We start from the raw sequence: 57,671 nt of genomic DNA, 5'->3' as shown, positions 1-57,671 counted from the left end.
GAAGCTTTCACCGGAAAACTCGCCGAAGCGGTCGCCGCGATGCGCGTCGGCAGTGCGCTGGACGGTGAAACCGAGCAAGGTCCACTGATCAACGCGGCGGCGTTGGCCAAGGTTGAATTGCACGTGAGTGACGCCTTGGAGAAGGGTGCCACGTTGTTGTGCGGCGGTCGTCGTCATGCGCTGGGCGGCACCTTCTACGAGCCGACCATCCTCTGCGACGCCAACAGCGACATGCTGATCGCTCAGGATGAAACCTTCGGCCCGGTAGCCGCATGCTTCCGCTTCAAGGACGAAGCCGAAGTATTGCAACGGGCGAATGACACACCCTACGGATTGTCGGCGTACTTCTACAGCCGCGACATTGGCCGCGTCTGGCGCATGGCCGAGGGCCTGGAGGCCGGCATGGTCGGAATCAACGAAGGAATCATCTCCACGGAAGTCGCGCCGTTCGGCGGCATCAAGGAATCGGGGCTGGGTCGCGAAGGCTCCAGGTACGGTCTGGAAGACTACCTGGAAATCAAATACCTGCTGATGGGCGGCCTCTGACCCCCAACCGTAATCCCCGTGGGAGCGAGCGAACTCACTCCCACAGGTTCAAGCGCTGTCGATTTCATTTCTCCGTCAATAACAACAATTGGAGACGAACATGTCCGCTCAACCTATAAAGATCGATGACCTGCCCATCGGGCGCTTCCACCTAAAAATCGCAGGCCTCACGTTCGGCGCGCACTTCACCGACGGCTACATCCTCGGCCTGATCGGTATTGCTTTCACGTTACTCAGCCCGCAGATGCACCTCGATGTCTTCTGGCAAGGCCTGATCGGCGCTTCGGCACTGATTGGCCTGTTTCTTGGCAGCCTGTTCTTCGGCTGGATTTCCGACAAGGTCGGTCGGCAGAAAATCTTCCTGGTCAGTTTTGTCCTGATCACCATTGCTTCGGTCATGCAGTTCTACGCCGAAACTGCGATGCAGCTATTCCTCTGTAGGGTGATAATCGGCATCGGCCTGGGCGGCGACTTCAGCGTCGGCCACGCGATGCTCGCCGAGTTCTCACCGAAAAAACATCGCGGCGTATTGCTCGGTTCGTTTAGTGTCATCTGGACCTTCGGCTACGTCGCCGCGACCTTCGTCGGCACGGCGATGCTCGGTCTGGGGGATGACGCCTGGCGCTGGATGCTGGCCTCGTCTGCGATCCCGGCAGCGTTGATCCTGATCGCGCGGATCGGCACCCCTGAATCACCGCGCTGGTTGGTCAATCAGGGGCGGATCGCCGAAGCACGGGCGATTGTCAAAAAGCACCTGGGCGATAACGTCGAACTCGATGAAACCCGCTCCACCGAAACCCGTTCCGGCTACGCGGTGCTGTTCAGTCGTGAATACCGTAAACGCACTGCTTTCAACTGCCTGTTCTTCGTCTGCATCGTCATGCCGTACTTCGCTATCTACACCTTCCTGCCGTCGATCCTGCAGAAGATGGGCCTGGCGGAGGGCTTTGGCACCGAATTGATGCTCAACATGCTGCTGATCCTCGGCGCATTGATCGGCATCTGGTGCACGGTGAAGTTCTCGCGCCGAGGCTTCCTGATCAATTCGTTCATCATCCTCGCGGTAGCCTTGTTCCTACTGGCGGCATTGCCGGGCAGTGCGGCGTTCCTGATGGTGCTGGTGTTCGGCGTGTTCACGCTGGTGTTGTCGGCTGTGAGCAATCTGGTGGGCGTGTTCCCGGCCGAGAGCTTTCCGACCGAAGTGCGGGCCAGTGGGATTGGCCTTGCTACGGCTGTGAGTCGTTTGGGCTCTGCGGTCAGCACGTTCCTGTTGCCGGTGAGCGTGGCCGGTATCGGCTTGAGTCCGACCATGGGCATATTGGCGGCGATTCTGGCGTTGGGGGCGATCATTTCCTGGGCTTGGGCGCCGGAGACCAAATCCCTGACGCTGAGCCAGGCGTGCAAGGCGCAGAGTCCGGTGGAGAGCGGGGCGCCGGTGGCCGTCGAAGTCGCAGCACCGATCTGAATAACGGGCACATTTCCAATGTGGGAGCGAGTTTGCTCGCGAAGGCGTCAGGTCAGTCAATGGATAGGTGGCTGACACTCCGCTTTCGCGAGCAAGCCCGCTCCCATAGGGGATATCAGTGTTTCAAGGGTTACTGACCAACCCTAACCACTGAGTAAACAACTGCACCTTCGACAATCCCTGCTTATCATTCGCCACATCCAGCCAATAGCCATAAGGCCCGAGCACTTCCACCGTAGTGATCGGCAACAGGCTGCCATTCGCCAGTTCCTTTTCAATCATCTGTCGGTCAATCACCGCTAATCCCCCACCGGCCAGAGCAGTGTGAATCACTTGGTCCAGTGTGCTGAATTCCAGCCCGTGCCCGGCTTCGACATCTTCGCGGCCCATCGCCGCCAACCAGTTCTCCCACACCTTCAAGCGTTTGCCGTCATGCAGGATGTGCAGCAGTGGAAACTGGCGCAGATCCGGCGGCTGGCCATCGACGAACAACTCCGGGCTGGCCACTGCCATATGCCGTTCCATCACCAGCAACTGACTGCTGCAATGGTTGGCCGCTCCGAGGCCGAAGCGGATGTGGCAGTCTATTTCCGCGAGGTTGTCGTTACCGTTCTGTTGGGTCACGCTGAGGCTGATGTCCGGGTAGCGTTGGCAGAATGTGCGCAAGTGCGCCGACAACCAGCGCGTGGCCCAGGTCGGTGGAGCGACTATGCGCAGGCGTTGGCGCAGGTTGGGCACGCGCACCGCTTGCAGGGCGCGTTCAACGTGGTCGAAGGCGTCGCTCAGTTGTGGGGAGAGGGCGAGGCCGGTTTCGGTCAGCGACAGGCCTTGGGGCGTGCGGATGAATAGCGTCACACCGAGATAGTCTTCAAGCTGCTTGATCTGACGGCTGACCGCGCCTTGGGTAACGTTCAACCCCAAAGCCGCCTGGCTGAAACTGCGATGCCGCGCGACTTCTTCAAAGACGCGCAGCATGGTGAGCGAGGGCAGTTGACGCATGAAAAGGGTAACTCCATACCGGCCTTCGACGCGTTGGTGCGCGGGCAGGTTTATTGTTTTTGGTAAATATTCTATAGGGCGTATCTGACTCCTGTCTGAGGGGCTGATGCAAGTGGTGTTTGGGCTAAAAGTCTCGCGGGCAAGCCTCTTGCAGAGATCGCGCTTTCCCGTAGGACCGGCCGGACGGCGCTCCGCTTTAGCCGGTCATACAAGATCAAGCTTGCAGGCAGACATAGAATCTCCTACGGGGGGCCGGAGGGACACCAAACGATGCACCGGCAAGTGGCTGCGTGACCAAGTGAGTGGCTGGGCAAGCGTTTAATGTTTCGAACCACAGCGCAGAGCGTATGAGTGGGCAAACTTGAAACCTGCCGGTGGCGATAGTTCGCTGCCGCCCCATTGCGGTCCTTGGCGGAGGGCAGCTTTCTACCATCGATTTTTAAGGGGCGGCATGCTGTCTAATGCCCCCCATGCTGGTAGCAGAGTGTGGAAGGCTTGGCCGATAGGAAGCAACCCACAGCACTGGGGAAAACCTCATAGTAGGTGTCAGACTCCGCGGCTATCGAATGACGAAGTCGCTCAGATCCAGTGCTCATTCAGTTTCAAACGCGACTACGGGTTAATCGGTGGTGCTGATCCTAATTTATCCAGCTATTCACTAAAGCCCTATTGGCATCAATCCAGGCCTGTGCGCCTTTTTCAGGTGTGCTGCTGCCGTTCTCATTAATTGTCGCCATCAGCTCGCCGAGAGATTTCTCATCCATTTTCCACTTCTGCAACCAGCGCTCAGCTTCAGGATGGTCATCTTTGAATGACAAAGCGGCTATGCCATGGATAGCGTCAGTGGTGCCATAGGTTTTCTTAGGATCGTCAAGATAGCGAAGATCCTTTTTCGCCCAAACCCAGTGTGGTTTCCATAACGTGACCACAATTGGTTCTTTGCGCTTCACGGCACGATCCAATGATTGAAGCATCGCCGCTTCAGACGATTGGATTAGGGTATATTCTAACTTGTAATCATCCATGGCTTTATCTGTTAGGCCCATAATCCCGGAACCTGCATCAATGCCAAAAATAGAGGCCTTGCCGCGCCATGTAAACTCATCTTTGCGAGTATTCAATTCGTCGATGCTTTTGATGTCAACATAGTCAGGGACTGCCAATCCAAGATTTGCTTCACTTAGCCAGGGGCCGATCAGTTGGACTTTGTCTTTGATGCTCTGATAAGGAGCGCTGTCGGCTGATGGGAGCCATACCTCAAAAGTTACGTCAATTTTCCCGAGGGCCACAGAGTTGTAGAGAATGATCTTGGAGGCATTTTCAAGTTTTACGTTGTACCCTTTCTCCGCCATAAGAATTTTCCACATATTGGCCACAGCGATATTTTCCGCCCAGCTGTTAACGCCTATACTTATTGTTTTGGAGTCAGCTGCATATGATGCGGGATGAAAGCATATGCAAAGCCCAAGTAATATTCCTGTTAGTGCTTTTTTCATTTGGATTGCGCCTTTTCGAATAATGAAGCCACTAGTTATTCAAGCGATAGGGGTAAGCTTTCTGTGAGAGACCATGGTGTTAGAAAATTGCCGCCACGTTGGTTCATCTCATTTTTTGATGCGGACAGTTACCTAGTCAGCGTTTGCATCCATCGAAATCCTGGGTAAGCGGCCTGGAAGTTAACGCTCGTAAAGGCTGCTACAGCCTTGTGCATGGCTGTAGCAGGGTTATAAGCGGGCGTCGATTGAATCATTCCACGGCCGTGGTGCTCAGCGTGGCAGCAATCTTGGGTCGAATGGGTAGTCAGATAGCAATTCGATGCCGTGTTCGTGGATGTAAATCTGCTCTTCAAGCTTGACCCCTTCGCCGCCCGCATCGTGGCCAATGTAGCTTTCCACGCAGATGGTCATGCCGGCTTCGAACACCCCGTCGTAACCCAGCGCATCGATGTCTTCGCGGTGCACCACGTACGGGTATTCACCGGTCATGCCAACCCCATGGGCCAGGGCGAAATAGCGGTTGGCCTTGTAGTTGTCCGGGATGCGCCAGGCCAGCTCGGCGTATTCTTTGAAGCTTCGGCCGGCCTTGAGCATTTCCATGTTGGTCTGCACTTGCTCGTAGGCCAGTTTGTACAGCTCTTGTTGCTTGGCGGTGGCGGCTTGTTCGCCACAGAGGAACGTTCGCGAGAAGTCGGCGTAGTAGCCGAAACGCCCGACCACGTCGGTGTCCAGCGCCACCAGGTCACCGGCCTCTATGGGCCGGGTGCTGCATTCCTGGAACCATGGGTTGGTGCGTGGTCCGGAGGAAAGCAGGCGGGTTTCGACGTAGTCGCCGTCGGTGGCGATTACGTGCTGGTGCAGGTGCGACCACAGTTCGTTTTCGCTGATGCCCGGCACCAGCTTGCTTTCCATCAAGCGCACGCCGTCCTCGGTGGCACGCAGGCTGGCACGGATCATCTTCAGCTCGTTCGGCACCTTGATGCAGCGCGCGCGCTCCAATGGTTCCTGGGCGTCGAAAATCTGGTAGCCGAGTTTTTGCAGTTCAAACGCAGCGGCCGAGGTCGCGCTTTCGATGGCGATGCGTTTGTTGCCGCCACCGTGCTTGCGTACCAGTTCACCGATTTCAGCAGCCCATTCGGCGGTGACGTTATTGAGAAAGCTGTCGCAGAAGTAATAGGAGATGGCTTTGGCCGGGCGCACTTCATCGACGGTGTTGAGCTGTTCCGCCAAGTGCAGGCAGCCGCCGAATTCGAAGACCACCACCGGACCTTCTGCCGGGATGAAGGCGTAACGCGCCGGGTTGCGCGCCGAGTACACCTGCATATTGCGCGAACCGGTGGCGTAGCGCATATGCGTCGGGTCGAACAGCACGCACGCGGCGTAGTCGCGTTTTTTCAGTTCGTTGCGCACCCGTTGCAAACGGTCGAGCTGGATCTGCTGGATCTCGTCGTACGTCGGTTCGCAGTCGGCGGGTTCGCGGTTAGGGCCGGACAGACTCATGGGTGTTCCTCGCAGGGCAAATACGGTTGGTTTTTTTAAGTTTTTTTGGGATGGATCAATCGAGCAACTGGTCGCTGCGCACCAGGTTGCGTTCGGCTTGCAGGTGGGCTTCGGACAGGCGTCCGTAAAGCTGTTTGGTACGCTGGGCACGGCCAATGATTCCGGGCTTTTCGGAGTAGGCGAAGATCGCGGTGTTGCGCTCGGTCGCCCCCTCGACGAGGGTTACCCGGTGCACCGAAAAGCGGCCCTTGAAAATCTGCAAGTCGCCGGGGTTGAGTTCCAGTTCCTGCACGCGACTGAGGTCGTCGCCGCGCACCACGTTGCCGACGGCACCGAGGTTTTCCTGAGTGCGGGTGCGGATCATCGGCGCGTACTCGAACAGACCGCCAGCCTCGGGCTTCTGGGTCATCATGCTGACGATGAATTCGTTGGTATCGAAGTGCCAAGGCTGCTCGGTGCCTTGGGGCATTACGTTGATCACCAGGCCGGCGAACGGGTCGGCGTATTCGAAAATCTCCGGCTCGTTGAGGCAGGCACCGATAAAGCGCTTCATCATCGGCGAGACGTACAGGCGATGAATGATCGCGTCCGGGGCAATCATGTCCCGGGTGACGAAACCACTGGTGCGCTCCATAAATGTGCGGCGCGGGTCATCCTGGGGCAGGGCGGGGTCGTCTTCAGTGAAGTAGGCGTTGACCTTGCGCACCGAATAAAAAGTCTTGCCCGACAGTGCCTGACCTTCGGCGCGGGCCTGTTCCAGCGCCTCGGGCCGCAAGAAATTCCTCAGCAGGCAGCAACCGTCCTCGGCGAGTTCGGCACGGGCGTGTTCGATCAGCGCCTGCAACCGGACATGGCCCGAATCATGTATGGGGTACAACTCGGTATTAATAATGTCGCTGATATCGCCCACTTCGGCGTCGGCAAGTTGAAGGCTCATGCAAGTCTCCTGGAACTATCAATTAACAGTTTTTGGCGTTGAATCGATAGTTACTTAAAGAGGTACGAAGTGGAAATTACAAGTTGTGATCGAATCCATCGGCAGGGGCGATAGTTATGTCAGGCGAACTGGATGGGACCTTACTTAAAGTGTTTGTTGCGATTATCGAGTGCCACGGATTTTCTGCGGCGGCCGAGCGTCTGCACAAAACCCAATCGACCATTAGCCAGAGTTTGCAGCGCCTGGAAGAGATCGTCGGCACGCCGTTGGTCCAGCGCACCAGTCGCTCGGTGAGCCTGACACCCGGTGGCGAGACATTTCTGATCTATGCGCGGCAGATCCTCAAGCTGCACGCAGATGCGATCAACGCCGTGCAACCGCCCGACGAGCAGGTTTGCATTCACGTTGGCATGCCCGAGGACTATGCACAGTTTTGCCTGGCCGGGGTATTGCGCGACTTTCAGGCACAGTTCCCGCAGATTCGGCCGGATATTTGTTGCGAGATGTCGACGGCGCTGGTCAGCCGTTTGCAGCGAGGTGAACTGGATCTGGTGTTGGGTGTGCAACACGCCAATCTGCAACCGGGTGAATACCTGTGCGATGAGCCGCTGGTGTGGGTGGCAGCTGAAGGTTGGCGCGCGGGTTCGGATGCATCGATACCATTGGCGGTGTATGCCGAGGGGTGTGCGTTTCGCGCTAACGCGGTGCGCGCGCTGGCCGAGGCCGGGCTGCCTTGGCATGTGGTTTACACCAGCCAGAGCCCGCGCGGCATCGGGATTGCCATTGAGCAGGGGCAGTCGGTCGGTGTCACGGCGCGGCGTCTGGTCCCGGCAGGTTGGCAGGTTCTGGATGAGGCCCAGGGCTTTCCGCCGATTGAGCCGGCGCGGTTGATGTTTTGGCGTTCCACCCAATGCGAGGCTCTGGCGGTGGACGCCTTGGTGGACATTCTTTCGCGCCAGTTGGGCCGTTCAGAGTGGTTGACCGAGAGCAGGCTCGCGACGTTGACGACGGGCCATCAGCCCCAGCAATAGCAGGCTCGCCGTCACCCAGCAGGCGATCCAGCCGTGCACCAGTGCAAACTGTCCGGTGGCTTGCAGCAGCCAGCCGCACAGCCAATTGGCGGTGGCGCTGCCCAGGCCATAACCGACCATGCTCAGGCTCACCACTTGCAGGCTTTGCACCGGGCTCAATCTAGCGCTGAGGTAGGCGGCCATCAAGCCCCAGACCGGGAAGTAGAACAGCGCGAACAGTCCGGCGGCCAGCCAGGTCAGGCTAAGGCTTGGTCGCCAAAGCAGGCCGAGCATCGCCAGGCCAAACGCGCAGATGCTCAACGCCATCACCTTTAATGCGCCCCAACGATCGGCCAGCGAACCCAGCAGTAAACCGCCGACCACTCCGCCGATCCCGATCAGCGTCCAAAGCGAACCGGTGATCTGCGCGTTGGCACCCAGTCGTTCGCTGGCGAACGCGGAGAGGAAGTTCAGGAAAGGGCCGCTGATCCCGCCGATAAAGGCGCTGAGCAGCAGTACATGCAGCGCGACCGGATGCTCAAGGCACAGGTGCAGCCATTGCCTCAACACCCGGCGCAATGAAGGCGCGCTGCCTGGTTTGAGGCTGTGTCCTTTAGCGAGAGGGGCTAAGGCCCAGAAGGTCAGCAGGGTGGCGATCAACGTTAGCCCGGCGCAAATCAGCCAGAAGTGCGTCAACGAAATACCGTGCAGCAGGGCGATCAACACGCCGTTAAGGCAGATCGCAAACGCCGCCCCCGAAGACGCCAACCCCAACACTCGACTGCGGTGGGACGCCGGGATCACTTCGCTGGCCAATGCAGCAATGGCGTTCCAGTTCGACACCGCGCAGGCCGAAACCAGCGCCAGGCACAGCGCAAACGGCAGCACCCACGGCGTGGCAACTGCCAAGGCCAAGAGCGCCGGGCTCAGGGCCATCGTCAGCCGCACCATATTGCGTGGGCTGATCCACGCCGCCGCGATGCCGCTGACAATCGACGCACCCATGTAGAAAAGCTGCAACAACGCCGCGATGAACGCGGCCTGGCTGTAGTTCAGCTCGAACTGTTGACGGATCTCGGGTAATAACGCCGAGTAAAGGAAAATACTGAAGCCGTGGGTGGTGGCATTACAGGCGGTGAAGATAAGAGCCAATACGCCAATACTTCTTGCGGGTGAACTTGCAGTGTTTTGCATGTACTCGGCTCGGTCGGATTAATTGCAACAGGATGGGGCGAACTTGTAAGGTTTGCCCCATATAAGTGCGTGTGTGAAGTTGTTTGATTGAAATCAGACTAACTTCCATATGAAAAGAAAACAGCCAGTGCTTAATAGTCATGAGTGTGCTGCGAAATACGCATGCTATTTATGCGTAAGCGACAGTGACTGAGCTGAAACCGACGCACTTTGAATATTGCCGATTACCTGCGGCGACGGATCTTGCTCACTGGCCACAGGGGGTGATGCTGGCTCAAGAAAATCGTCCTGCACCACACAAATAATGCATGTTGCTCAGGAGCTTTTCTACGGGTCGTGGGATGCGAGGCTGTCGTCAGAACTTGCGCGAGTACTGTAAAGGGCAGTGCGATCAGGTATTGAGTACGGGGATACCTGCACGCTCGAAAATTGCATCCTGGAAGTTATCCGATTCTGGCAGGAGGGCCGACGGGTGTGGATTCGCCCACTGTCTGGTCAGTAACATCAGTGAATGCATCGGGGTATGTGAACGCTTTACGAGCCAACCTCCCGTGTAGCTGGGGGAGCTGGATAATTACTCGCCGTGATAAATGAGCTAATTCTCTCGTGCTGATCTCTGAGTTTTTGTAGATCCAGAATTGTGACGGCGCTGTATCCAAAAACTAATAAGCCTTCGGCCTCCCAAATTTTCAGCTGGCGGTTGACGCTCTGACGAGAAACCTCGCCCGCCGCACCCGGGAGGTCATGCAGCAGATGCAAGGTAGCCTGCAGGTGTCCCACGCCAGTGTGGAACGCATCCAGCAGGCGCGTGACAGCTTCGACAAGATCCGTGGTTCGGTGGACTCTAACCGCGACCAGAATACCCAGATCGCCACAGCCGCCGAGGTGCAGCACCATGTCGCCGAAGGGATCAATCGCCACATCGCGCAGATCCATGCCGATGCCCAACTAGTCGAAGGCTTTGCCCAGTCCTCACACGCTGGCTCGGGTCGATTGATAGAAATTTCTGGTCAGCTCAAAGGCTTGGTTGGTCGTTTCAAATATTAGTATCCCAACTCGAGTGAAAACGGTGAGCTCTCACCGCTTTCACTCGGCCGATATACGCAGTTTTTACCGCTTCCACCGTTCCGCTGAAAGCCTCAGGCCGGTCTATCGAATAGCAGAGAGTCCGGTCGGAGCTATCCTCATCAATATCCTGTTTGGCTTTCGGCTGGGGGCATCCTTTCCAACCTATCCAAAGCATGCCCTCAAATATGCCCCCAACGTATTAATCCACTGGAAGTGAATGGAGCTCCATGGTTTGTGGAAAGGCAAAATGATCAAATGAACAGCCTGCCCGACAACGCCTAAAGACTCTCAGGGTCCCCAAAGAACATCTGAATCCGCGACCGCAACCAGCGCTCTCCCGGATCGTTATCCTGCGACCCGCGCCAGGCCATGTGCAACTCGAAACTGCGCACCGGCAACGGCGGATCTTCGGCCCGCACACCGCCGGCGGCAGTCAGCGCATCGGCCGTGTAGTCCGGCACCGTGGCCACGATGTCGGTGCCCGAGAGCAGGGTGCTCAACCCGTTGAACTGCGGCACGGCCAGCACCACATGACGTTTGCGCCCGAGCTTTTCCAGTTCTTCATCTATAAAACCGCTGAGGTCGCCGGCGAACGACACCAGTGCATGGGGGCGAGCGCAGTAATCATCCAGGCTCAACGGCCCTGGCACGGTGTCGGCGCGCAACAGCTTCGGCTGGCTGCGGCGCAGTACTTTACGCTTGGCGTTGGCCGGCAGGTCGGTGGTGTAACTGACACCGATGGATATCTCACCGGATGCCAGCAACCCCGGCATCAGGATGTAGTTGACCCTGCGCACCACCAGCACAATCCCCGGCGATTCGGCACGCAGGCGCTTGAGCAGCATTGGCAGCAAGGCGAACTCGACGTCGTCCGAAAGGCCGATGCGGAACACGGCGGTACTTGTGGCAGGATCGAACTCGGCCGCACGGCTGACGGCGGTGGAAATCGAATCCAGTGCCGGCGAGAGCAGGGCGAAGATCTCTACCGCCCTGGCGGACGGCTCCATGCTGCGGCCGGTACGCACAAACAATGGGTCATCGAACAAGCCGCGCAGGCGCGAGAGCGCCGCACTGATGGCTGGCTGGCCGAGGAACAGTTTTTCCGCAGCACGGGTCACGCTGCGCTCGTGCATCAATGTTTCGAAAACGATCAACAGGTTCAGGTCGACACGACGCAGGTCATTACGATTCATCTGGAGTCCTGGCAGGGTCAGCAAACTTGACGTGGGCAGCCATATGAGAACAATGGCCAGCAGGAATATTACGGGGAAAGGCTGGTACTCTGCACCGGGTAATTCAGATTTCCTGCAAAGGCGGCTCCAGTTTCCTACGACATTTCACGATATTGTCGCCGCCGCGGAATCAATGACAGGCATGTCGACTATTAATAGCCACAGATAGTGTTGGGTTGAAAGCCCAGCTAGAGTTCAAGGCATTAGAGGTTCAATTGGCGAGGTTTGCGATGTCCCGCACGATCCGTTTTCACAAGTTTGGTCCAGCCGAGGTGCTCAAATGCGAAGAGCATGCGGCGGCTCTGCCTGCACCGGGCGAAGTGCAGGTGCGCGTCGAAGCGATCGGCATCAGCTGGTATGACATTCTTTGGCGCCAGAACCTGGCCTCGTCCCACGCTCGTCTGCCTTCAGGCCTTGGTCATGAAATGGCCGGTATCGTCACCGCCGTCGGCGATGGCGTGGAAGACCTGGCCGTCGGTGACAAGGTTGCCAGTTTCCCGGCCGAAAGCCCGAACGATTACCCGGTCTACGGCGAGCAGATCGTTCTGCCGCGCTCGGCACTGACCCGCTACCCGGATGTGCTCAGCCCGATTGAAGCCAGCGTGCACTACACGCCGTTGTTGATTGCCTATTTCGCTTATGCGGATCTGGCACGGGTCAAACCCGGGCAGTTTGCCCTGGTGACCGACGCCAGTCATTGCGCCGGACCTTCGTTCGTACAACTGGGCAAGGCCCTGGGTGTTCGAGTGATCGCCGCGACCAAGTCAGCAGAGGAACGTGAGTATCTGCTGTCACTGGGTGCCGAGAAAGTCATCGTCACCGAGGAAGAAGATCTGCTGATACGAATCAACAAGATCACCGATAACCGCGGCGTGGATGTGGTATTCGATGGTTTGGGCGGTCCGCAGATGTCGTTGCTTGGCGATGTGTTGGCGCCTCGCGGCAGCCTGGTGCTGTACGGCCTGCAAGGCGGCAACCAGACGCCTTTCCCGGCCTGCGCAGCGTTCCAGAAGAACATTCAGTTCTTCGTACACTGCATCGGCAACTTCACTGGCAAGCCGGAACTGGGCATCACCCAGGACCAGGTCGCACTGCAACGTGCCTTGCGCGACATCAATCAGCTGACCGCCGACCGCGTTCTGCTGCCGCTCAAAACTCGGGTCTTCCCGTTTGCCGAGTTTGTCGAAGCACACCGCTACATGGACGAATGCCCGTGTCGCGAAAGGGTCGCGCTGCAGGTCGATCCGGCATAACAACCGCCGCAATAGCCCACCCAAGAGTCCGTGCCCACGCGGACTCTTTCGTTTCAGTCCCCCGAAATCCTTCGATCCGCAGGCCGGTCCAGCAACTGAACTGGTTTTTGCTCGTAATCTGTAGCTTCTAATCAGCCACTAAGCCCTGATAATTGAATGATTACTTTCATCTCAAGGAATGAGTCATGGCTGGGTGTCAGGCTGAAACTTTTCAATGTGCGCCGTCGGTGCACCGCTCCAAACTAGAGTGTTGTTGTGTAGTTGCCAAAAATATAGCGACAACTTCCTTCTTTATTTCTTGTATTAAATGTCTGTGGGATATTGTCGGAAGTTTCCTAGGACTGCGATTCAAGTCGAGCAAACCCTTGCCAGTCGGGCGCTACAGCTTCGCCTGCGTCGTTAAACCGAGGGGGCGCTACGAACGTTTCAAATGATCACCAGAAAATTCAAGTGCTAGCATTTGGCAATAAAGTCCATGACTCCATTCGCGCAGACAGTGCAACGGGATTTGCTGTCTGCGCGATGTTGAACTTACGAGTATCAGGTAAATAAAGATGACCAGCATCCATGACCAAGCGATGAACCATGTCTATCAACAAGTGCTGCAGCGATTGCTGGGTTTTTTCTCCCGTGCCGAACGCACTGCTTTGCAATTGTTGATTCAGCGTCTGACGGTAGCGGCGGGGGGCATGGAGCGCATTGGCGATTACAAGGTGTTGGCGATCCAGTCCGGGGGCCGTGACAACTGCTACACCCTGGCGCTGTTGCGTGCTGCGCAGTTGACCATTGCCACTCGGTCGCCAGCGACATTCCAGTTGCGCATCGCCTCGTTACGGTTGAACGGGGCAAGCGGCGCGGCGGTGGAAAACATGCACCGAACCAACAGCGCATTGTTTGTCTATGACGATCCCCGGGTCGAGGTGTTGATGGTCGATGATCGGGAAGTCTTGCCGTTCAACCACCTGGCGCCGATCTCCGACGCCGGTCGCGAGTCCAGTCGCCTGAACCTGCTGCTGATCGGCCATCGTCGGGAGTGGCGTGGCGGGTTGGACCTGTGGGATGACGGTTATCTGGCCACGGGAGAGTTCTACGGGCAAATCGCCCGCTGGGACGGTGGTGTCGACGCGTTGCTCATCAGTGACACGCCGCGTCAACAGAAGCAGTTCATCGACGGTTTGAAGCGTGCCGCCACCAAGGCAGGGCTCAAGCCTTCGCCCACGGGTGAGGTCGATTATGCGGGGCTGTTCGCATTGCTCGATGAACTGGGCAGCGACTGTTATCACGCGTTCTACGCGGATTACAGCCAGGCCCGGTGGCGTCCACAAGAGCGCTTCGAGACCTGTCGTCGTACGGCCTGCATCGACATCCACGACCTGCTGGTCAGCAACCTGGAAGAACGCTGGCCATTGCTGACTGAGTTTCTCCGGTTCCAGCCTGACGAACTGTCTGCGCAGATCAGCGACAACGAATTCGTCAGCCCGTCGATCTCGGCGCACGTCAGGGGGTTGCAAGCGTGCTACGTGCATGGCCGCAATTACGAGTTCGGCATTACGCAATACCTGCAACGCGCTTTGGTGATGATGCGCCGCAAGCGCTTGCCCGAGCGTTTGTGCGAGCAGGCCATCGAGGTCTTCGGTAACCCGGCGACACTGACCGAGCAGCGCGCCCGAGCGGCGGCCGAAGCGCAAAAGAACCTGAGCCTGAGCGAAGCACAGCTGGTGTGCCTGCTTTTTTCACCTTTCACCGAAAAAGGTGCGGGGCTCGAGCATTTCCTGCGTCAGTGCCATCCGGGCATGCTGGTGGCCATGCCCGAGCTGCACAAGGCCATGCAGGGGCACCCGGTCGGCGAACAGATCATGCAGTGGATGATTGATGTCAGCGGATTGCCCGTCAGCCTGATTGGCCAGCTTTACCGCATGGAGTGGACACCCGCAGGCGCTGGCGGGGTGGCTGAAGCAATCATTCAAAGGGCCGCGTCGCAAAATACGCTGGGCGATCCTGATGCCGACAGTACGTGGGTGGATGAATGGTCAGCGGGCCACTGAACGTGGGCGGGTTTTCAGCCAGTGCGGTTGGCCTTCGCCCATGAAAGGTCCACGAGAAACGGATTTCGCCTATCAGGCGGTTTATCGATACCTGGTCAGCCTGATCAACGAATCTGAAGGGGATTCGCCCATCCGCCTGCCGTCGCTGCGGCATCTGGCGGAGCGTCTCAATGTGTCGATCTCGACCATTCAGTACGCCTATTCGCTGCTGGAGAAAGAAGGGCGCGTCTATTCGGTGGCCAAGTCCGGTTACTACGCATTGCCAGTGTCCTCGATCAACCTGCAAGACAGCGGCAGCGATCTGCTGGAAGCCGTCTACGTCAATGCCAGGCGCCCGGGGATGCTGGTCTTGAGCGCCGATGAACCGGCGTTGCTGCAGCCGCTGGACAGTCCTTTGTTGCTGTTGGAGCGAGAGTTGCTGCGCCAGTATCCCCGCCAGCCGCAGTCGCCTTCGCAACCCTGCGGCGAGCTCGAATTGCGCACCGCCCTGGCTGCGCGCTACACCACGTCTCCAATGCGTTACTGGCACGCCGATGATGTCTACATCGGCGCAGACCTTCGCGGTGTACTGGAAATCCTGATCGCCGTGCTGGGCTTGAAAGATGCCACCGTGGTGGTCGAATCGCCGTGCGACTGGACGATCCTGCGTTTGTTTCAAGCCGCCTGCGTGCGGGTGATTGAACTGCCCGTGCAGGCCGATGGCTGCCTGGATCCGGAACGGCTCAACATGCTGCTGGATACCGAACCGGTCAGGCTGGTGATGCTTTCATCGGCCCTGAATATGCCCCGCGGCAGCCTGGCGCCTGACGAAAACAGGCAGGCCATTGCCCGGCTTTTGGCCGCGCATGACAGCTGGGTGCTGGAAAACGACTGTTATGGCGAACTCGGATTCGACCTTGGCGGCGTGCGCTTTCGCGACTTGCTGGACCCTGAACGGCTGATGGTGTTTTCCACGTTCGAGAAAGTCATCGGGCCTGAAGCGCCCTATGGTTACCTGCTTTCAAGGCATTTGAGCGTTGAGCTGCAACGGCACTTTCTGCTGCGTTCGTTCCGTCTCTCGCCGATTCGCCAGAAAGCCATCGCCCGTTTGTACAGTAGCGGTCGCATCGATCAGCATCTGCTGGTGCTGCGACGGCTACTCAAGGAGCGCAAGAGTCAAATGACCCAGTTGTTGCAGGAGCGATTGGGTGATGCCTTGCATTTCGTCGAGCCGCAAGGCGGTGCAACGATCTGGGTGCGCTCGTTGCGTCGGGTCAACGTACGTCGTGTGTTCCAGCGCCTGCTGGTGCATCAAGTGGTCATCGCGCCGGGGGAACTGTTCAGCCTCCACGGTCTGCACGGGCAGCATTTGCGCTTGAGTCATACGTTCGGCGGCGATCACAACCTGGCGGCCGCACTGGGACTGCTGGGGGATGCGCTGCGCCTGGAATCGATCGAGTGAGCGAGACAAAAAATAACAACCTGCGCTGTGTTGGATCGATCCCATCGCCTTGCGGTCCAACTGCCAGTAAACTGCGCCCCAATTCCTGAACCACTCTATTCCAGAGGTTTTGCATGACACTCAGTCCTTTTGCGGGTAAACCGGCACCGGCAGCATTGTTGGTCGACATCCCGCGACTGGTAACGGCCTATTACACCGGCCAGCCGGATGCCGCGATTTCGACCCAGCGCGTTGCCTTCGGCACGTCCGGGCATCGGGGCAGTTCGTTCGACTTGAGTTTCAACGAATGGCACGTGCTGGCGATCAGCCAGGCGATCTGCCTGTATCGCGAAGCTCAAGGCATCGATGGTCCGCTGTTTGTCGGCATCGACACCCACGCGCTGTCCACACCGGCCGGCGCCAGCGCCCTCGAAGTGCTGGCGGCCAACGGCGTGACCGTGATGATCGCCGAAGGTGACGAGTACACGCCGACGCCGGCCATTTCCCATGCGATTCTCTGCTACAACCGTGGTCGCACCACCGGCCTGGCGGACGGCATTGTCATCACGCCGTCCCACAACCCGCCGCAAAGCGGTGGCTACAAGTACAACCCAACCAACGGTGGTCCGGCCGATACCCACATCACCAAGTGGATCGAAGCCAAGGCCAACGAGCTGCTGGCCAACAAGCTCGCTGGCGTCAAGCGCATCAGCTACGAGCAGGCGCTGAAGGCCAGCACCACCTATCGTCACGATTACCTCAACACCTATGTCGCCGACCTGATCAACGTGATCGACTTCGACGCCATCCGCGATGCCAAGCTGCGCCTGGGCGTCGATCCGTTGGGTGGAGCGGGGGTGCACTACTGGTCGGCGATTGCCGAGCATTACCGTCTGGACCTGGAAGTGGTGAACAAAGAGGTCGACCCGACCTTCCGTTTCATGACCGTCGACTGGGACGGCCAGATCCGCATGGACCCATCGTCCAGCCACGCCATGCAAGGCCTGATCGGCCTGAAAGAACGCTTTGACGTGGCATTTGCCTGCGATCCGGACCACGACCGCCATGGCATCGTCACGCCGTCCGGTGGTTTGCTGGCGCCGAACAACTACCTCGCCGTTGCCATCGACTACCTGTTCCAGAACCGTCCGCAATGGCGCGCCGATGCGGCCGTGGGTAAAACCGTGGTCAGCAGTGGCTTGATCGACCGCGTGGCCAAGCGCCTGGGTCGCCGCCTGTACGAAGTGCCGGTTGGCTTCAAATGGTTTGCCGACGGCCTGTTCGATGGATCCCTCGGTTTCGGCGGTGAAGAAAGCGCCGGTGCCTCGTTCCTGCGCAAGGACGGCAGCGTCTGGAGCACCGACAAGGACGGTTTGATTCCGGCCCTGCTGGCCGCCGAGATGACGGCCCGGACCGGTCGCGACCCGAGCCAGGCGTATCGTGCCTTGACCGACGAACTGGGTGAGCCGTTCTCGGTACGGGTCGATGCCAAGGCCAATCCGGAGCAGAAAGCGCTGTTGAGCAAGCTGTCGCCGCAACAGGTCACCTCGACCCAATTGGCCGGCGAGCCGATCCAGAGCATCCTCAGCCACGCACCGGGCAATGACCAGGCCATTGGCGGTCTCAAGGTCATGACCGAGAACGGCTGGTTCGCGGCGCGTCCGTCGGGCACGGAAGACATCTACAAGATCTACGCCGAAAGCTTTGTCAGCGACGACCACCTCAAGCAACTGGTGGCCGAGGCGCAAACGCTGGTGGATGGTGCTATTTCCTCGAATTGATTGAAGGCCCCTTCGCTGCGATGCGGCGACCCGACAAGCCAGCTCCTACAAGGATTGTGCTGACCCTGTAGGAGCTGGCTTGCCAGCGAAGACATTTGTACAGGCACCAAAAAAATGGGGCGACCACTATGGCCGCCCCATTTTATTTACTATCTGCCCGATCAAGCCAGATCCACCAAAACGATCTCACTGTCCTCGATGGCCGTCACCCGTAAAACCGGCTCATCGGCAATGGCTACACCATCTCGAGCTTGTGCACGCAACCCATTGACTTCAATGACCCCGGTGGCCGGCACCAGGTAAGCACGACGACCGTTGTCCAAATGGTATTCGGCAGACTCGCCGGCCTTCAGATTGGCCGCTACCAGCCGGGCATCTGCGCGGATGCGCAAACTCTGGTCGTCGCCTTCTTTGCCGCTGGCCAGGGTGACAAAGCCTTCGCGGTTGCCTTTCGGGAACGGCTTGGCGCCCCAGGAAGGGGCCAGGCCGGACTCGTTCGGGATGATCCAGATCTGGAAAATCCTGGTCGGCGTCGCTTCCAGGTTGTACTCGCTGTGGGCGATCCCGGTGCCTGCACTCATGACCTGGACGTCGCCCGCTTCGGTGCGCCCCTTGTTGCCAAGGTTGTCCTGGTGGGTGATGGCGCCTTCGCGGACATAGGTGATGATTTCCATGTCCCGGTGCGGGTGTTGCGGGAAACCGGTGCCGGGGGCGATCACGTCGTCATTCCAGACCCGCAGGTTGCCCCAGTTCATGCGCTTGGGATCGTAGTACTCGGCGAACGAAAAATGATGGTGAGCATCCAGCCAGCCGTGGTGAGCGCCGCCGAGCGAGTTGAAAGGTCTGAGTTCAAGCATGATCGTCTCCAGAAAAGGTTCGTCATGGGGCAAGGCGCCTGAGCCACGAAGCGAGACCGGTGAGTGATGACGGCCATCATCCAACAGGCAACAATCGATAAAAAGCGTAAAAAATGCAGCATTCCCATCGAATACATTGATATAAAACGAACTCGGAAGTTTCTCATCCAGCCTTCACTTCATCGCATAAGCCAATGAGTCATAAGCAATTCACTAGAACTCGAGAGCAAATGCAGACACCATAGCGCTCAACAGCCTCACACCCTGGAGTCAGTCCGCGTGCCGCAACACACCCCCGATCTTCCTCCCGAACTTCGCCCCTTGGCCGAGATGCCGTTGATCAAGCGATTGCTCGCCCGATTCTTCGGTTACAGCCTGACCCGCCTGCACGCACAGCATCGTGCGTCGTGGTTGCATGGCCAGGCCGACGGTTTTCGCAGCGGTCACAGCGCCGGGGTCGATTACGGCTACAAGGAAGGCAAGCTCGAGGGGCTGGAGGAGGGTCGGCAGGTCCTGCTGATCCGCGACTCGYGCGCCACCGAACACCGGCCACCGAATGTCGATGACCTGTTGTTCGACGATTGGCGCCTGCCGTTGAACGCCGAATTGAAGAAGCGCATGAAGGCGGATGTCGCCCGGTTGTTGCCAGCCCATGCCCAACCCAGCGCCGCCCAGTGGAAAATGATCTTCAGCGACACGCCATCCACCTCGGTGATCGCGGGCGCCGGTGCCGGCAAATCGACCACGCTGGTGCTGCGTATCTTGCTGTTGACCCATTACCTGGGCTTCGAGCTGAGTTCGATGACGGTGGTGACCTTCACTCGTGAGTCGCGCAAGGACTTCATCAATAAGCTGATCGAACTGTTTGCGCTCTGGGGGCGCGCGATCAGTTTCAAGGAGGCGCGGGACCTGGTGCGCACCTTTCACTCGCGGATCCTGCCGATGGTCCGCAGTCTTCCGGGTTTCGAGCGTTTGCAGGCATTCGAGAACCTCAGCCTGCGGGCTGCGCAGGGTGACGAGGAGGTCGACAGCAATCCGTTCGATCTGCGGATCAACGACGCTCAACGCCAACAGCTCAACGCCTGCTATCACCGTCTGCACAATGAGGATGAGCGTTTTCGTGAGCTGATCAAGCCATTGTCCCGGCACGCCTTGCAACTCAGGGAGCTGGAGCGGGATCACCCGGATGTGCAGAAACGCATGGGTGTTACCGAACTGGCGGCCAAGCGCGATGAAGAACTGTGCGACGCCATTGAGGACCTGTGGTTTCGCGCCGGTGCCTGGCCCATCAAGGGGATTGAGCCGAATCGCCAGTCGTTCGATATCAACGGTTCGAAATTTCATAGTCACGGCTACATCCCGTCCCTGGATGCCTGGGTGGTGCTGGGGTTCGACCCTCGGGAAAACCCGCAGGTCACGCGACCAAACGCCAAGCTGTCGGTGCGCGCAGAGTGGGCAGTCAAGCGCACCCTGTTTCAAGCTTTTTGTCGTAAGCCATTGATATGGCTGGATAGCTACGAATCATCGAAACGTGTTTTGGCCTCGCTGGCGGGCGATGCCAGCGCCGGGCCGGGCTTCGATTACAAGGTCAAGGGCGAGCTCGCCTCCGCGCCGTTGCTCGATTGCTTTGTCGCCGCCGCCGGGTTCATCGAAAATCTTGGGCTGGACGTGCCGGGTGCCGTGGCTCAGATGAGTTTCGCCAAGGACGATCCCGACCGGTTCTTCTTCGAGGCCTTGAGCCTTTACTGGCGGGCGCTGGAAGATCACTTGCTCGATCAGAAACCGCCGATCATGACTTACAACCGGATGTTTGCCCTGTTCAGCGAGCATTCGCCGGAGAATCTCAAACTGCTCAGCGATGATCTGCTGCGACCGTTGTCACACCTGATGATCGACGAGTTTCAGGATGTCTCGCCGCAAATCGTCTCCTGGATCAGGGCCAGCCTGGCAGAGATCCGCAGTCGCGGGCCGGCCATGCATGTCGGACGCGGCGCCCAGCGTTCCTCGCTGCTCTGTGTGGGCGATGACTGGCAGTCCATCTATGGTTGGCGCGGCAGTTCGCCGACCTACTTCATGGAGTTCAACAAGGAGTTCCCGTCGCCGAGCACCACCAAGGTCATGCTCAGCGACAACTATCGCAGCCACCAGCACATCATCGATGCCGCCGAACACATCGTGCGTGCAGCACCGGCGATTGCCGGGAAGAAAGCCAAGGCTAGCGGTGAACCCAAGGCATTGCTGCCGGTGAACGTCCTTGATCGTGATGACCAGGGCATGGCCCAGCGCCTGATGGAACATTACCGAAAGGGCGATTCAATCTTGATGCTTTATCGAAAAAGTAGCGATAAGTCATTGATAGAAGAACATATTCAGTCTGTAGTTAATGTTGATTCTAGCTTGCCGTATGAGGCTCGCAGGCTCAAGCAACTGACGTATCACAGTGCCAAGGGCCTCCAGGCCGATGCGGTGTTTCTGCTGGGCGACTGCCAGCACCTGACCAGCTCGCCCTACAAGAATCAGGTTTACCGGATGGCGGGCCTGGGCAAGGCCGGTGACAGCGAACCCTACGACAACGCCCAGAAGGACGAGATCCTGCGGCTGGCCTACGTGGGTATTACCCGCGCCGTCAGCCATTGCTACTGGTACGTCGATGCGCAAGACACCCAGGCTGCGAACATGCCCAAGGCCTCCGACCGGGTGGGCAAGGGCAAGGCGTTCTTTGTCGATCATCGGCAGGGCAAAGCGTCGGCCTGAATTACAAAGATCGCAGCCTTCGGCAGCTCCTACAGGGTGTACACCGTCAACTGTAGGAGCTGCCGAAGGCTGCGATCTTTTGATCTTTCCTTACCCACAAAAGCCCACCTGATGTGGGCTTCATTGTGCGCCTTTAGCCTTCAGGCATAACTCTTGAAGGCCTCCGGTGGTACGAAGGCTTGAAGTTCATCCTCCACCGCTTCGATTATCAGTTCTACATCCGCGGCATTCATGACGGTGGCGCAAGGAATACCGGCAATGGCGATCATGGTCTCGCCAGTGGCACGATCAAAAAGACGGGCAATCATGCTGCCCGGGGCGTCCATGCTCGCCTCGAAACCCATGGGATGAAAATGCCAGCGCATCAGCTGGCAGGCGTTTGGAAACGTGACCTTACTGAACCCTCTATTCATGTGTTACCCGCCTTCATTATCGAGCGCTTCCCTTAGCTCATGGTAGGAGGGAAGAACCTTCATTGGTTCAACCAGTGACAGTGTTTAAAAGTAGCATCCGGATGTAAAAAGAATGTGGATTTTTCAGTTCATTTGGCGATTGCCGCCATTTTTTTGATTCAGGTCACACTTCGTTCGCATTTGCGCTCAAAAGCCTTCATCCGTTTAGTCGTTGAAGACAAGGCGCAAGTTGGGCAAGCTCGGTTTTTTCCGTCGAGATTTTCAATGCACGTCGATGATGATGGCCCGTTGCAAACCCAGGCCACGGGCGAGACGGTCATGCGCTATCACTTGCGCTGGAAGCACCGGGATCTGGACGGCGTCATGGCGCTCTATCACCCCGAAGTCCAGTACAACGACTTTTTCCAGAATCGGGTCATGGGCCAGGCCGAATTACGCGAATACGTGCGTAGCAGCATGCCCCGGGATCCGGATGAAGCGCTGGAACATTCCGACCGGATACGACTGGACGGCAACACTGCGTTCATTCAATACCGCATCACCTTGCGCGGCGGTGAAGGGCTGGTGTCGTTGCGCGCCAGTGAAGCGATCACCGTCAAGAACGGGCTGATCTGGCGGGTCAATGAATATGCCTCGTTGGTGCATGAACAACCCGGCAGCAAAACTTCCAGTAACCAGCGCCCGGCGGTCAGCCGGCTCGGCCTGTCGCCTCGCCAATTGAGCTTCATGGCCAATGACCTGCAGCAGTATTTCCAGCGCCAACAGCCGTATCTTGCCCCGGAGCTTGATCTGCAACAGGTGGCGAAGGAGTGCGGGTACAGCCGCAATCAGATTTCCTATCTGTTGAATCAGGTGCTGGGCCAGAGCTTCTACCGCTACGTCAACCAGGCACGCCTGCAACACTTGCTCGCGGCGCTGGATGACGCCACACCGCCAGTGCGTATCGATGAGCTGGCGTTCGCTGCCGGATTCAATTCGCTGTCAGCGTTCTACAGCTGTTTCCGCCAGCACACCGGCCAGTCACCCAAGGCCTACGTCAAACAAATTTCTTTGCGTGCACGCGCGCAAGACAGCGCCTGAGCCCACGCACTAGGATCGACGCCATTGAAGTTTGAGTGGCGGAGTCTTGCATGCCGGCGTGGCGCACTATCAGTTTGTGGATGGACCAGCTCGACGAGCCTTTGTTGGCGCGTCCGGCGCTGGAGCGGGACCTGGATGTCGACGTGGCAATCATCGGCGCGGGCTACACCGGTCTCTGGACCGCGTACTACCTCAAGCAGCACAAACCGGACCTGAGCATTGCGATTGTCGAAGCGCAGACCGCCGGTTTCGGCGCGTCGGGGCGCAATGGCGGCTGGCTGATGGGCAACTTGCTGGGTGAAGATCGCCTGCTGGCAGACCTGCCGGCGCAAGAGCGCCGTGCCTCTTACGATTTGTTGCACAGCATTCCAGACGAAGTGGAGATTGTCCTCGAACGTGAGGGGATCGACTGCGATTACCGTAAAGGCGGAGTGCTGTACTGCGCTGCGCGCTATCCGGAGCAGGAGGCCAGCCTTCGCCACTACCTGGACGATCTCCACCGCCAGGGCCTCAACGACAGCCACTATCGCTGGCTGACCCCGGAACAACTGGCGCAGCAGATCCGCGTCGCCAAACCCTACGGCGCAATCTACGCGCCGCACGTGGCGACCATTCACCCGGCCAGGCTGGTCCGAGGGCTGGCCCGGGCAGTGGAGCGCCTGGGGGTCAAAATCTATGAAAGCAGCCCGGTCACCCATTGGCAGTCCGGCAGCCTGCGCACGGCGAAAGCGTCGGTGCGCAGTTGCTGGGTGGTGCCGGCGGTAGAAGGCTACTCCGTCACCTTGCCGCCGCTGGGGCGTTATCAGATGCCGGTGCAGAGCCTGATCGTCGCGACCGAGCCATTGTCGGCGGCCACCTGGGACGAAATCGGCCTGAGCCGCGGCCAGGCGTTCAGCGAGGCCAGTCGCCAGGTCACCTACGGTCAGCGCACCGCTGACAACCGACTGATCTTTGGCGCCCGTGGCGGGTACCAGTTCGCCGGCAAACTGCGCCACGACTTCGACCTGACCACTGACGAAATACACCTGCGGCGCTACCTGTTCGGCGAGCTGTTCCCGCAGTTGAAGAACGTGCAGATCACCCATTCCTGGGGCGGCAACCTGGGCATGTCCCGGCATTTCCAGCCGCACATGCTTTGCGATCGGGCCAACGGCATTGCCCTGTCGGGCGGCTATGGCGGGGAGGGTATTGGTGCCAGCAACCTGGGAGGCCGCACGCTGGCTGACCTGATCCTGGGCCGCGACACCGATCTGGTGCGCCAGCCGTGGGTCATCCCCCAGCGCGGCCTCGACGCGCTCAGGGCCTGGGAGCCGGAACCCATCCGCTGGCTCGGCTACAACGCAATCATCCGCAGCTTTGTCCATGAGGACCAGACCCTGGCCAACCCCGCGACCGCGCCCTGGCGGCGCAAGCTGGCCAGCGGGGTGGCCGGTTTCATGGAAGGTTTCATGCACTGAACAGCGTCTCTACAGCGACAGGTACTCCCATGAGCATCACGCAATTCAAGAACACCGCAACCCTGAAACCAAGGTTTACCCAAGTCCTGAAATGATGGGCAAGCTGTTTGCGCTGGAGGCCATGCCTCTGAATATCGATCGGGGGCGTACGCGAGTGTGGAACAAGATTCGCACCGGCAGTTGAAGCGGTGAGCGGCCATCCGTCCCGATGCCATCGTCCTCAGCCGACCGGCTCGCCTGCGCAACTCATCTGCCCTGAACCGGGTATCTGGAAAAACACGTCATCGCCGATTTGCCAGAAGCTGTAGTTGCCTTTGTAATCCTTGCCCGTGTACTGGGTTCCGGAATTGCTCGGCACCTGGTTCAGCGTAACCGAGGTGTTGGCCCATTTCAGGAACACCACGCCCGGTTCGACCGTAAAGAAGGTAGCGGCAATCAATGCGTTAAACCCTGCGCAACGATAAGCCAACGGGCCTTCCGAGAGTCTGCTTGGGTCCTTGGTTCTCGCAATGGCCGAACCTTGGCGCAGTTGGAACGCACGCTCGGCATAACTTCGCACGAAGCACGCCTTGGCTTGAGTCCCGCCACCACACTGGTTACGGGACTCAATCCAGAACCGCTGATCAATCTCGACTTTATCCGGGCGCGGCACGGAATGTTCATCCGTGAGCGCCAGGAGATAAAGACGATTGAGTTCCAGGTCCATGCGCGCCAGTTGGGCGTCATGACAGATGAGCTTTTCGGCGGAGGCCTGGGGCGAGGCGCAATCGAAACTGGTTTTGTAAGTTGGCAAGGGCTTCGGTTTTGCCTTTGCCTTTGTGGCAGCGTCACACACGCTCGCAGTCACGCACGCGCTGACGGCGAGCAGAGAGGCCAGAAGTGGCGTGACCATTTTCATTTCGACGTCACCTGAGAATCTTTACGTGATGCCCGTATTGCAACGCATCGTGTCGAAGCGTTGCACAGTCATTCGGTCGCACGGGGTCTGTCGAGTGTAAAGCAGTGCTCGAAACCTGCCACATCGTGCCAGGAGAAACGTTAGTCTTCCTGGCGAATCGTCGCCACGTCATTGGCCCTGACTTTGACCTTTGCACCCGAAATGTCCTCAAACTCGAAGAACCCGTCGCTGGTTTTGGTTTTCGGCATATCTTTGGTCAGGTACTGAGTGCCGTTCTGCAGCGTCACCACCGTTGGCGTCGAGCAACCGGCCAGCGTCAGCAGGGCCGCTACCGCCAGGGGCAAGCCCAAAGTCTTGATATCCATAATCACCTCCATAGGTTCTGAAGCAGCGCCATCAATTCGATGGCTGTCACTGCACCTCTATGGCGGTTGGTGCCGCCGGGGGGCAGAAAGTTCTACTGCCCGGGAAATTTTCCGTACAGCGCCATTTATCCTTTTCCGATTGCACCGGGCAGGGCGGAACTGGTATCTGTACGCATAACCAGTACCCGCTCGCCATGGCCCATTTCCCTGTGACTGCAAATCCCCTCGACGATCCGTTCTATTACCTGAACAACTTCATGCAAGTGCTTGATTGGCTTGAGCGGCGCTCTGGCGATGTGTTGAGCGTCGAAGAGCAGCATTTCATTCAGGCGTTCAAGGGATTACCCCGTGAATCGCAGGCACTGCTGGTCAGAATGGTCATGCGCAAGGGCGTTCATTTCAGGGCGAACAAGCTGCATTACGACGAAATCGGCGATATCGGCACAGCCGTCGGCCCGTTGCTTGAACAGCGTTGGGTCGACGGGCAAATGCCCATCGCCATCGACGAACTGTTCGAGGTGCTGCTCAAGGCAGAGATCCTCCAGACCTTTGCCGCTGCCATCGATCAACCCAAAGGCAAGAAAACCGACTGGTTGCCGAGGCTGAGCGCGCAATTTCCCCAGACGCAGAGCTTCAATGACTGGTGCCCGTGGCTGGATGAGCGCCTGTTCAGCCTGACCATCATGGCGTTGTGCGATCGCCTGCGCCTGATGTTCTTCGGCAACCTGTACCAGGACTGGTCGGAGTTTGTGTTGGCTGACCTGGGCATTTATACCTACGAAAAAGTCGAATTCTGTGCCGAGTCCCGTGGCTTGCGCAGCCGCGAAGACGTGGATGCCTGTGTCCTCCTGCACGCGTACCAGCAACAATTCGAGGCCGGTGAAGCGCTGGAAGAGGTGGTCGAGCGCATCAAGGGGCTGGTGCTGGACAACCCATGGTTGCAACGGCGGCGCGGCAAGCTGCTGTTCCAGATGGGCCAGTATTGCGAACGCATCGCGGATTTCGCCATGGCCCTGCACCTCTACCGCGAATGTGCCTATCCGGGCGCGCGTTCGCGGCTGATTCGCGTGCTGGAACGCAGTGGCGAGTTTGAGTTGGCGCTGGAGCTGGCCGCAGAGGCCGAACAGGCGCCGGAGAGCGCCGCCGAACAACAACAGCTGCTCCGTGTGCTGCCGCGCCTGCGGCGCAAGCTCGGCGGGCCGCCCATCAAGCGGGCAGCGCCTCGGGAAATGCAGCGTCTGGACCTGCAACTACCAAGAGTCGATCCCGCAGTGTCGGTCGAGTTTTATGTTCAGGCGCATCTGGCTGAGGATTCGGCGCCGGTGCACTACGTCGAAAACAGCCTGGTCAACTCGTTGTTCGGCTTGTTGTGCTGGCCGGCGATTTTTGCGCCCTTGCCGGGCGCGTTTTTTCACCCGTTCCAGCGCGGGCCGGTGGATTTGCTCAGCGAAGACTTCCATGGCCGTCGGGCCGAACTGTTTCAGGCGTGCCTGGCCGAACTCGACGACGGGCGCTACCGGCAGACCATCCGCGAACGTTATGTCGCCAAGTGGGGCGTGCAGTCGCCTTTCGTGTTCTGGAGCGTGCTCAGCGAAGAACTGCTGGAGCAAGCCCTGGATTGCCTCCCGGCCGAGCACCTCAAGCACTGGTTCAACCGTTTGTTGCTGGACATCAAGGCCAATCGCGCCGGCATGCCGGACCTGATCCAGTTCTGGCCGCAGCAAAAGACCTACCGCATGATCGAAGTCAAAGGCCCGGGCGATCGCCTGCAGGACAACCAGTTGCGTTGGCTGGAGTTCTGCCACGAACACCAGATGCCGATTGCCGTGTGCTACGTGCAATGGGCGGAGCCGGGCGCTTGAGCTACAGCATTGCGGTGCGGGCGCTGTGTGAGTTCACCGCCAAGGCCGGCGACCTCGATCTGCGCTTCACACCGTCACCGACCGCGCTGGAAGGCATTGTCGGGCACCGTACGGTGGCATCGCGACGCAGCGAGGGTTACCAAAGCGAAGTCGCCCTGGAGGGCCAGTATCGAACCTTGACGGTCAAGGGCAGGGCGGACGGCTATGCCCCCGGGCAAAACTGCCTGGAAGAGGTCAAGACCTACCGCGGTGATTTGAGCAAGCAACCGTCCAACCACCGCCAGTTGCATTGGGCCCAGGCGAAAATCTACGGCTGGTTGATGTGCCGGAAACTGGATCTGCCTCAAATCAACCTGGCGCTGGTGTATTTCGACATCGTCAGCGAAAAGGAAACCTGCCTGGTCGAGCCTTTCGACGCCATGGAGTTGCAACAATTCTTCGAATGGCATTGCGCGCGGTTCCTGCAATGGGCCGAACAGGAAGTCGCCCATCGCGAAGGGCGCAATCGGGCGGCGCAGCGTCTGGCGTTTCCCCACGCCGACTTTCGACCGGGGCAGCGCCACCTGGCCGAGTCGGTGTTCAAGGCGGTCAGCACGGGGCGCTGCCTGATGGCCCAGGCACCCACGGGAATCGGCAAAACCCTGGGCACCTTGTTCCCCGTGCTCAAGGCGCTGGCGCCGCAGCAACTGGACAAAGTGTTCTTCCTCACGGCGAAAACCCCGGGACGCAAACTGGCCCTGGACGCCGCGCAAGTGATTGTTGCCAGCGCCGGTGCGCCGCCGTTGCGGGTGCTGGAGATGATCGCCCGGGACAAGGCCTGCGAACACCCGGACAAAGCCTGCCACGGTGAGTCGTGCCCATTGGCCCGGGGTTTCTACGATCGCCTGCCCGCCGCACGGCAGGCGGCCAGTCAATTGAGCCTGCTGGACCAGAGCGCCTTGCGCGAGGTCGCCCTGGCGCACGATGTCTGTCCGTATTACCTGAGCCAGGAAATGGCGCGCTGGGCCGACGTGGTGGTTGCCGACTACAACTATTACTTCGACTTCAGCGCCTTGTTGTTCGGTCTGGCCCAGGCCAACAACTGGAAAGTCGCGGTGCTGGTCGACGAAGCCCATAACCTGGTGGAACGCGGCCGGCAGATGTACAGCGCCAGCCTCGATCAAGGGACCCTCAACAGCGTGCGCAAATCCGCACCCGAAGCGCTGAAAAAGCCGATGCAGCGGGTCAACCGCGAGTGGAATGCCCTGCATGGCGCGCAAACCGGTGCTTATCAGGCCTATGACAAGGCGCCGGAAAAGCTCCTTCAGGCACTGTCGTCTTGCAGCGCCAGCATCGGTGATTACCTGAACGATCACCCTCAAGGGCTGGACAGTGCACTGCAGGGTTTTTACTTCGACATGCTGCATTTTTGCCGGGTGGCCGAATTGTTCGATGAACAGTTCCTGTTCGACATCAGCAAGCGTGACCTCGAGCGCAAGCGCAACCTCTCGCAGTTGTGCCTGCGCAATGTGGTCCCCGCCGGGTTCATCCGCCCGCGCCTGACCGCCGCGCGCAGCACGGTGCTGTTTTCCGCGACCCTCAGCCCCCGGCACTATTACGCCGATTTACTGGGGACACCGGCGGACACGGTGTGCATTGACGTCGAGTCGCCGTTTCATGCCGATCAACTGCAAGTGCACATCGTCGATCAGATTTCCACCCGGTTCGTGCATCGCCAGTCCTCCCTTGAACCGATCGTGGAGTTGATCGCCAGACAGTTCAGCAAACGTCCCGGCAATTACCTGGCGTTTTTCAGCAGCTTCGATTATTTGCAGCAGGTGGCGCAGTTACTCGCCGAGAAGCATCCGCACATCAGTCTGTGGTCGCAGTCCCGAGGCATGGGCGAAGCGCAACGTCAGCAGTTTCTCGATCAATTCCACGCCGATGGCCAAGGTGTCGGCTTTGCTGTGTTGGGCGGGGCCTTTGGTGAAGGCATCGATTTGCCCGGTGCCCGGTTGATCGGCGCATTTATCGCCACCTTGGGGCTGGCGCAGCTCAATCCGGTGAACGAGCAACTGAAGCGACGCATGGCCGCCATTTTTGGCGCCGGATACGACTACACCTATCTGTTTCCCGGCGTACAGAAAGTGGTGCAGGCCGCTGGGCGGGTCATCCGTACGCAACAGGATCAAGGGGTGGTGATGTTGATCGATGACCGTTTTGGCGAGAGCAAGGTCAAGCAATTGCTGCCGCGTTGGTGGGCTTTCCAAAATCCCGGTATGACCCATACTCCAGTGAAACTATGAGGCGGTGGGATCAATGAGCGAAGATCGAACCAAGGCCAGTGCCATCGAAGACGGTCGTTTTCGGCTATTGATCGATGCGGTGATCGACTACGCGATCTACATGATTGATACCGATGGCATCATTACCAGCTGGAATGCCGGCGCCAGGCGTTTCAAGGGGTATGAGGAGGCCGAGATCCTCGGCGAGCATTTCTCGCGCTTCTACACCGATGACGATCGCCATGCCGGCTTGCCCCTGCGGGCACTGGACACGGCGATCCGTGAAGGGCGTTTCGAGGGAGAAGGGTGGCAGGTGCGCAAGGACGGCACACACTTCTGGTCCCATGTGGTCATCGACCCGATCCTCGACCCGTCGGGCACATTGCTGGGGTTTGCCAAGATCACCCGGGACCTGACCGATCGCAAAATGGCCGAGGAAATCCTCAAGCAAAGCGAACAGCAGTTCCGTCTGCTGGTGCAGAGCGTTACTGACTATGCGATCTATATGCTCTCGCCGGACGGACACGTGAGCAACTGGAACCTGGGCGCCCAGCGCATCACGGGTTACTTGCCGGAAGAAGTCATTGGCCAGCATTTTTCGATGTTCTATACCCCGGAGGATCGCGATGCCCGCGAACCACAAAGGACGCTGGACATCGCCATTCGTGAAGGGCGCTTTGAAAACCAGGGCTGGAGGGTGCGCAAGGATGGTACACGGTTCCTTGCCCATGTCATTGTCGATCCGATCCGGGGCGACACCGGCACCTTGCTCGGTTTTGCCAAGATTACCCGGGACATCACTGAAGTCACCCAGGCGCAGCAGGCGCTGGAGCAAACCCGGGAGGCCTTGTTCCAGGCGCAGAAAATGCAGGCCATCGGCCAACTCAGCGGCGGCATCGCCCACGACTTCAACAACCTGCTGACGGTGATCCTCGGCAATCTGGAAATCGTGCGTAAACGGGTGACGGACGATCCAAAAATAACCCGCCTGATCGACAACGCCACCCAAGGCGCCTTGCGCGGGGTTTCCCTGACCCAGCGCATGCTGGCGTTTGCCCGACGCCAGGAACTCAAATCGGAACCGGTGCGGATACCGGCATTGGTGGAAGGCATTTCCGGGTTATTGCGCAGCTCCCTCGGGCCTTCGGTGAACATCGAAGTACGCTTTCCCGAGGATCTTGAACCGGTGATGGCGGACGTCAATCAACTGGAACTGGCCGTACTGAACCTGGCAACCAATGCCCGTGACGCCATGCCCCATGGCGGGACCATCATCTTCAGCGCCAGAACCGATGAAGTGACCGACAACGCCACTTCATCCCTTGCGCCGGGGCGTTACGTTTGCCTGAGTGTGACTGATACCGGCGAGGGCATGGATGAAACCACGCTGGCCTCGGCGATGGACCCGTTCTTTACCACCAAGGGCGTCGGTAAAGGTACGGGCCTGGGGTTGTCGATGGTCCACGGTTTTATCGAACAATTGGGTGGGCGCTTCATCCTCAAAAGCAACAAGGATCAGGGGACGACGGCCGAGTTGTGGTTGCCGGTTGCCACCCAGGGTTCGGTCGTTGTGCCTGTAGCGCAAACTCAGGCCATGGAAGTGCCCCGCCTGTGTGTACTGGTGGTGGACGATGACAGTCTGGTGTTGACCAGCACCAGCCTGCTGCTCGAGGACCTCGGACACCGGGTCATCAGTGCGGCTTGCGGTGCCAGGGCGCTGGAGCTGTTCAACAGTGAACCGAATATCGATCTGGTCATCACCGACATGGCCATGCCACAGATGAGTGGCGCGCAACTGGCCAATGCCATCAGGAACATGCGACCGAGTGTGCCGATCATCCTCGCCACCGGTTATGCCGAGCGGCTGGAAGGCTTTGCCGCCCATCTGCCGCGTTTGTCGAAACCTTTTACCCAGCTCAACCTGGTGGAAATCATTGCTTTGGCGATGAAGTGACGCGGCGGTTGCGCTGTTCATAGCGGGCAAGCAGCGGCTGGGTGCTGATGCCGTGGACCAGAATGCTCAGGGCGACCACCGAGAGCGTCAGGTCGGCACACACGGTTGCCACTGAAGGCACCAGATCGTGGTTCAAGGCATAGAAAAGGTAGTAAAAACTCCCGATGCCGCGAATGCCGAACCAGCCGATCAACCAGCGTTGCGGGCCATTGAGCAGCGAACCCCACGGCATCAGCCAGACCGTCAGCGGGCGAATCATCCCGAACAGCACCAACGCGACCAGCAGCGCCCGCCAGTCCCAGTGCGCGATCAGCACAACCCCGAGCAAGGTGACCAGAAACACTTCCATGGCCCGTTCCACCAGGCTGCCGAACGACAACATGTCGCCCATCATGATCCCGGCCGCGACTTGCGTGTCTTCCAGGTGGTCCACATTGCCGAGCACGGCCGCTTGGGGTTCGGCATTCTGATGACCGACCACCGTTTGAACCAGGTGCTCGGCCGGCGTGTGGGCGTCACTGCTGGTCTTGACCTCGGCCTGGCGCAAGCCCAGGCCAGCGGCAAACACCGAGAGAAACCCATAGCCGCCAATGGTTTCGGCCACGACATAAGCCAGTGCGATCAGCGCCAGCGCCAGGTAATCGTTGGGGGAAAACGTGCTGTCGGCATTCTTGATGCGCATGAACAAGGTCAGGCGGCCAATGCCGCGGCCCATCCAGTAACCGGTCAGCAGTCCGGCGGGCACGGCCCACAGCAGGCGCTCGAGGATCCAGTCATCCAGACCGCTGGCAAAACTGCCGTTTTGCTGCAACAACAGCAGTCCCAGAATCACAAACGGGAACGCGATGCCGTCGTTCAGTCCGGCCTCGCCCGAGAGTCCGAACCGCACCGGATCGTCATCCTTGGCGTCATTGACCTGAACCAGCGAGGCCAGGACCGGATCGGTCGGCGCCAGTATCGCCCCGATCAGCAGCGAGGGCCCCCATGCCAGTCCGAAAGCGAAATGCAGCAGCAGGCAGACTCCGACAATCGTCAGCACCATCACCGGTCCCGCCAGAACGAACGCCACTCGCCATTGGCGATCACGAAGAGCTGGTCGCAGCTTTAGACCGCAGACAAACAATGAAAACAGCACCGCGACTTCCGTCAGGTGCTCGATCCAGAATGCCGACTCTTTGATATCCAGCCTGAGCAAACCCAGGCCCGCCGGACCGATGGCGACGCCCAGTACCAGACACACCGCCGAAGTGGTGACCGGCATCCAGCGCAGGTACGACGAGGTCAGTGCCAGCGTCAGCAACACAGCCCCCAACACCGCCACCCAGGTAATGAAGCTCATGGCTCAGATCTCGAAACAACCGCCAGTGCAGGGCTATAGGTTGTTGAGCATCGCAGGCTTGGGTCGGTTCAATAATTACCTGTAGGAGCGGCGGTGCGGCGATCCGACTTGCCCGCGATGGCGTCGGCACAGTCGATATTGATGCTGGCTGACACGACGCCATCGTCGGATCGCCGCCCGGAGCAAGCTCGCTCCTACAGGGATCTTCGATGTTGCTGAGGGGCGGATCAGGCCTTGAGATGGCGCAAGCTGCGCTCCATCCGCGCAATGCCTTCTTCCAGCAGCGACCGTGGGCAACCGAAGTTCAGGCGCACGAATTGCTTGCAGTCATCGCCAAAGTCCAGGCCCGCGCTCAAACCAACTTTGGCCTGTTCAAGGAAGAACTGCTGTGGGTCGTCCAGCCCCAGTGCCGAGCAGTCGAGCCACGCCAGATAGGTGCTTTGCGGCAGGTTCATGCTGATGCCCGGCAGGCGGGTGTGCACGGCCTCAGCGAGGAAGTCGCGGTTGCCCTGCAGATAGACCTTCAGCTCGGCCAGCCATGGCGCGGCTTCGCTGTAGGCGACGCGGGTGGCCTCCATGCCCAGCGGATTGACGCTGTCGACCATGCCGCAACGGGCGTGGTTGACCTTCTCGCGCAGGTGACGGTCCTGGATGATCATGAATGAGGTCTTGAGACCTGCGATGTTGTAGGCCTTGCTCGCCGACATCAGCGTGATGGTGCGCTGGGCCACTTGCGGGCTCAGGGTCGCCAGCGGCATGTGCGCGCGGCCGTCGAAGCACAAATCGGCGTGGATCTCGTCGGAAATAATCCAGGCGTCATGCTCAAGGCAAATGTCGGCAATGGCTTGCAGCTCTGCGCGGGGGAAGGCCTTGCCCAGCGGGTTATGCGGGTTGCTCAGCAGCAGTGCGCCGCCACCTTGCAGCGACTGGCTCAGGGTATCCAGCGGCGTGGTGTAGGTGCCATCGGCTTGCGCATCGAAATTCAGCTCGACCTTGTTCAGGCCCCAGTGCCCGGGGGCGTGACGCAGCGGCGGGTAGTTCGGCACCTGCACAACGACGTTCTGTGGCGCCTGCACCAGGGCCTTCAATGCCATGTTGAAGCCCGACTCGACGCCCGGCAGGAAGATCAGCTCCTGGGGTTCGACGCGCCAGGCGTATTTGCTCCAGAGGTCGGCAACGATCGCCTCGCGCAGGTCGTCCTGGGCCACGCTGTAACCGACCATCGGGTGTTCCAGTCGTTTTTGCAGGGCCTGGATGATCACCGGCGGCGCGGCGAAATCCATGTCGGCAACCCACATCGGCAACACATCGGCCGGGTAGCGGCTCCATTTGGTACTGCCGGTGTTGTGACGGTCGAACACCTGATCAAAATCGAAAGTCATGCGGGATCTCGTGAAGGCGGGGTTGAACATGCACCTATGATAAGCGCCAACTTACTGTAGGAGCGAGCTTGCTCGCGAAGGTGTGTCAGATACGGTGATGTCAACTGACACACCATCGCGAGCAAGCTCGCTCCTACAAGGATCTTCACGGCCCGCTGGATTTACCCGACGGTCGGTTTTTACACAGAACGCCAACCGGTTGACTACAGTTTGTAGTGTCGGCAGCCAGACTGCCGCGACCGTGGTTGTTCAAAAAGGCCCGGCCATGTACCGGGTTCCACCTGATCAGGAGTGCACGATGGATCTCAGCCGTCGTCAGTTCTTCAAGGTCGCCGGTATCGGCCTTGCAGGCTCTAGCCTGGGCGCGTTGGGCATGGCCCCGACAATTGCCTTTGCCGAACAGGTGCGTCACTTCAAGCTCGCCCACACCCATGAAACCCGCAACACCTGCCCGTATTGCTCGGTCGGTTGCGGCTTGATCATGTACAGCCAGGGTGATACGGCGAAGAATGTCACGCAAAACATCATCCACATCGAAGGTGACGCCGACCACCCGGTCAACCGCGGCACCCTTTGCCCCAAAGGCGCGGGCCTGCTGGACTTCATTCACAGCCCCGGACGCCTGCAATACCCGCAGGTGCGCAAACCCGGCAGCACCGAATGGACCCGCATCTCCTGGGATGAAGCACTGGATAGAGTCGCCGACCTGCTGAAGGCCGACCGCGACGCCAACTTCATCGAGAAGAACGCCCAGGGCCAAACGGTGAACCGCTGGCTGACCACCGGTTTCCTCGCAGCATCGGCGGCGTCCAACGAAGCCGGCTACATCACCCACAAGGTGGTTCGCAGTCTCGGCATGCTGGGGTTTGATAACCAGGCGCGTGTCTGACACGGTCCGACGGTGGCAAGTCTTGCCCCGACGTACGGCCGTGGTGCCATGACCAACCACTGGACCGATATCGCCAACGCGAATCTGGTTCTGGTGATGGGCGGCAACGCAGCAGAAGCGCACCCGTGCGGCTTCAAATGGGTGACCGAAGCCAAGGCGCACAACAAGGCGCGGCTGATCGTGGTCGACCCGCGTTTTACCCGGACCGCCTCGGTGGCCGACTATTACGCGCCGATCCGTACCGGCACCGACATCGCCTTCATGGGCGGGCTGATCAATTACCTGCTGACCGAGGACAAGATCCAGCACGAATACGTGCGCAACTACACCGACGTGTCGTTCATCGTCAAAGCCGGTTATGGCTTCGAGGACGGTATTTTCAGCGGATACGATGCGGCCAAGCGCCTCTACACCGATAAATCCGGCTGGGGCTATGAGCTCGGTGAAGACGGCTTTGCCAAGGTCGACCCGACCCTGCAGGACCCGCGCTGCGTCTATCAACTGATGAAGCAGCATTACAGCCGTTACACCAGGGAGCTGTCGAGCCAGATCTGCGGCATGCCGGTCGATGCCATGCAGAAAATCTGGGAGGAAATCGCCACTTGCTCGACGCCGGGCAAGACCATGACCATTCTCTATGCGCTGGGCTGGACCCAGCACTCGATTGGCGCGCAGATGATTCGCAGCGCGGCGATGGTGCAACTGTTGCTGGGTAACGTCGGCATGCCGGGCGGGGGCGTGAACGCCTTGCGCGGGCACTCCAACATCCAGGGGCTGACCGATCTGGGCTTGTTGTCCAACTCACTGCCGGGCTACCTCTCGCTACCCGGCGATGCCGAACAGGACTACAACGCCTACATCGTCAAGCGCACGCAAAAACCGTTGCGCCCGGGGCAACTGTCCTACTGGCAGAACTACGGCAAGTTCCACGTCAGCCTGATGAAAGCCTGGTACGGCGCCAATGCCACGGTCGAGAACAACTGGGCTTACGACTACTTGCCGAAACTGGACATTCCCCAATACGACATCCTCAAGGTGTTTGATCTGATGGGCCAGGGCAAGGTCAACGGCTACCTGTGCCAGGGCTTCAACCCGATTGCCGCGCTGCCGGACAAACACAGGGTGACCGCGGCACTGGCCAAACTGAAGTGGCTGGTGGTGATGGACCCGTTGGCCACCGAAACCTCGGAATTCTGGCGCAACGTCGGGGTGTACAACGATGTGAAGAGCGCCGACATCCAGACCGAAGTGATTCGCCTGCCCACCACCTGTTTTGCCGAGGAGGACGGCTCGCTGGTCAACAGCAGTCGCTGGCTGCAATGGCACTGGAAGGGCGCCGATGGGCCGGGCGAAGCGCAGACCGACATCCGGATCATGAGCGAACTGTTCGTGCGTCTGCGTCAGCGTTATCAGGCCAATGGCGGCAAATTTCCCGACCCGCTGCTCAAATTGTCGTGGCCGTACAAGATCCCCGACGAACCTTCGCCGGAAGAGCTGGCCAAGGAAATCAACGGCTCCGCCACCACCGACTTCACCGACGCCACGGGGGCGGCGATCAAGGCCAATGCGCAACTGGCCGGGTTCGGCCAGCTCAAGGACGACGGCAGCACGGCGTCCGGCTGCTGGATTTTCTGCGGCAGTTGGACCGAGCTCGGCAACCAGATGGCCCGCCGCGACAATGCCGACCCTTACGGCATGCATCAACACCAAGGCTGGGCATGGGCCTGGCCGGCCAACCGGCGGATTCTCTACAACCGCGCTTCGGCAGACCTGCAAGGCAAACCGTGGGATCCGAAAAAACGCCTGGTGTGGTGGAATGGCAAAGCCTGGGCCGGCACCGATGTGCCGGACTACAAGGCCGACGTGCCGCCGGAAGCCGGGATGAACCCGTTCATCATGAACCCCGAAGGGGTGGCGCGATTCTTCGCCGTCGACAAGATGAACGAAGGCCCGTTCCCCGAGCACTATGAGCCGTTCGAGACACCGATCGGCATCAACCCGCTGCACCCGCAAAACAAGAAAGCCACCAGCAACCCGGCGGCGCGGATCTTTGATTCGGTGTGGGATTCCCTCGGCGTGGCCAAGGATTACCCGTACGCCGCCACCAGTTACCGGCTGACCGAGCATTTCCACTTCTGGAGCAAGCATTGCAAGCTCAACGCGATTGCCCAGCCGGAGCAATTCGTCGAGATCGGTGAAGTGCTGGCCAAGGAAAAAGGCATCGTCGCCGGCGATCGGGTACGGGTCAGCAGCAAGCGTGGCTTCATCGAAGCGGTGGCGGTGGTGACCAAGCGGATTCGTCCGTTGCAGGTCAACAATCAGGTGGTGCACCAGATCGGTATTCCGTTGCACTGGGGGTTCACCGGGCTCACGCGGCACGGTTACCTGACCAACACCCTGGTGCCGTTCCTCGGCGATGGCAACACCCAGACCCCGGAATCCAAGTCATTCCTGGTCAACGTGGAGAAAGTCTAAATGGCCAGCCAAGACATCATCGCCCGTTCGGCCACCACCACACCTGCGCCCTCGGTGCGCGGCATGGAGGAAGTCGCCAAGCTGATCGACACCACCAAATGCATCGGCTGCAAGGCCTGCCAGGTTGCCTGCTCGGAATGGAACGAGCTGCGTGACGAGGTCGGTCACAACCATGGCACCTACGACAACCCGCAGGACCTCACCGCAGAAACCTGGACCTTGATGCGCTTCACCGAGCACGAGACCGACGCCGGCAACCTGGAATGGCTGATCCGCAAGGACGGCTGCATGCACTGCGCCGAGCCCGGTTGCCTGGCGGCATGCCCCAGCCCGGGGGCGATCATCAAGCACGCCAACGGCATCGTCGATTTCGATCAGGACCACTGCATTGGCTGCGGCTACTGCATTACCGGGTGTCCGTTCAACATTCCACGGATCTCGCAAAAGGATCACAAGGCCTACAAATGCACCTTGTGCTCGGACCGGGTGGCGGTAGGGCTGGAACCGGCCTGCGTGAAAACCTGCCCGACCGGTGCCATCGTGTTCGGCTCCAAGGACGACATGAAGGAACATGCCGCCGAGCGTATCGTTGATCTCAAAAGCCGTGGCTTTGAAAACGCCGGTCTGTATGACCCTGAAGGCGTCGGCGGCACCCACGTGATGTACGTGCTGCACCACGCCGATACGCCAAGACTGTACGCCGGTTTGCCCGATCACCCGGCGATCAGTCCGTTGATAGGGCTGTGGAAAGGCGTGAGCAAACCGTTGGCGCTGCTGGCCATGGGCGTAGCGGTGCTGGCCGGGTTCTTCCACTACGTACGTGTCGGCCCGCAAATCGTCGAAGAGGATGAGCATCCGGAACCGCCGGACAACACCGTGCACGAAGTCGATCCGTCGGTGCATACGTTCGATCCCCGTGGGGAGGGCAGGCCATGAGCAACAAGACGATCCTGCGCTACACCAGCAACCAGCGCACCAATCACTGGCTGGTGGCGATTCTGTTCCTGATGGCCGGGCTGTCCGGGCTGGCGCTGTTCCACCCGGCGCTGTTCTGGCTGAGCAACCTGTTCGGCGGCGGGCCATGGACGCGCATTCTGCATCCGTTCATGGGCGTGCTGATGTTCCTGCTGTTCCTCGGCCTGGTGATTCGCTTCTGGCGCGCCAACTACTTCATCGCCAATGATCGCCTGTGGCTCAAGCGCATCGACCGAGTGATGAAAAATGAAGAGGAGGGCGTCCCGCCCATCGGCAAATACAACCCCGGGCAGAAGCTGCTGTTCTGGACTTTACTGCTGTGCATGCTGGTGCTGTTGTTCAGCGGGCTGGTGATCTGGCGTGCGTACTTCAGCGAGTATTTCGGCATCACCGCGATACGCTGGGCGATGTTGCTGCATGCGTTGGCCGCTTTCGTGCTGATCCTGAGCATCATCGTGCACATCTATGCCGGCATCTGGATCAAGGGCTCGGTCAGCGCCATGGTGCACGGCTGGGTCAGCCGCGGCTGGGCCAGGAAACACCACGAACTCTGGTACCGCGAAGTGACCCGCGACGAAGCACCCAAGCGACCGATCACCAAAAAGGGCTGACATTTGCCAACCATCCTCGAACCTGGAGAAATCGAAGCGGCGGCCAGTTCGCCGCCGTTTCTGTATATGCCACCGCATAACCTGTTCAGCCTGCGCGCCCAGCGCCTGGAAACGCTGGCCGACGGGCACCCGCTGGCCGATTACCTGCGCCTGATTGCCGGGTTGTGCCAGGTGCAGCAACAGGTGCTGGACGACCCGCCGCTGAGCGAACCCCTCGACCGGCAGCGCATCGAATTGTGCCAGCAACACGGCTTGCCGCCGTTCGCGGCCGACAGCCTGGCGCGCGAAGACGATTGGCAGCTTTACCTCGATGCTTTGCTGCAGCGCTACAGCGCACCGTCACAATCCGCCGTGGCCGATGCCGTGGACACCTTGCGCCTGGCCGGTGCCGGGCAACGCCGCGCCTGGGCGGTGGCATTGATCAGCGGCCAGTATTCGCTGGTGCCGGCAGCGTTGGTGCCGTTTCTCGGTGCGGCGCTGCAAACGGCCTGGAGTCATTGGCTGTTGAGTACACCGAACTTGGCACTGACCGCCGGCGACAGCCTCAGCCAGTGTCCGGCCTGTGGCTCGCCGGCCATGGCCGGGGTCATCCGCCATCGCGGCAAGCACAACGGTTTGCGTTATCTGGTCTGTTCGCTGTGCGCTTGCGAGTGGCATGTGGTGCGGGTCAAGTGCGTGTATTGCGAGCAGAGCAAGGGCCTGGAATACCTCAGCCTTGAAGATGATCGCCATGCCGCCAACCAGGCGCCGTTGCGCGCCGAAATCTGCCCCGGTTGTAACTGTTATCTGAAGTTGCTCTATCTGGAGAACGATGCGGACGCCGAAGCGCTGTCGGCGGACCTGTCCAGCCTGATGCTCGACATGCGCCTGGCCCAGGACGGTTATCAGCGTTTGGCACCGAATCTGCTGCTGGCTCCGGGAGACGAATAAGCGCAGCGTCTACACTCTGGCGCGAGGGTCATTCGTTTTCAGGAGCGCCAGATGTCTGCACGCGGTGCCAGCCAACCCCTGCGTCTACCTTCCATCGACAGTTTGTTGCGGCACCCGGCGTGCCTGCCGTTGGCCGAGCGCTATGGACGCGACGCCTTGCTGAGTACCTTGCGGCTTTTGCTGGATGAGTTGCGCGAAGGGGTGCAGCAGGGTTTGCTCGAACCTGCAGAAGTCGGCGCCGAAGTGTTGGCGGGCAGGGTCGGCGAACGATTGGCGACCCAGCATCGCAGCCAGGTGCGCCGGGTATTCAACCTCACCGGCACGGTCTTGCACACCAACCTCGGCCGGGCACTGTTGCCCGAAGAAGCGATCGAGGCGGTGCAAATGGCCGCGCGCTATCCGCTCAACCTGGAATTTGACCTGCGCAGCGGCAAGCGCGGTGACCGCGACGACCTGATCGAAGGCTTGATCCTCGAACTCACCGGCGCTGAAGCGGTGACCGTGGTCAACAACAATGCCGCAGCGGTCTTGCTGACCCTCCACAGCCTGGGCGCGCGCAAGGAGGGAATTATTTCCCGGGGCGAATTGATTGAAATCGGCGGCGCTTTCCGCATTCCCGACATCATGGCCCGCGCCGGGGTGAAGCTGGTTGAGGTCGGCACCACCAACCGCACCCATGCCCGCGACTACGAGGCCGCCATTGGCCCGCGCAGCGGTTTGATCATGCGCGTGCATGCGAGCAACTACAGCATTCAAGGCTTCACCACGCGTGTGGCGACGGCTGAACTGGCGCAAATTGCCCACCAACATGGACTGCCGTTGCTTGAAGACCTCGGCAGCGGCAGCCTGCTGGACCTGACCCGCTGGGGCTTGCCCGCCGAACCGACGGTACGCCAGGCGCTGCTCGATGGCGCGGACATCGTTACCTTCAGTGGCGACAAACTGCTTGGCGGGCCGCAAGCCGGGCTTATCGTCGGCCGCAAGGAATTGATCGCCAGGATCAAGAAAAACCCGCTCAAGCGTGCGCTGCGGGTCGACAAAATGACCCTCGCTGCGCTGGAAGCGGTGTTGGCTTTGTACCGCAACCCGGACCGACTCGCCGAGCGCTTGCCGAGCCTGCGCCTGTTGACCCGGCCACAGGCCGATATCCTCGCCCAGGCCGAGCGATTGCGGCCAGCGCTGGCCCAGGTGCTGGGTGAGGGCTGGAGCGTCAGAGCCATGCCGGCACTGGGCATGATCGGCAGCGGCAGCCAACCGGTGGCACGGCTGGCCAGTGCGGCGCTGTGTGTGCGACCACTCACCTCGAAGCGTTTGCGCGGGCGATCCTTGCTGAGTCTTGAGGAGGCTTTGCGCGGTTTACCGATTGCGGTTCTCGGGCGCATTGACGATGACGCCCTGTGGCTGGACCTGCGGCAACTGGACGACGAGCCGGCATGGCTGACGCAGCTCAATCAATTACAAGTGGAGGGCCGGACAGGGTGATTGTCGGCACCGCAGGGCACATCGACCATGGCAAAACCGCGCTGCTCCAGGCGCTGACCGGTCAGGCGGGTGACCGGCGCCGGGAAGAGCGCGAGCGCGGTATGACCATCGACCTCGGCTACCTGTATGCCGCGCTGGAGCCGGGAGCGGGCCTGACCGGTTTCATCGATGTTCCCGGGCATGAGCGCTTCACCCACAACATGCTCGCCGGGGCGCAGGGCATCGATCTGGTGTTGTTGGTAGTGGCCGCCGATGACGGGGTGATGCCGCAGACCCGCGAGCATCTGGCGATTGTCGAGTTGCTGGGCATTCCCCGGGCGCTGGTGGCCATCACTAAATGCGACCGGGTCGATGGTGCCCGGGTGCAGGCTGTTCGCGAGCAGGTGGGCGCATTACTGGCGCCCGGGCCGTATGCCGATGTGCCGCTGATGGCGCTGTCGAGCGTGACCTTTGATGGCATCGACACCTTGCGCCAGGCGTTGCTCGATGCCCAGCGTGAAGTGTCGCAACGCAGCACCGAAGGTGGTTTTCGCCTGGCGATCGATCGGACCTTCAGCGTGGCCGGGGCCGGTATCGTGGTGACCGGTACGGCGCTGTCCGGCCAGGTCGCGGTGGGCGATACCCTGCTTTTGGGGCCACAAGGCAAACCGGTGCGCATTCGCGGCCTGCACGCGCAAAACCAGGCCACCGACCACGCCATTGCCGGCCAGCGCGTGGCGTTGAACCTGAGTGCCGAACGGCTGGCCCTGGAGCACATCCATCGCGGCCACTGGCTGCTGTCCGCCGGCTTGTACGCACCGACACAGCGCCTGGACATCGACATGCAGTTACTCCCTGGCGAATCCCGCGCCTTCGAGCACTTTCAACCGGTGCACGTGCACCTCGGCACCCAGGACGTCATCGGTCGAGTCGCCTTGCTCGAAGGCACCAGCCTGGCGCCCGGTGGGCGGATGATTGCGCAACTGTTGCTCAATACGCCGGTGCATGCGGTGAGAGGCGATCCGCTGGTCCTGCGCGATCAAAGTGCCCAACGTACGCTGGGTGGCGGCCGGGTGCTCGATCCATTTGCACCCACCCGGCAACGCCGCAGCCCCGAACGGTTGGCGCAGCTGGTCGCGCTGGCGAACAGCGCAACGCTGGAAGATGTATTGCCGGCATTGCTGGCCCATAGCGACAGCGGGATCGATCCGCAGCGCCTGGAACGGCAGTTCAACCGACCGCGCAGCAGTTGGGTGTTGCCCGCTGACGTGCGCTTGATCGACACCCGTCAAGGCGCGTTGCTGTTTAGTGCCAGTCGTTGGGAATCCTTGAAAGCGCCTTTGGTGGATCAGCTCGCGCGTTTCCATCTGCTCGAACCGGATCAGATGGGGCCGGACCGGGATCGCCTGCGTCGATTCACCGGCAGCGCGCTGGAGCGCTCGACGTTTATCAGCCTGCTCGACGAGTTACTGGCCAGCGGCGACATCGCCAGCAGCGGTCCGTGGTTGCATCTGCCCGGGCATCAGGTGCGCTTGAGCGAAACGGACGAAACCCTGTGGCTGCACTTGCAGCCGTTTTTCGAACAGGCCGGCTTCGACCCGCCGTGGGTGCGCGACCTGGGGCATGAGGAAGCGGACGTGCGCGATTTGCTGCGCAAAATGGCGCGCCTGGGCTTGATGCACCAGGTGGTGCGCGATCTGTTTTATACCGACAGCATGATTCGCCAATTGGCGGCTATGCTGTTGCAACTGGCGGACGCCAACCCGGTGATTCAGGTGGCAGCATTTCGGGATGCGGTGGGCCTGGGGCGCAAGCGCAGCATTCAGATCCTGGAGTACTTCGACCGTATCGGCCTGACACGACGCTTTGGCGATCGACGGCAGATTCGCCTGGACAGTGCGTTGGCCTGGCGCAATGAGCACTGATTCAGGGGCATGATTCAGCGGCAAGAATTCAAGGAAGGCAATCGCGCCCGGTGGCGCGGCCGGGCTTCAAACCCGGTTGGGGACGGCATCCGTTCCCGGGCAGGTTCGACTCCGGCTGCCTTCCGCCAATCAACCCCAAACTTTCTGACTCAACCCAATCCCTTGTGGGAGCGAGCCTGCTCGCGTCAGCCATGCGCGGTTAACATTCTCTGTTTGAATGCAACGGGATCGAATGGGCGAGGTTTTCCGCTGGATTCACCTTCCCAAAGGGCGGCACGGATCGTTTCGAGTTCAGCGCTGCGCTCCTGTTCACGTCGGATCAGATCGCGAATATATTCGCTGTCGTTGGTGTAATGGCCTGCTTCTATCTGCGCTTTGATCCAGTTGTCTTGCTGGTCAGTCACAGTGATGGTTTTTCGTACGGTTCCCATGATCGGGCCTCCACGGAGATGGTCGACTGCGTGCTACCAATCATACTATTGGTGCGGTATCGAGCAGGCGAGCTCTATTGCGATCCATCCAGTCCGAACAGAATTTGCAGCTTTGCAGCTTTGCGGCAAGCCCTAATGCCAGTCAGTTAAGCGAAATCTGTGTAGGAGCGAGCTTGCTTGCGAAAGCGGAGTATCAGTCAACATTGATGTTGAAGCTAACGGCCCCTTCGCGGCGGTGCGGCGATCCGACAAGCCCGCTCCTACAGGTTTTGGGTCTTGACTGACTGGCATGACGGCAAGCCCGCTCCAACAATTGAATGCACTCCAGACATTGCCGATTGCTTTGCTCAGAACCCCAGCGGGTACTGAATCACTACATATATCCGGTCTATGTCATCACCCGCCTGCGCCTCATTGGCCCGGTGCGAAACGTGCGACACCTGCACCGACAGGTCCTTTGCCGCACCCGTTTGGACGATGTACTTCAAATCAATGTCCCGCTCCCAGTGCTTGCCCCCGTCACCTTGTTGCGGCACGAAGGTACCGGTCGCCGGGTCGAAGGGGTTGTAGGCCCCGCCTTGTGGCGCATGGGTGCCGTCGATCTGGTCGCCGGTGACGTAACGGGTCATGAACTTCAGGCCGGGTATCGCGAAGGTGGCCAGGTCCAGGTCGTAGCGAACCTGCCAGGAGCGTTCGCGGGCGCCGTTGAAGTCGGCGTACTTGATCGAGTTGGCCAGGTAGATGGAGTCGCCACCGACAAAATCGAACGGCGTATCACCGTTGATTTTCTGATAGGCCAGGGTGAAACCATGGGCGCCCAGCGTGTATCGGCCGGACAGGCTGTACGCCGTATTGTCGATGGCACCGGCCAGCGCCTGACCGGTGTCCCGGGTGTGATAGAGGTTGGCGTCGAGGAACACGCCGGACTGCTTGAAGTGCAGGTTGCCGTAGTACTGGTGCCAGGTGTCGGTCAACTCCGAGGCGTACAGGGCGCCGCCGACCGGGTTCTGGGTAAACAGGTCGGCGCCGACAAACGAAATGCCGCCAGCCTCGGTGTTGGCGCCATAACCGAAAAAGTTGCCCTTGCCTGAAGCACTGTCCTGATTCTTGAATGCCGTGAAGTGGCCGGCTTGCAGGTTCATGCCGTCGATTTCGCGGCTGTTGAGCAGAAAACCTGTGGCGTACTCCGGCTGCAGGCGTTTGTCTGCGGTGTCGAACACCGGGGATTCGACCTCCATTTCGCCAAACGCCAGGGTGGTTTTCGAGGCCTTGAACTTGATCGCGCCGCCACCGCTGGAGTAGTCGCTTTCGCTGCGGCCGTCACTGCCCACCGGCAGCAATCCGGTCCCGGAATGGCCCTTGCCGCCATCGAGTTTCAATCCCAGAAAGGCATGGGCATCGAGGCCGAAGCCGACCGTGCCCGGTGTGAAACCGGATGCAAAAGCGCCGATAAAACCTTGAGCCCATTCGGCTTTGTAGCTCTTGCCGGTCGGCGAGGGGGATCGATAGTCGCTGTTCAGATAGAAGTTGCGGCTGAGTACGCCAAGCGTCGCTGCGTCGAAAAATCCTTCTGCGCCTTGCGCCGATTCATCCGCCAGTGTGTGGGTAGCGAACAGGCAGAAGCACAGGGCAATCGTCACCCTGAAGTCTTGCGGGAAGAGAGTCATCAATGGCTCACCACAGGGGGTAGCGACTGCGATGATTCACTGTAGGAGCGAGCTTGCTCGCGATGGTCTCAATAGCGCCGCGTTCAGTCGGTAAACACGCGTTATCGTTAACGACCATCGCGAGCAAGCTCGCTCCTACAGGAGTCCGCCCGCAGGCGCTGGTTTTTCAATGGACCTTAATGGCCTTCGGATGCACCAAACATGGTCTTGGCGTAGATCAGGCCCAGACCGTAGGCACCGCCGTTGGCAATCGAGGTTTTCACCGTTTCGTCGTAGGTCTCGCCGCGCGCCCAGTCACGTTGCAGTTCCAGCAGGTATTGCAGCGAGGTCATCGGCCGGGCGCCGATCTGGATCATGCGCTGCATGGCCACTTCATGGGCTTCGGTGCTGACGTCGCCACAGGCGTCGGCAATCACATACACCTCGAAACCCTGGTCAATCGCCGACAACGCCGGGCCGACGATGCAAACGGACGTCCATAAGCCGGCGAGGACAATCTTCTGCTTGCCGATGGCATTGACTTGCACGGCAATGCGCTCGTCTTCCCAGGTGTTCATGCTGGTGCGATCGATGACGTTGTGTTCCGGGAACACAGCCTTGATTTCGTCGAAGATCGGCCCGGAAAAACTCTTCTCGGCGACGGTGGTGAGGATGGTCGAGACCTTGAAGCCACGGGCTGCCTTGGCCACCAGTGCGGCGTTGTTGCGCAGGGTCACGGCGTCGATCGACTTGGTCGCGAAGGACATCTGCGACTGGTGGTCGATCATGATCAGGGTGTGGTCGGTCGGGGTCAGCAGGGTTTTGCCGGGGGCTGCTTTTGCAATGGCCATGACAGGGTCCTTACGGGGTGAGTGAGGACGTCATGGTTACGTAGATCGAACCGGGAATATTGAATCGGTGTGCTGTCTTTGATGCCCGCTGCCCAACTGGTTTATGACTACGTCGAAGCCGACGCCGACGCAAGACCGATGGGTAGGCCAACAAGGAGTCGTTGCTGGTGTCGATCAACTTGAGTGAGATCCATTACTCGTAGCAAAAAATGTATTTTGGCGTAACCAGGTTTGATTACCTTGTTCTCGTCCTACAAATTAACTTCTCTTTTGTTGATTGACCCTGTGGGAAATCTCCGAAAGTGCCACAGGGGGATGGAGAATTAACTTCAGATGCTTCATCGTTTATCAACGGGGAGACAATAATTGTCTCTCCGGGTTACGGCTTCTATGTATTAAAAGGAATTTAAGGGCTGTGGATGGCAACTCTGCGTATAGAGTTGATCGCCGTTCTGAATTCCAGTCTTATTTATCTTCGTGATGGTTCTTACTGTTGCGCGGGTGTCAGGAGGAATGATGACTGCAAGTAGTTTTCAAAACGAAGTGCCCAAGGCTCGAGTTAATATCAAGCTCGATTTGCACACGGGCGGAGCACAGAAAAAAGTCGAGTTGCCACTGAAGTTGATGGTGATGGGCGACTACAGCAACGGTAAGGAGCAGCGCCCGCTGTCCGCAAGAAACAAAATGAACATTGACAAGAATAATTTCGACAGCGTTTTGTCCGAGTATTCCCCAGGCCTGAAGCTGGCAGTGGAAAATACGCTGGTCAATGACCACTGCGACACCTCTGTGGAATTGAGTTTTCGGGCCATGAAAGACTTTGAGCCGGAACAGGTGGCGCGGCAGATTCCACAGCTGCGTGCACTGTTGGCCATGCGCAACCTGCTGCGCGATCTCAAGTCGAACCTGCTGGACAACGCGACCTTTCGGCACGAGTTGGAGCGCATCCTCAAGGATGATGCCCTGAGTGACGAACTGCGTGCCGAACTGGCAGCCCTGGCTCCAAAAGAAGTTCGTTAATTATCCATCGGTTCGCTTCATAGGAAAACTCTAAATGTCCGTTGAACATTCTTCCGCGCAATCGCGTGGCGATACAGTGTTGTCTGAAGAAAGCCAGGGTATATATAGCGCTTTGTTCAGCAAGATCAATCTGAGTCCAGTAGAAGAATTGGCCGGTTTCGACGCCTTTCAGGACAATGAAGCATTGTCCGAGGCCTCTACCGATGAGCGCGTGACCGCTGCCGTCAGCGTTTTCCTGAACTTGCTCAAGCAGTCTTCACATAAAGTCGAGCGTCTGGACAAGGCACTGCTCGATGAGCACATTGCATCGTTGGACGAGCAGATCAGTCGCCAGCTCGATGCCGTCATGCACCATCCAGACTTCCAGCGCGTCGAGTCGACCTGGCGGGGCTTGAAATCGCTGATCGACCAAACCGATTTCCGCCGCAACGTTCGCATCGAGTTGCTGGATATCAGCAAGGATCATTTGATCCAGGACTTCGACGACGCACCGGAAATCGCCCAGAGCGGGTTGTATTTCCATACCTACATCCAGGAATACGACACGCCGGGTGGCGAACCGATCGCTGCAGCCATTTCCAATTATGAATTCGACCGCAGCCCTCAGGATGTTGCCTTGCTGCGTAATGTTTCCAAGGTGGCGGCGGCAGCACACATGCCGTTCATTGGTTCTGTCGGACCGGCTTTTTTCGGCAAGGAATCGATGGAAGAAGTGGCTGCGATCAAGGACATCGGCAACTACTTTGACCGCGCCGAATACATCAAGTGGAAAGCCTTTCGCGACAGTGACGATGCCCGTTACATCGGCCTGACCATGCCGCGGGTGCTCGGTCGTCTGCCTTACGGTCCTGACACCATTGCGGTGCGCAGCTTCAACTACATCGAAAGCGTCAAGGGGCCGGACCACGACAAGTACCTGTGGGCCAACGCCTCGTTCGCTTTTGCCGCGAACATGGTCAAGAGCTTCATCAGCAACGGCTGGTGCGTGCAGATCCGTGGCCCACAGTCGGGTGGCGCGGTCACCGGCCTGCCGATTCATCTGTACGACCTGGGCACCGGCAATCAGGTGAAAATCCCCTCGGAGGTGATGATTCCCGAGACGCGTGAATTTGAGTTCGCCAACCTCGGTTTCATTCCTTTGTCGTACTACAAGAATCGCGACTACGCGTGTTTTTTCTCAGCCAACTCCAGCCAGAAACCCGCCCTGTACGACACCGCCGACGCCACCGCAAACAGCCGTATCAACTCGCGTTTGCCGTACATATTCCTCCTGTCGCGCATCGCTCACTACTTGAAGATGATCCAGCGCGAGAACATCGGAACCACCAAGGATCGTCGCTTGCTGGAGCTTGAGCTCAACAAGTGGATCGGTGGGCTGGTCACCGAAATGACCGACCCAAGCGACGATTTGCAGGCTTCGCACCCGCTGCGTGAGGCGAAGGTGACGGTGGAAGACATCGACGACAACCCCGGCTTTTTCCGCGTCAAGTTGTACGCCGTGCCGCACTTTCAGGTGGAAGGCATGGACGTCAACCTGTCACTGGTTTCGCAGATGCCCAAGGCCAAAGCCTGAGTCTGTTCAAGCCCAAGTCATTTCGTAGGGAACGAATGTCATGAAGATCGACCGCCCCTTGTGGGCCGCGGGGGCGTTGCTGTCTCCGCAGCAATTCCAGCAGCAGGCGCGCTGGGAAGCCTGGACCAATGAGTGCCTTGCGCACCTGTCGTTGGTACACCCCTGGGGTGTACAAGCAGTGGAAGTTGATCTGCAGGCGCTGCGCCTGGGCAAACTCAAACTAACCAGGCTGCACTTGCGCATGGCCGACGGCACCCTGGTCGATACCGATCATGTCGATCGCCTGCCTCCTGCACTGGAGTTGGCTCGGCAGCTGCCTGATGACAGTCAGAACGTCACGCTATTGCTGGCGTTGCCGCTGGAACAGGGCAATGGCAACAACTGCCTGTTCGACGGGGGCAGGGCCGATCGACCGATGCGCTATCGCCAGGCCTGGCGCAAGGTTCAAGACGTGTTCGCCGATGAGGTGCAATCAATCGGGGTGCTGGAGCACGCCTTGAGCTTGCGCCTGGAAAACGATGACAACGCCGATTACCTGACTTGCCCGATTGCCCGCCTGACACGCGACGGGCAGGGTGGCTGGATACTCGACCCGGGCTACGTACCGCCGTTGCTAAGCTTTGCTGCTCACCCGGGATTGCTCACCCAACTGGACAACCTGTTGACCCAGTTGGCTGCCAAGCGTCAACGGCTTATGGGCATGCGGCGCGAGAGTAATCAGCGCATGGCGGACTTTGCGGTGGCCGATGTGTCGTTGTTCTGGCTGCTCAATGCCTTGAACAGCTATCAACCCGTGTTGGCCGACCTCAAGGCGCATCCGGGGCGCCATCCCGAACAGGTCTATCTGGAACTGGCCAGACTGGCCGGAAGCCTGCTGACCTTTTCGCTGGAACATGACATCGAGCAGATTCCTGCCTATCGGCACGAACACCTGGAATCCGTCTTCCCGCCGTTGATGAGCACGATTTCCACCTTGCTGGAAGCCAGCCTTCCGTCCCGGGTCATCGCCCTGGAGTTGCAGGAAACGGGCGCCAACCGCTGGCAAGTCAGTCTCAACGATGCCCGCTTGTGTGAGCCTGGCGGCGCGGACTTCTATCTGTCAGTGCGTTGTCGCCTGTCGGCCGCGCAGTTGCAGAGCCAGTTTCCTCGACTGTGCAAGATCGGTACGCCGGATGAGGTGGATCAGTTGATCAATGCTGCGCTGGACGGTGTGCCCATGCAGTCGCTCAGCCATGTGCCCGCCGCGATTCCGCTGCGACTGGAAAATCAATACTTCGCCCTTGATCTCAATCATGCCAAGGGGCTGGCGATGCTGGCCGCGGGGGTCTGCGCACTGTATGTGCCGAGCACACTGGTCGAGGTCAAGCTTGAACTGTTTGCGGTGTTGCGCACATGAACGGAAAAACCGAAAAGCAAACCCGCTCACCGGTGAATATCGACGTCCTGTTGCAGGACAGCTACCTGCTGGTAGTTGAACTGCGCCAGCCTGGATCAGCGCAAGACAGCCCGGGGCTGTGGTCACGTTGTGCCGACCAGATCGAATACGTTCGCCAGTCTCTTGAACAGGCCGGTTTGAGTCGGCGCAGCATCGATTACATCAGTTACGCCCAATGCGCGTTGCTCGATGAAACCGTGCTCGGCCATGCCGAGGGCAAAGATCATGCTTCCTGGGTCAGCGAACCCTTGCAGGCGAAATTCTTCAGCCGTCACCAGGCCGGTGAGTTTCTGTATGAAGACATGCGCGAAGTGCTGCGCGAGCCCGCACCGGATCGGCAGGTGCTGACGGCATTCCAGCGGGTAATGATGCTGGGCTTTCGCGGCCGCTATCGCGAGTTGAATGATCCTGATCGTCTGCAACTGCTGGCAGCGTTGAATGCGCAGGTTCCGCCACTGCAGCTCAACCATGGGTTAGCGACCCAAGCGGGCATCGGCTACCGATCCGGCAGCTGGCGTTGGCAGCGCTCCCCGCTGGCCAATGTAGTGTTGGCGGGGTTGTTGCTCATGGGGATCTGGCTGGGACTCGATCACCTGTTGGGTGGCGTCATCGCCAACCTCCAGCCAGGCCAGGCGTGAGTAGCCGATGACGTACAAACTCAATCGACTCCTCTGGCTTTGGGCCGGCACGCTTGTCCTGGCATTGCTAGCCATCATCCCGCTGACGGCCTGGACACGTGCAACGGCGGTTTTGCTCGTAGTGTGCGTTGCCATTACGGTCTGGATCAGGATCGGGTGGCGGGCCAAGCGTCAAGCCGGGTCACTGATGCTGGCCGCTAACCTGACGCTGCCACCGGCGGATTGTTGTCAGCCGGTGGTGTTGGTCTGTGGTGATGGCCTGGACGGTCTGTTCGGCCCAGTTGCCGATGATTCGCTGGCGTTGCGCAAGACCGGGCAAGGTTGCTACCTGCGGGTGCCAGATCTGATGCAACTGGCGGAGCTGATAGATGGCGTATTGGCCCGTCGACCAGCATGGGGCGGGCAGCTTGCTGTCATGTTCGTTTCCAACCCGGGCGAGCATGGCGACCGCGCCGTGCTGGCAGGACAGGTGCGGGCTTTTTGTCATCAGATTGCCTTGGTTCGCAAACGCGGGATTCCATTGCCGATGTTGCTGGTCAGTTACCTGCAAGCTTCGCAGGGCGAGGGGGCCTGGTTCAGTTGGGAGGCGGGTCAGACCAACCCCGAGGTCCGTGAGGCCGGGATGCATGCCAGCCTGGTCGATTGGCAGCAGTTGGCAGTGGACGATGTCACGCGTATGGCGCGCATGCATGCCAGCGTTCAAATGAGCAGCGTTGCGGCCTGGCTGGAGGAGGCGGTACTGCCGGACCTGGCCGCGCGCGACCGCCGCCATTCGATAGGTCCCGCAGTGGCCATCGCCATCACGCTGGTGCCGGTGTTGCCTCAGACCGTGTCGGGGAACCTCTGGCAACAATGGCTGAGCGACAAGCTGTCGTTGTCAGTCGACCGGCAGGTAAAGACCGCAGGCATGGCGCCACTGCCATTCCCTGACCCGTTGCTGCAATTGCTGCCCATCCGTATCCAGCGAACGCCGATACGCCGGGCGGGGGTGATTGCGCTGTGGCTGTTTGTGGCCGCGACTGTGATTGCCTTGGCCAGTTCGGCCTGGCAGAACACGTTGCTGGCGCGTCAGGTCACCGATGACCTGCGTCGCTACACCTCCATGGTGCCACCGGCCCCTTTCGACCAGACCGGGATTGTCCAGCGCGAAGCGGCATTGACGACGCTTCGCCGGCACGCTGAGCGTCTGGACAACTATTACCGTCATGGTGCTCCGCTGAAGTTGGGTCTGGGCCTGTATCGCGGCGAACGATTGCGTGCGCCGGTGCTGACGGCGATTGCCAGTCACCGCCCCCCGCCGTCAGCGCCGCTCGCGGTAAAAGTCGCCAAAGCGGTACGCCTGGACAGCTTGTCTCTTTTCAACAGCGGCAGCGCCGCGCTCAAGCCAGAGTCAACCAAAGTGCTGATCAATGCCCTGGTGGACATCAAGGCTCAGCCGGGATGGCTGATCGTCATCGCCGGGCATACCGATGCGTCGGGCAATGACGCGCAAAACCTTCTGCTGTCCCGGACTCGCGCGGCGGCGGTGCGGGACTGGATGCAACGCATGGGCGATCTCCCCGACAGTTGTTTTGCTGTTCAGGGCTTCGGCGCCAGGCAGCCGATCGCCAGCAATGACACCGAGGCGGGGCGCACTGCCAACCGTCGAGTCGATATCCGCCTGGTACCGGAAGCGGGGGCTTGCTCGCAGCCCCCAACCATACCGGGCTGACAACCCCAGTCGCGTTACGCGGCATTCATGTTTTTGGAAAAGGAGCTTCACATGGCAATTCCCATTTATCTCTGGCTGCAAGATGACGGCGGCGCGAGCATCAAAGGTTCGGTGAACGTGCAAAAACGCGAGGGCAGCATTGAGGTGCTGACCCAGGATCACAGCCTGTACATCCCCACCGACAACAACACCGGCAAGTTGACCGGTGCCCGGGTCCATGCCCCGTTTCTGTTCACCAAGGAAATCGATGCCTCCAGCCCGTATCTGTACAAGGCGGTGACCACTGGCCAGACCCTCAAGAGCGCCGAGTTCAAGTGGTATCGCATTGACGACGCAGGCCAAGAAGTCGAGTACTTCGTGACTCAACTCGAAAACGTCAAGGTAGTGAAAGTCGCGCCAAAAATGCACGACGTCAAAGACCCTTCGAAGGAGAAGCACAACCACCTGGAATTGATTGAGCTGCGTTACGACAAAATCACCTGGACCTTCGTCGCCGGCAACATCATCCACAGCGATTCCTGGAGCGAACGCCAGAGCGCCTGACGCGAAAGCACCAGCAGGCAGAACGCTGCCTGCTGGTCTTGAGCGTATCGGCTTGAGCGCCTGTCAGCAGACGCTCAAGCCGGCACATCGAGCTTCAAGCCCACCACCGGCAATACGCCAGGAATTCAGCACAAGGACGCCCCGCATGGCCCATCACTCCACCCGTTTGCTTCGCCGCCTCAATCCTTACTGCGCCCAGGCCTTGAGCGCGGCGGCATCGCTGTGCCAAAGCCGCGCCCACGGGCAGATCAGCATCGAGCACTGGCTACTCAAACTGCTGGAGCAGGGCGAGGGAGACCTGACGCTCATTGCGCGCCGTTACGAATGGGACATCGACGCCCTCTGGCACGGGCTGCTCGAGCATCTCGACAGCTTGCCGCGCAGCGTGCAGGGCAAACCGCAGCTGTGCGGCAAGTTACAGCAATTGATCAAGAACGCCTGGCTGCGTGCATCGCTGGACGACGACAATGACAGCCTGCGCTCGGCCCACCTGCTCGGTGCGCTGCTGGAGACCCCGACACTGTTGGCCTGTGAAGCGGCCTGGCCAATGCTCAGTCTCGGTCCGGTGCAATTGCAGCATTTGCTCCCGCTGCTGGACCAGCACTCCGAAGAACGACCGCACCTGCAACAGGAGCAGGCGCTGGATCGCAAGGCGGTGATCCTCGACAACTCATCGAGTGCTCAACGGTGCGATGCATTGAAGGCGGTGCTGGACAAGTTCACCCAGGACCTGACCGCCAAGGCCCGGGAGGGCGGCATCGACCCGGTGTTCGGGCGTGACGATGAAATCCGTCAGGTCATCGACATCCTCAGCCGTCGGCGCAAGAACAACCCACTGCTGGTGGGGGAACCGGGGGTCGGCAAGACTGCGCTGGTCGAGGGCCTGGCCTTGCGCATCGCCGAGGGCAATGTGCCCGACAGCCTCAAGCCGGTCAGCGTGCGCACCCTCGATCTGGGCCTGTTGCAAGCGGGAGCCGGGGTCAAGGGCGAGTTCGAACAACGCCTGAAAAACGTTATCGAGGCCGTGCAGCAATCAGAAACTCCGGTCCTGCTGTTCATCGACGAAGCCCATACCCTGATCGGTGCCGGCAACCAGGCCGGAGGTGCCGATGCGGCAAATCTGCTCAAGCCGGCCCTGGCTCGCGGTGAATTGCGCACCATCGCGGCCACCACCTGGAGTGAGTACAAACAGTACTTTGAGCGCGATGCCGCACTTGAGCGGCGGTTCCAGAGGGTCAAGGTCGACGAACCGGACGATGCCAGTGCCTGCCTCATGTTGCGCGGCCTCAAAGCCCGCTACGCCAGCCACCACGGCGTGCACATCGAAGACGCGGCGGTAGAGGCGGCGGTCAGCCTGTCGCGGCGTTACCTGACGGGTCGCCAGTTGCCGGACAAGGCTGTCGATCTGCTCGACACCGCCAGCGCACGGGTACGCATGAGCCTTGACTGCGAACCGCAGGTGCTGGTGCGCCTCAAAGCCCGAATGGCTGCCCTGGACCTGGAGCGCCAGGCACGGCAAGAGGATCAGCAACTGAGCGGCGACGTCTCCGATCAACGGATCGCCCTGATCGCGCAGCAATACGCGCAATTGCAGCGGGAACAAATCGACCTGGTGCGGCAATACCAGAACGAGCTCGAACTGACCCGACAGCTGCTCGACGCACGCCAGGCCGAACCACCACGGATGGAACACTGCTCCCGGTTGCAGCGACAACTGAGTGAGATTCAGGGCAATCAGCCGCTGCTTTTGCTCGACGTAAACCCGCGCAGCGTGGCTGAAGTGATCGCCGACTGGACCGGCGTGCCGCTGGGCAGCCTGCTCAAGGATGAACAAGCCAACCTGCTGGAACTGGAACAGCAACTCAGCGAACGGGTGATTGGCCAAACCCATGCCCTCAGTGCCATGGCCCAACGCCTGCGCGCGGCCAAGACCGGCCTGACGGACGAAAAGACTCCGTTGGGCGTGTTCCTGCTGGTGGGCACCAGCGGAGTCGGCAAGACCGAATCGGCCCTGGCCCTGGCCGACAGCCTGTTCGGTGGCGAAAAGTCACTGATCACGATCAATCTCTCTGAATACCAGGAAGCCCATACCGTCAGCCAGCTCAAGGGCTCGCCGCCCGGCTACGTCGGCTACGGGCAGGGCGGGGTGCTCACCGAGGCCGTACGCCAACGACCCTATAGCGTCGTGCTGCTCGACGAGGTGGAGAAAGCCCATCGTGACGTGCTTGACCTGTTTTATCAGGTGTTCGATCGCGGCTGCATGCGCGACGGCGAAGGCCGTGAAATCGACTTTCGCAACACCGTCATTCTCATGACCTCCAACCTGGGGAGTGATGAGTTGCAAGGTTTCTTGCAGGAGCAACCCGAAGCCTCGGACAGCACCTTGCACGAACTGCTACGGCCCATTTTGCGCGAGCATTTTCAGCCGGCCTTGTTGGCCCGCTTCCAGACGCTGATCTATCGACCGCTGCAAGCCGAGGCCCTCAAAGGCATCGTCGCCATCAAACTCGCCCAGGTCGGCAAACGCTTGCAGCGTCACTACGCACTGCATTGCCGGATCGAAACTGCGCTCAACGACGCCCTGGTCGCCGCCTGCCTGTTGCCCGATACCGGCGCCCGCAACATCGACAGCCTGCTTGACCAGCAGATTCTGCCGGTGCTCAGCCAACAGTTGTTGCAACGTCAGGCCTCCGGGCAAAGCACCCATGGCGTGACCCTGGGTTACAGCGACGAGGAGGGGATCACCCTGCAATTCACCGACACGCTGGATAGCGCGGCGAACACCGCCATGGAGGCCTGAACATGCTCAACGCACCGCGCACCTTCTTCGACCACAGCCGCCACACACTCTGGGTCCGCGAGGTAGACGCCCCCCTCGACGTCCTGGCCTTCCACGGCGAAGAGCACCTCAGCCAGCCCTTCAGCTACTACATCGAGTTCACCTCCAGCCAGCTCGACATCGCCGCCGAACGCCTGCTCGGCCAACAAGCCAGCTTCAGCCTGCACGCGCTGCCGGAAAAGGTCTCGTCCCTGATCTTCGAACCGTCCGAGGTCAAGCCGCTGCGCACCTTGCACGGGGTGATCGGTGGCTTCAAACGCCTGTCCGCTTCCCTCGACGAGGCGCGCTACGAAGTCACCCTGCAACCGCGTCTGGCGCTGCTCRCGCGGGGCCGGCAATACCGGATCTACCAGCACCGGTCGGTGCCGGAAATCGTTGAGCACATCCTGCGCGGCCGCCACGCTTTCAGGGGCCAGGACTTCCTCTTCCAGCTGCACCGCGAGTACCCCCGGCGTGAACAGGTGATGCAATACGGCGAAAGCGATCTGGCCTTCATTGCCCGCCTGCTGGCCGAAGTCGGCATCTGGTACCGCTTCACCAGCGACGAACGCCTGGGCATCGACGTCGTCGAGTTCCACGACTCCCCGCGCGCGTACCAGTTCGACGTCGAGCTGCCGCTGCGCCCGCTCTCGGGGTTGAGCAGCCGCGGTGAGGACAGCGTCTGGGCCTTGCAGTCGGAACACCAGGTGGTGGAACAGCACGTGAATATCCGCGCCTACCACCACCGTGACGCCCGCGCGCACCTGGACGGCGACATCGACCACACGCGCGGCGCCAAAGGCACCTACGGCGAGGCCTATCACTACGCCGAACCCTACACCGCGCTCGGCGACCGCCATGACTTCCCCGAAGACGTGCAGTGCGAAAGCGGCTACTTCTATGCGCGCCTGCGCCACGAGCGTTACCTCAATCGTCGCACGCGCCTGCGCGGCATGAGCAGCAGTCCCAGCCTGGCGCCGGGCCAGGTGCTGGAAGTCACCGACGGCGCGCCCCAGGCCTTCGCGCCGCGGGCGGTGATCATCGGGCTCAAGGCCGGCGCCGCCCGCGACCGCAGCTTCGAGTGCAGCTTCCAGGCCATCCCCTATGCGCAGACGGTGTGCTTCCGTCCAAAAGTGCCGCCCAAACCCTTGATCGCCGGCACCGTCGT

Annotated in this window: 43 protein-coding genes, 1 tRNA gene and 2 pseudogenes (1 of these 46 running past the window's edge); 30 read left to right on the top strand and 16 right to left on the bottom strand. The window is 59.9% G+C overall.

Features of this window, described 5'->3' with window-relative positions:
• Together AC1DWG_RS19925 and AC1DWG_RS19920 are read left to right on the top strand one after the other, a co-directional pair.
• On the top strand, positions 1-546 hold the end of the coding sequence (locus AC1DWG_RS19925; RefSeq protein WP_477788243.1) for an NAD-dependent succinate-semialdehyde dehydrogenase. It extends 888 nt beyond the left edge of the window; only the last 546 of its 1,434 coding nucleotides appear in the window; its start codon lies off the left edge, out of view; the stop codon is at positions 544-546.
• A gap of 100 nt (positions 547-646) precedes the next feature.
• Positions 647-2,011 (top strand): MFS transporter, encoded by a 1,365-nt coding sequence (locus AC1DWG_RS19920; RefSeq protein WP_477761919.1) that lies wholly within the window; start codon positions 647-649, stop codon positions 2,009-2,011.
• Between the two features lie 123 nt (positions 2,012-2,134).
• On the opposite strand, the gene AC1DWG_RS19915 is transcribed toward AC1DWG_RS19920, so the two are convergent.
• From AC1DWG_RS19915 to AC1DWG_RS19900, 4 genes are all read right to left on the bottom strand, one after another.
• On the bottom strand, positions 2,135-3,010 hold the full coding sequence (locus AC1DWG_RS19915) for a LysR substrate-binding domain-containing protein (RefSeq protein WP_477761918.1): 876 nt from the start codon (positions 3,008-3,010) through the stop codon (positions 2,135-2,137).
• Between the two features lie 638 nt (positions 3,011-3,648).
• Complete coding sequence (locus AC1DWG_RS19910) at positions 3,649-4,506, bottom strand: glycine betaine ABC transporter substrate-binding protein (protein ID WP_477761917.1); 858 nt, start codon at positions 4,504-4,506, stop codon at positions 3,649-3,651.
• A 270-nt stretch (positions 4,507-4,776) separates the two neighbouring features.
• Positions 4,777-6,006: a M24 family metallopeptidase gene (locus tag AC1DWG_RS19905; RefSeq protein ID WP_477761916.1), complete on the bottom strand. Its 1,230-nt coding sequence runs from the start codon at positions 6,004-6,006 to the stop codon at positions 4,777-4,779.
• Between the two features lie 55 nt (positions 6,007-6,061).
• Entirely contained in the window at positions 6,062-6,943 is an 882-nt protein-coding gene (locus AC1DWG_RS19900; protein WP_477788242.1) for a HalD/BesD family halogenase, read from the bottom strand.
• Positions 6,944-7,059: 116 nt separating this feature from the next.
• On the opposite strand from AC1DWG_RS19900, the gene AC1DWG_RS19895 reads away from it, so the two are divergent.
• A complete protein-coding gene (locus AC1DWG_RS19895; RefSeq protein WP_477761914.1) occupies positions 7,060-7,974 on the top strand; it encodes a LysR family transcriptional regulator in 915 nt (304 codons plus the stop codon).
• Here the strand turns inward: AC1DWG_RS19895 and AC1DWG_RS19890 are convergent.
• Entirely contained in the window at positions 7,912-9,147 is a 1,236-nt protein-coding gene (locus AC1DWG_RS19890) for an MFS transporter (RefSeq protein WP_477761913.1), read from the bottom strand. The two genes, AC1DWG_RS19895 and AC1DWG_RS19890, sit on opposite strands and share 63 nt — an antisense overlap.
• A gap of 534 nt (positions 9,148-9,681) precedes the next feature.
• Entirely contained in the window at positions 9,682-9,927 is a 246-nt protein-coding gene (locus tag AC1DWG_RS19885) for a helix-turn-helix domain-containing protein (protein WP_477762331.1), read from the bottom strand.
• Between AC1DWG_RS19885 and AC1DWG_RS19880 the strand changes: the two are divergent.
• Positions 9,847-10,194: pseudogene (locus AC1DWG_RS19880) on the top strand (methyl-accepting chemotaxis protein); the annotation flags it as partial. The gene AC1DWG_RS19885 and the pseudogene AC1DWG_RS19880 overlap by 81 nt on opposite strands.
• A 299-nt stretch (positions 10,195-10,493) precedes the next feature.
• Here the strand turns inward: AC1DWG_RS19880 and AC1DWG_RS19875 are convergent.
• Complete coding sequence (locus AC1DWG_RS19875; protein WP_477755868.1) at positions 10,494-11,408, bottom strand: LysR family transcriptional regulator; 915 nt, start codon at positions 11,406-11,408, stop codon at positions 10,494-10,496.
• 269 nt (positions 11,409-11,677) lie between these two features.
• Between AC1DWG_RS19875 and AC1DWG_RS19870 the strand changes: the two genes are divergently transcribed.
• The 4 genes from AC1DWG_RS19870 to pgm all read left to right on the top strand — a co-directional run bounded on the left by AC1DWG_RS19870 (position 11,678) and on the right by pgm (position 17,946).
• Positions 11,678-12,700 carry a zinc-dependent alcohol dehydrogenase family protein gene (locus AC1DWG_RS19870; protein ID WP_477755869.1) on the top strand — a complete coding sequence of 341 codons (1,023 nt, stop codon included), beginning with the start codon at positions 11,678-11,680 and terminating at the stop codon, positions 12,698-12,700.
• Positions 12,701-13,254: 554 nt separating this feature from the next.
• Positions 13,255-14,745, top strand: coding sequence for a hypothetical protein (locus AC1DWG_RS19865; protein ID WP_477788241.1), 1,491 nt, complete (start codon positions 13,255-13,257; stop codon positions 14,743-14,745).
• Between the two features lie 40 nt (positions 14,746-14,785).
• Positions 14,786-16,186: an aminotransferase-like domain-containing protein gene (locus AC1DWG_RS19860; protein WP_477761911.1), complete on the top strand. Its 1,401-nt coding sequence runs from the start codon at positions 14,786-14,788 to the stop codon at positions 16,184-16,186.
• A 113-nt stretch (positions 16,187-16,299) separates the two neighbouring features.
• Positions 16,300-17,946 (top strand): phosphoglucomutase (alpha-D-glucose-1,6-bisphosphate-dependent), encoded by a 1,647-nt coding sequence (pgm, locus tag AC1DWG_RS19855; protein ID WP_477761910.1) that lies wholly within the window; start codon positions 16,300-16,302, stop codon positions 17,944-17,946.
• A 161-nt stretch (positions 17,947-18,107) separates the two neighbouring features.
• Here pgm and AC1DWG_RS19850 read toward each other — a convergent pair whose 3' ends face one another.
• Positions 18,108-18,803 carry a pirin family protein gene (locus AC1DWG_RS19850; protein WP_477761909.1) on the bottom strand — a complete coding sequence of 232 codons (696 nt, stop codon included), beginning with the start codon at positions 18,801-18,803 and terminating at the stop codon, positions 18,108-18,110.
• A gap of 279 nt (positions 18,804-19,082) precedes the next feature.
• On the opposite strand from AC1DWG_RS19850, the gene AC1DWG_RS19845 reads away from it, so the two are divergent.
• The gene (locus AC1DWG_RS19845; RefSeq protein WP_477788240.1) at positions 19,083-21,557 is read left to right on the top strand and encodes a UvrD-helicase domain-containing protein; all 2,475 of its coding nucleotides are present in this window, start codon (positions 19,083-19,085) and stop codon (positions 21,555-21,557) included.
• Positions 21,558-21,697: 140 nt separating this feature from the next.
• Here the strand turns inward: AC1DWG_RS19845 and AC1DWG_RS19840 are convergent, their stop codons facing one another.
• On the bottom strand, positions 21,698-21,970 hold the full coding sequence (locus AC1DWG_RS19840) for a DUF1652 domain-containing protein (RefSeq protein ID WP_477755487.1): 273 nt from the start codon (positions 21,968-21,970) through the stop codon (positions 21,698-21,700).
• A 264-nt stretch (positions 21,971-22,234) separates the two neighbouring features.
• On the opposite strand from AC1DWG_RS19840, the gene AC1DWG_RS19835 reads away from it, so the two are divergent.
• From AC1DWG_RS19835 to AC1DWG_RS19825, 3 genes and pseudogenes are all read left to right on the top strand, one after another.
• The gene (locus tag AC1DWG_RS19835) at positions 22,235-23,050 is read left to right on the top strand and encodes a helix-turn-helix transcriptional regulator (protein ID WP_477788239.1); all 816 of its coding nucleotides are present in this window, start codon (positions 22,235-22,237) and stop codon (positions 23,048-23,050) included.
• 50 nt (positions 23,051-23,100) lie between these two features.
• Complete coding sequence (locus tag AC1DWG_RS19830) at positions 23,101-24,507, top strand: NAD(P)/FAD-dependent oxidoreductase (RefSeq protein ID WP_477788238.1); 1,407 nt, start codon at positions 23,101-23,103, stop codon at positions 24,505-24,507.
• 64 nt (positions 24,508-24,571) lie between these two features.
• Positions 24,572-24,691, top strand: a pseudogene (locus AC1DWG_RS19825) (spermidine/putrescine ABC transporter substrate-binding protein PotF); the annotation flags it as partial.
• Between the two features lie 36 nt (positions 24,692-24,727).
• On the opposite strand, the gene AC1DWG_RS19820 reads toward AC1DWG_RS19825, so the two are convergent.
• Complete coding sequence (locus AC1DWG_RS19820; RefSeq protein WP_477755484.1) at positions 24,728-25,405, bottom strand: MliC family protein; 678 nt, start codon at positions 25,403-25,405, stop codon at positions 24,728-24,730.
• Positions 25,406-25,545: 140 nt separating this feature from the next.
• Positions 25,546-25,770 (bottom strand): YgdI/YgdR family lipoprotein, encoded by a 225-nt coding sequence (locus tag AC1DWG_RS19815; protein ID WP_477761905.1) that lies wholly within the window; start codon positions 25,768-25,770, stop codon positions 25,546-25,548.
• A 194-nt stretch (positions 25,771-25,964) separates the two neighbouring features.
• On the opposite strand from AC1DWG_RS19815, the gene AC1DWG_RS19810 reads away from it, so the two are divergent.
• The 3 genes from AC1DWG_RS19810 to AC1DWG_RS19800 are packed head-to-tail and all read left to right on the top strand — an operon-like array spanning position 25,965 to position 31,850.
• On the top strand, positions 25,965-27,632 hold the full coding sequence (locus AC1DWG_RS19810) for a VRR-NUC domain-containing protein (protein ID WP_477788237.1): 1,668 nt from the start codon (positions 25,965-25,967) through the stop codon (positions 27,630-27,632).
• On the top strand, positions 27,629-29,917 hold the full coding sequence (locus AC1DWG_RS19805) for an ATP-dependent DNA helicase (protein WP_477788236.1): 2,289 nt from the start codon (positions 27,629-27,631) through the stop codon (positions 29,915-29,917). Before AC1DWG_RS19810 ends, AC1DWG_RS19805 begins: the two co-directional genes overlap by 4 nt.
• Positions 29,918-29,930: 13 nt before the next feature.
• Entirely contained in the window at positions 29,931-31,850 is a 1,920-nt protein-coding gene (locus AC1DWG_RS19800; RefSeq protein WP_477761902.1) for a hybrid sensor histidine kinase/response regulator, read from the top strand.
• Here AC1DWG_RS19800 and AC1DWG_RS19795 read toward each other — a convergent pair.
• Both AC1DWG_RS19795 and AC1DWG_RS19790 read right to left on the bottom strand, forming a co-directional pair.
• Positions 31,828-33,189 (bottom strand): cation:proton antiporter, encoded by a 1,362-nt coding sequence (locus AC1DWG_RS19795; protein ID WP_477788235.1) that lies wholly within the window; start codon positions 33,187-33,189, stop codon positions 31,828-31,830. The genes AC1DWG_RS19800 and AC1DWG_RS19795 overlap by 23 nt on opposite strands.
• A gap of 227 nt (positions 33,190-33,416) precedes the next feature.
• Entirely contained in the window at positions 33,417-34,571 is a 1,155-nt protein-coding gene (locus tag AC1DWG_RS19790) for a MalY/PatB family protein (protein ID WP_477788234.1), read from the bottom strand.
• Between the two features lie 298 nt (positions 34,572-34,869).
• Here AC1DWG_RS19790 and fdnG point away from each other — a divergent pair, with 298 nt between their 5' ends.
• The 7 genes from fdnG to AC1DWG_RS19755 all read left to right on the top strand — a co-directional run bounded on the left by fdnG (position 34,870) and on the right by AC1DWG_RS19755 (position 43,965).
• On the top strand, positions 34,870-37,935 hold the full coding sequence (gene fdnG, locus AC1DWG_RS19785; protein WP_477761899.1) for a formate dehydrogenase-N subunit alpha: 3,066 nt from the start codon (positions 34,870-34,872) through the stop codon (positions 37,933-37,935).
• Positions 37,936-38,871 carry a formate dehydrogenase subunit beta gene (gene fdxH, locus AC1DWG_RS19780; protein WP_477761898.1) on the top strand — a complete coding sequence of 312 codons (936 nt, stop codon included), beginning with the start codon at positions 37,936-37,938 and terminating at the stop codon, positions 38,869-38,871.
• On the top strand, positions 38,868-39,521 hold the full coding sequence (locus tag AC1DWG_RS19775) for a formate dehydrogenase subunit gamma (protein ID WP_477788233.1): 654 nt from the start codon (positions 38,868-38,870) through the stop codon (positions 39,519-39,521). The genes fdxH and AC1DWG_RS19775 overlap by 4 nt, the downstream gene beginning before the upstream one ends.
• A 3-nt stretch (positions 39,522-39,524) precedes the next feature.
• Entirely contained in the window at positions 39,525-40,451 is a 927-nt protein-coding gene (gene fdhE, locus AC1DWG_RS19770; RefSeq protein WP_477788232.1) for a formate dehydrogenase accessory protein FdhE, read from the top strand.
• A gap of 51 nt (positions 40,452-40,502) precedes the next feature.
• Entirely contained in the window at positions 40,503-41,933 is a 1,431-nt protein-coding gene (selA, locus tag AC1DWG_RS19765) for an L-seryl-tRNA(Sec) selenium transferase (protein ID WP_477788231.1), read from the top strand.
• Positions 41,930-43,837, top strand: coding sequence for a selenocysteine-specific translation elongation factor (selB, locus tag AC1DWG_RS19760; RefSeq protein WP_477788271.1), 1,908 nt, complete (start codon positions 41,930-41,932; stop codon positions 43,835-43,837). The genes selA and selB overlap by 4 nt, the downstream gene beginning before the upstream one ends.
• Positions 43,838-43,869: 32 nt before the next feature.
• Positions 43,870-43,965: transfer RNA gene (locus AC1DWG_RS19755), tRNA-Sec, on the top strand.
• 57 nt (positions 43,966-44,022) lie between these two features.
• On the opposite strand, the gene AC1DWG_RS19750 is transcribed toward AC1DWG_RS19755, so the two are convergent.
• From AC1DWG_RS19750 to AC1DWG_RS19740, 3 genes are all read right to left on the bottom strand, one after another.
• Positions 44,023-44,268, bottom strand: coding sequence for a type II toxin-antitoxin system ParD family antitoxin (locus AC1DWG_RS19750; RefSeq protein WP_477754796.1), 246 nt, complete (start codon positions 44,266-44,268; stop codon positions 44,023-44,025).
• A 347-nt stretch (positions 44,269-44,615) separates the two neighbouring features.
• Positions 44,616-45,935, bottom strand: coding sequence for an OprD family porin (locus tag AC1DWG_RS19745; RefSeq protein WP_477761894.1), 1,320 nt, complete (start codon positions 45,933-45,935; stop codon positions 44,616-44,618).
• Positions 45,936-46,111: 176 nt separating this feature from the next.
• The gene (locus AC1DWG_RS19740; RefSeq protein WP_477788230.1) at positions 46,112-46,765 is read right to left on the bottom strand and encodes a hydrolase; all 654 of its coding nucleotides are present in this window, start codon (positions 46,763-46,765) and stop codon (positions 46,112-46,114) included.
• A gap of 516 nt (positions 46,766-47,281) precedes the next feature.
• Here AC1DWG_RS19740 and tssB point away from each other — a divergent pair.
• From tssB to AC1DWG_RS19700, 8 genes are all read left to right on the top strand, one after another.
• Entirely contained in the window at positions 47,282-47,785 is a 504-nt protein-coding gene (gene tssB / locus AC1DWG_RS19735) for a type VI secretion system contractile sheath small subunit (protein ID WP_477754799.1), read from the top strand.
• 34 nt (positions 47,786-47,819) lie between these two features.
• A complete protein-coding gene (tssC, locus tag AC1DWG_RS19730) occupies positions 47,820-49,358 on the top strand; it encodes a type VI secretion system contractile sheath large subunit (RefSeq protein WP_477761893.1) in 1,539 nt (512 codons plus the stop codon).
• A gap of 40 nt (positions 49,359-49,398) precedes the next feature.
• Entirely contained in the window at positions 49,399-50,754 is a 1,356-nt protein-coding gene (gene tssK, locus AC1DWG_RS19725; RefSeq protein WP_477761892.1) for a type VI secretion system baseplate subunit TssK, read from the top strand.
• A complete protein-coding gene (gene tssL, locus AC1DWG_RS19720; protein ID WP_477761891.1) occupies positions 50,751-51,431 on the top strand; it encodes a type VI secretion system protein TssL, short form in 681 nt (226 codons plus the stop codon). The genes tssK and tssL overlap by 4 nt, the downstream gene beginning before the upstream one ends.
• 7 nt (positions 51,432-51,438) lie before the next feature.
• Positions 51,439-53,142 carry an OmpA family protein gene (locus AC1DWG_RS19715; RefSeq protein WP_477788229.1) on the top strand — a complete coding sequence of 568 codons (1,704 nt, stop codon included), beginning with the start codon at positions 51,439-51,441 and terminating at the stop codon, positions 53,140-53,142.
• A gap of 51 nt (positions 53,143-53,193) precedes the next feature.
• Positions 53,194-53,685: an Hcp family type VI secretion system effector gene (locus AC1DWG_RS19710; RefSeq protein ID WP_477761889.1), complete on the top strand. Its 492-nt coding sequence runs from the start codon at positions 53,194-53,196 to the stop codon at positions 53,683-53,685.
• Between the two features lie 145 nt (positions 53,686-53,830).
• Positions 53,831-56,485: a type VI secretion system ATPase TssH gene (gene tssH, locus AC1DWG_RS19705; protein ID WP_477788228.1), complete on the top strand. Its 2,655-nt coding sequence runs from the start codon at positions 53,831-53,833 to the stop codon at positions 56,483-56,485.
• A 2-nt stretch (positions 56,486-56,487) separates the two neighbouring features.
• Positions 56,488-57,671, top strand: a 1,184-nt coding sequence (locus AC1DWG_RS19700) for a type VI secretion system Vgr family protein (RefSeq protein WP_477788227.1), incomplete at its 3' end; no start/stop codon positions are given.

This window comes from Pseudomonas sp. P4_B3, from assembly GCF_056402295.1.
The sequence above is the reverse complement of the archived record's forward strand: the minus strand, read 5'-3'. Positions and strand labels throughout refer to the sequence as shown.

Excerpts from the sequence above, each read along its gene's own strand:
- AC1DWG_RS19920 (WP_477761919.1), top strand. The coding sequence starts at position 647 with ATGTCCGCTCAACCTATAAAGATCGATGACCTGCCCATCGGGCGCTTC.
- AC1DWG_RS19915 (WP_477761918.1), bottom strand. The coding sequence starts at position 3,010 with ATGCGTCAACTGCCCTCGCTCACCATGCTGCGCGTCTTTGAAGAAGTC.
- AC1DWG_RS19910 (WP_477761917.1), bottom strand. The coding sequence starts at position 4,506 with ATGAAAAAAGCACTAACAGGAATATTACTTGGGCTTTGCATATGCTTT.
- AC1DWG_RS19905 (WP_477761916.1), bottom strand. The coding sequence starts at position 6,006 with ATGAGTCTGTCCGGCCCTAACCGCGAACCCGCCGACTGCGAACCGACG.
- AC1DWG_RS19900 (WP_477788242.1), bottom strand. The coding sequence starts at position 6,943 with ATGAGCCTTCAACTTGCCGACGCCGAAGTGGGCGATATCAGCGACATT.
- AC1DWG_RS19895 (WP_477761914.1), top strand. The coding sequence starts at position 7,060 with ATGTCAGGCGAACTGGATGGGACCTTACTTAAAGTGTTTGTTGCGATT.
- AC1DWG_RS19890 (WP_477761913.1), bottom strand. The coding sequence starts at position 9,147 with ATGCAAAACACTGCAAGTTCACCCGCAAGAAGTATTGGCGTATTGGCT.
- AC1DWG_RS19875 (WP_477755868.1), bottom strand. The coding sequence starts at position 11,408 with ATGAATCGTAATGACCTGCGTCGTGTCGACCTGAACCTGTTGATCGTT.
- AC1DWG_RS19870 (WP_477755869.1), top strand. The coding sequence starts at position 11,678 with ATGTCCCGCACGATCCGTTTTCACAAGTTTGGTCCAGCCGAGGTGCTC.
- AC1DWG_RS19865 (WP_477788241.1), top strand. The coding sequence starts at position 13,255 with ATGACCAGCATCCATGACCAAGCGATGAACCATGTCTATCAACAAGTG.
- AC1DWG_RS19860 (WP_477761911.1), top strand. The coding sequence starts at position 14,786 with ATGAAAGGTCCACGAGAAACGGATTTCGCCTATCAGGCGGTTTATCGA.
- pgm (WP_477761910.1), top strand. The coding sequence starts at position 16,300 with ATGACACTCAGTCCTTTTGCGGGTAAACCGGCACCGGCAGCATTGTTG.
- AC1DWG_RS19850 (WP_477761909.1), bottom strand. The coding sequence starts at position 18,803 with ATGCTTGAACTCAGACCTTTCAACTCGCTCGGCGGCGCTCACCACGGC.
- AC1DWG_RS19840 (WP_477755487.1), bottom strand. The coding sequence starts at position 21,970 with ATGAATAGAGGGTTCAGTAAGGTCACGTTTCCAAACGCCTGCCAGCTG.
- AC1DWG_RS19835 (WP_477788239.1), top strand. The coding sequence starts at position 22,235 with ATGCACGTCGATGATGATGGCCCGTTGCAAACCCAGGCCACGGGCGAG.
- AC1DWG_RS19830 (WP_477788238.1), top strand. The coding sequence starts at position 23,101 with ATGCCGGCGTGGCGCACTATCAGTTTGTGGATGGACCAGCTCGACGAG.
- AC1DWG_RS19820 (WP_477755484.1), bottom strand. The coding sequence starts at position 25,405 with ATGAAAATGGTCACGCCACTTCTGGCCTCTCTGCTCGCCGTCAGCGCG.
- AC1DWG_RS19815 (WP_477761905.1), bottom strand. The coding sequence starts at position 25,770 with ATGGATATCAAGACTTTGGGCTTGCCCCTGGCGGTAGCGGCCCTGCTG.
- AC1DWG_RS19810 (WP_477788237.1), top strand. The coding sequence starts at position 25,965 with ATGGCCCATTTCCCTGTGACTGCAAATCCCCTCGACGATCCGTTCTAT.
- AC1DWG_RS19800 (WP_477761902.1), top strand. The coding sequence starts at position 29,931 with ATGAGCGAAGATCGAACCAAGGCCAGTGCCATCGAAGACGGTCGTTTT.
- AC1DWG_RS19795 (WP_477788235.1), bottom strand. The coding sequence starts at position 33,189 with ATGAGCTTCATTACCTGGGTGGCGGTGTTGGGGGCTGTGTTGCTGACG.
- AC1DWG_RS19790 (WP_477788234.1), bottom strand. The coding sequence starts at position 34,571 with ATGACTTTCGATTTTGATCAGGTGTTCGACCGTCACAACACCGGCAGT.
- fdxH (WP_477761898.1), top strand. The coding sequence starts at position 37,936 with ATGGCCAGCCAAGACATCATCGCCCGTTCGGCCACCACCACACCTGCG.
- AC1DWG_RS19775 (WP_477788233.1), top strand. The coding sequence starts at position 38,868 with ATGAGCAACAAGACGATCCTGCGCTACACCAGCAACCAGCGCACCAAT.
- selA (WP_477788231.1), top strand. The coding sequence starts at position 40,503 with ATGTCTGCACGCGGTGCCAGCCAACCCCTGCGTCTACCTTCCATCGAC.
- AC1DWG_RS19750 (WP_477754796.1), bottom strand. The coding sequence starts at position 44,268 with ATGGGAACCGTACGAAAAACCATCACTGTGACTGACCAGCAAGACAAC.
- AC1DWG_RS19745 (WP_477761894.1), bottom strand. The coding sequence starts at position 45,935 with ATGACTCTCTTCCCGCAAGACTTCAGGGTGACGATTGCCCTGTGCTTC.
- AC1DWG_RS19740 (WP_477788230.1), bottom strand. The coding sequence starts at position 46,765 with ATGGCCATTGCAAAAGCAGCCCCCGGCAAAACCCTGCTGACCCCGACC.
- tssB (WP_477754799.1), top strand. The coding sequence starts at position 47,282 with ATGACTGCAAGTAGTTTTCAAAACGAAGTGCCCAAGGCTCGAGTTAAT.
- tssC (WP_477761893.1), top strand. The coding sequence starts at position 47,820 with ATGTCCGTTGAACATTCTTCCGCGCAATCGCGTGGCGATACAGTGTTG.
- tssK (WP_477761892.1), top strand. The coding sequence starts at position 49,399 with ATGAAGATCGACCGCCCCTTGTGGGCCGCGGGGGCGTTGCTGTCTCCG.
- tssL (WP_477761891.1), top strand. The coding sequence starts at position 50,751 with ATGAACGGAAAAACCGAAAAGCAAACCCGCTCACCGGTGAATATCGAC.
- AC1DWG_RS19715 (WP_477788229.1), top strand. The coding sequence starts at position 51,439 with ATGACGTACAAACTCAATCGACTCCTCTGGCTTTGGGCCGGCACGCTT.
- AC1DWG_RS19710 (WP_477761889.1), top strand. The coding sequence starts at position 53,194 with ATGGCAATTCCCATTTATCTCTGGCTGCAAGATGACGGCGGCGCGAGC.
- tssH (WP_477788228.1), top strand. The coding sequence starts at position 53,831 with ATGGCCCATCACTCCACCCGTTTGCTTCGCCGCCTCAATCCTTACTGC.